The organism is Legionella santicrucis (assembly GCF_001468135.1).
GTDB lineage: Bacteria > Pseudomonadota > Gammaproteobacteria > Legionellales > Legionellaceae > Legionella > Legionella santicrucis.
In genome coordinates, this window is sequence record NZ_LNYU01000015.1 from 1 (window position 1) to 42,600 (window position 42,600).

The window sequence follows — 42,600 nt, forward strand, 5'->3', positions numbered from 1 at the left end:
TCTATACACAAATCAATTACAGTTTGGTTTAACATTAGTCGCTTAGTTTCTACTGAGACAAAGCGTTGCTTTGTCTCCTTAATGCCCCCTTAAATTGTTTTCAAGCCTCGGTATTTCCGTAAGGTAAATGCTCTAAATTTGGATACTGCACCGTACTTCATACACAACATCTGTTTTCAATGTCGCTATGAAGCCCAATCCCGTACATAAGTATGCATTCAAACATCGGAGAGGCATCAAAACGCGGTTTTGTACTCAAATTTTCTATTCTGTTTGATTATTTTTTATACAAAAATCCAGCGTGGTAAAAAACTCAAATTGTGACAACATAAGCGATGAGTTAAACTGGTAGTTATTTTTGATAGATAGGAAAAAAAATGCCAGATAGTATTAAGGTTCCAGAAATAACCAATCTCCACCAAAACTCCATTACCATTTGGAAAACATCAGGCATAATCTTTCAACAGAAAGACTTTTATCGATTGGTTGAAGAAAATCACGCCTTTAATTTTCAACTATGGCATGCAGAAGACAAAGCGCGTCGTGATGACTTGGGTTATGAGTTTGTATATCAAGCAAAACGAGAAATAGATAAGTTTAATCAATTACGTAATAATCGCATGGAAGCTATGGATGAATGGCTTTTCAAGCATTTACAACCTGCAGAATTCAGTATTTGTCCTGTCAATTCTGAATCACCAGGTATGATTATCGATAGACTCTCTATCTTATCCTTAAAATCCTATCATATGTCCCTACAAACAAAGCGTACTGATGCAACAGAGGAGCATCGGCAAAATTGCTCTAACAAGTTAATCATCATTCAACAACAATTAGAACAATTATCTCAATGTTTTGACGAACTGCTTGAGGAAGTACAAGCAAAAAAACGGACATTCAGAATCTATCATCAATTTAAAATGTATAATGATCCTAATCTAAACCCAGAATTATACCGCACTTAGTAAGAACTATTTTCATTCAAGATGAGGTCAGACATCCTGCGGCAAGCCGCAGGGATGGAAGAAGCAAATACTTGCAACAAGAATGGTAATTTATGGATTACCTTTTATAACCAATACACAAAAACAAATAAGAATAACCAAACTACGTCTACAAAGTGCCAATACCATGCAACACCTTCAAAAGCAAAATGTCGTTCTGGAGTAAAATGGCCGTATTTACATCGGAAAAAAATAACGATGAGCATTATAGTTCCCAATGTTACGTGTATGCCATGAAAGCCGGTTAACATAAAAAAAGTCGTACCATAAATACCAGCGGATAAAGTTAAGTTCATCTCCGTGTAAGCTTCATAATACTCATAACTTTGAAGAACCAAGAACAATATACCTAATGAAATTGTTAAAGCCATACCAATAAGCAATTGCTTTTGTTTCTTTAATTTTAATGCCCAATGAGCCCAGGTTACCGTAACCCCAGAAGTTAATAAAATTAATGTATTCACTGCTGCTAAGCCCCAGGCTCCCATTGCCTCGTGTGCTCCAGCAAAAACATGGTTATCTGGATTATTTAATATAGGCCAAGTTGAGTCAAAATTAGGCCAGAGCGTAAAGTGAGTAATAGGATGTACTTCACCACCTAAAAGAGGTACAGACCAAAGTCTAGAGTAGAATAATGCACCAAAAAAAGCACCGAAAAAACAAACCTCGGAAAAAATAAACCAACACATTCCCCAACGAAAGGATCGGTCAACCTGCTCATCATATACACCCTTTGAGTTTTCATAAATGACTTGACCAAACCAGCCAAAAAGCATGAAAACCATAATTCCAAAACCAATGGTGAATATATAAGGGCCATACCAATCATCATGAAGCCAGGATCCGGCTCCTACAAGAGTAGTGGTTAATCCACATGAAGCAACTAAAGGCCAATGGCTTGGTTTAGGGATGTAATAAGTACCATGTGCTCCCATTGTAATTTAATCTCCTGTATCAATAATCATTTATCAGTTACATCAAATAAAGTATAGGATAACGTAACCGTATTTATTTTTTCCGGTAAGTCAGCATCTAAATGAAACAATAAAGGCATGTTCATTGCCTCATGCCCATCCAGTGTTTGCCGAGTAAAACAAAAACACTCCGTCTTTTTCAAGTACTTAGCTGCAATTCCTGGAGTGACACTGGGTATTGCTTGTACAGACATCGGATGATCGGTTTTATTTTCTGCATAAAAAGCCAGTTTCGCAATTTCACCAGGATGAACCTGTATTTTTCGAGTTTTAGGGTAGAATGCCCATGGCACTCCACTATTATTAGTTGCAACAAACTCAACAGTAACTATTCTGTCTTTAGCAACTTTTACCTTAGCGGCATCATACGCGACTGCCTCCGGGTTTGTTTTGCCATTAATTCCTAGACTTTTACAGATACTATTGTAAATAGGAACTAGGGCAAAACCAAAAGCAAACATTCCCACAACAAGCAAGGCTAATAAAAAAACCAACTTATTATGCCCTTTACTTTCACTCATATAAATACACCTATAAATCTAACTTAGGGGGAGTTGAAAATGTATGATATGGAGGAGGTGAAGGTAAAGTCCACTCTAGTCCAAAGGCACCTTCCCATGATCGAGCAGCAGCAATATCCTTATTAGTTCCTTTCTTCCTGACTGTAGCAATTACATTGTATAAAAAGAGCAATTGGGTAAAACCAAAAATGAACGCACCAATTGAAGAGATCATATTAAAATTAGTAAATTGCAACGCATAATCTGGGATTCTTCTTGGCATGCCTGCTAACCCTAAAAAGTGCATAGGAAAGAAAGCAATGTTTACTGAAATTGCTGATAACCAAAAGTGCCATTTACCCAAACACTCGTTATACATATGCCCAGTCCATTTAGGCAGCCAGTAATATGTCGCTGAAAAAAGTGCGAATATTACTCCAGGAACTAGAACATAGTGGAAATGAGCTACAACAAAATAGCTGTCTTGGTATTGGAAGTCTGCTGGGACCAAGGCCAACATCAAACCTGTAAAACCACCAATTGTAAATAAAAATACAAACGCTAATGCAAACAACATTGGGGTCTCGAAGGTCATAGATCCTTTGAACATCGTACTTACCCAGTTAAATACTTTAATTCCAGTAGGTACTGCAATTAACATAGTAGTATACATAAAGAACAACTCTGCACCTAAAGGTATGCCCGTTGTAAACATATGGTGTGCCCAAACAATAAATGACAATATGGCAATGCTCACCACCGCATAAACCATAAAATAATAACCAAATAGGGGCTTACGGCTAAAGGTAGGAATTACTTCTGAGATAACTCCAAAAGCAGGCATTACCAAGACATAAACCTCAGGATGTCCAAAAAACCAAAATACATGTTGAAAGAGTATTGGATCGCCACCACCAGCTGCGCTAAAAAAGCTTGTTCCAAAATGTCGGTCTGCCAACATCATAGTCACTGCCCCTGCCAACACAGGCATAATTGCAATCAATAAAAAAGCAGTAACTAACCAAGTCCAAACAAACATAGGCATTCTCATTAAAGTCATGCCTGGCGCGCGTAAGTTTAAGATAGTTGCAATGATGTTAATGGAACCCATAATGGATGAAAGACCCATCATATGAATTGAGAAAATCATAAAATCGGTGCTTGGAGGAGCATAGGTAGTTGATAAAGGTGCATACATGGTCCAACCAAAATTTGGGCCACCGCCTGCATGAAATGTTGTTGAAAGCAATAAAGTAAAAGCAAAGGGCAGAATCCAAAAACTCCAGTTATTTAACCGAGGCAAGGCCATATCTGGAGCACCAATCATCATTGGAATTTGCCAGTTTGCTATTCCGGTAAACGCAGGCATAACAACACCGAATAGCATGATTAATCCATGCAGTGTCGTCATCTGGTTAAAAAAGTTTGGATCAACAAAGCGGTGACCAGGCTGAAACAGTTCTGCTCGAATCACTAAAGCCATTCCACCAGCAACAAAGAAGCTAATCATTGCCAGCCACAAATAAAGCGTACCAATATCTTTGTGGTTCGTAGTAAACAACCAACGTTTTATAAACCCTAAAATACCTTTACCTTGCTCAGGTCCATGATCATCGTGTTTTTCATCATGCGCTAATGTATAACTACTCATTGCAAACCTCCAGCTTGAACTTTATTAACCATGGTTGGTTGTTGATTAGCATTCTTTCGTTGTGCTGCAACATCCCCGGGTTGAATTAAATCATTAGTATTATTATCCCAAGCATTACGCTCATAAGTAGCGATAGCAGCAATTTCCTCATCAGTAAGTTGATCTTTATAAGGTTGCATTGCAGAACCAGGAATACCATGAAGTATTACATCTATATGACGCGAAATAGGATGGCCTGTAGCTACAGAACTTCCTCTAAGTGCTGGATACAGTGGGGGAATACCCATACCATCTGGTCTATGACATGGAGAACAGATTTGGTCATATTTTTCTTTCCCGAACGTCAGTAATTCATCGCGAGTCATTGTTTTTTGTGCTGCTTCGCTTGCCTCTTCTTGAGTGTATTTATCTTCTGATTTTGTTTGTGCAGCAACCCACTTATCAAAATCATCTTGGCTTACTGCTTCGACAACTATAGGCATAAATCCATGATTAACCCCACACAGCTCAGCACATTGCCCTCTATAAGTGCCAGGTTTTTCAATAGTCGCCCAAGCTTCATACATAAAACCAGGAATTGCATCACGTTTTATACCTAATTCAGGAACCCACCAGGAATGAACTACATCATTTGAGGTAACCAGAAAACGAACCTTCTTATTTACAGGTAAAACTAATGGCTTATCGACTTCCAATAAGTACCATTCATTCTTTTTTTGACTGTTTTCAATTTGATTGAATGGAGTAGATAAGATACTAAAATAGCTAATACCTTGATCTAGATATTCATACTGCCATTTCCATTGATATCCCACTATTTTTACAGTAATTTCTGATTGTCTCGTATCATCCATGCGCATTAAAACACGAGTCGCGGGTATTGCAAGTCCAACCAAAATTAAAAAAGGAATAACAGACCAAAAAATTTCTAACCTAGGATTATCGTGGAATGATGCTGCTTTATATCCTTTAGATTTTCTATGATGAATCATAGAGTAAATCATTACCCCAAATACAACGACGCCTATTACGGCACATACAGCCATACAGACCATATGCAAGTAGTACGCATCCTTACTGATAGGAGTAACCCCTTCATACATATTCAGCTGCCAATTATTTGCAGCTGCAAATATTGGCTGGCTCCCAAACCAGACACCTAGCATTATTATTAATTTACAGATTTTTAACCTGTTTAACATCCCCATTCCTCGCCTTATCATTGAAGTTTGAATAAAAGACCTGAAAAAGTTCCCATGCCTTATATTCAGATAATTGGCTCTTCAATTCAATCAATATCTCCATTCAAGAAAAGGCCATAGTAATACCTTAACTTGAACATAACGCATACGCCCTTTTTCTTGAGCAAAACCTGAGGTCTTCAGGTTTTGCTCAAAGTTCAATTTACCACAAAGAGTAGTTTCCTTCAGTTTTAGATTTACTAACCATATACTTAATTGCTTCAATTACTTCATCAGTTGTACAGTGCTTGCAGCCACCGTTTTTCAAATGTTTTTTTCCATTAACAGTATTTTCAATGAGAACATCCATATTTTCTGCAATTAAAGGTTGCCACGCTTTTTTATCCCCTATCTTTGGCGCGCCTTCTTTTCCTTCATTGTGACAAACAGCGCAATTTTCATTGTAAATAGTTTCTCCATTGGTAGGATATTTTTTAGCACCGCCAGATTTAAGGTGTAATAATTGGGTACGAGTCAAGGACTTATCTAGTATGTAATCCACAGCTGAAATAATGTCGTTATCGGAACAAGTGACGCAAGCCCCTTTCACCGGCATGAAGTTAAAACCGTGGATAGCATGGCGATATAATCCATTTAAACCGCTTGTTTTTAATCGTTCATACCAACCTGGAGCATTCCCCATTAATGGGGCAGTCATTGCACCTTCTTGATGACAAATAACACAAGCAGTGAAATAAACTTCCTTTCCACGAGAAAGAGAGGGTGGATTTTTTGAAGCGGGCAGTCCTAAAGGCTCTTCACTGACGACTGTTTTGAGATAAGTCGCAACAGCCATTCTATCAGCATCTGTTAAATACATCATGCTGTTATGATTCACTTCAGCCATAGGGCCAGCTACAGGACCGGCATTGTTAATCAGTTTATCGAGTTTGAATACATCAACAACTTCTTGATGAGTTGCTGACTCCAATCCATATTTAGTGATATTAGGAGCCCAATAACCATCAATAAAACCACCTGTTAAATAATATCTGGTCTTTGGAGAACCAAATACATTTAATGGGGTATGACACATGCTACAGTGTCCTAAACCGTCTACTATATATTTTCCACGGTTCCATTCTGAAGATTTATCGTTCTGATATTGATAAACACCTTCTTGAGGGAAGAAAAATAATATATTCCATCCCCAAAGTGTAAAACGAGCTCCAGGAACGTTGAATGGGAAAGGCAATGATTTATTCTCTAAATGGACTGGTGGCAAGCTCATGAAATAAGCATACAATGCACGTGCATCTTCATCAGATATCTTAGAAAAATAAATATAGGGAAATACCGGGAAATAGTTTCTACCTTGGGGATCACGTCCTTCTCTTAATGCGCGAACAAAATCCTGTTCAGTCCAATTACCAATACCGGTTTCTTTATCTGGAGTAATATTAGGGCTATAAAATGTTCCAAAAGGTGTCGCTATAGGTAATCCTCCTGCATAAGCCGGGGTACCTCCTTTAACATTAGTATGGCAGGAAATACAATCCCCCATTTTTGCTAAATATTCACCTTTTTGAATCAAAGTTTGTTGCTCACCAGTAGCTGGAGCGGTAGGTGGATAAGCAGGATAATATCCATCAATAACTGATAATTTCTCTTGAACAGGTGCATTTTCTGCTTGTAATAATTGACCTGTCATGCCAAGCACAGTCACCGTTGCAGTGACAATTAGCTTTCTTAGTAACAAAGAGCCCACGCCCCCTCCTATTTGTTCTTATTTTGTACGCATATCTTATGGAGACAGAATAACCGATGCATTTTATACTCCACAACACATAAGTTGCAATGTTATAATGACTATCTTTGATTTTTTTTATATCGTTATTATGTTTGTTTATCTTGATGGCTTACTTTTAGGCTTATCCTTAATCATTGCTTTAGGACCACAAAATGTTTTTTTAATCAAACAAGGAGCGCTTAAAAATCATGCGATCCTCTCCGCCATTATTTGTTTTATTTGTGATTTTATCTTAATTTGCGGCAGTATAGCAGGTCTTCATAAGTTACTCATAATCCGTCCTGTTTTGCAAATCTGGATGCTGCTACTGGGCTCTGCCTTTTTGCTTTTTTATTCTGCAAAAGCACTAACAAATACTTTTTCAAAAACTGAGAAAACTTCAGAAAATGCAGCCAAACCCCGTACAAGAACTCAGATAATACTTTTAGCCTTAGGTTTTAGTATACTTAATCCGCACGCAATTATCGACTCTTTGGTTATTATAGGTGGAGGCAGTAGCGGATACCCTAATAAAGAACATATTTTCCTGCTAGGAGTGCTGACATCAAGCTTTCTTTGGTTCAGCTCATTAACATTTACCGCACGATATTTTTCTGACATTTTAACAAAAGCGAATGTATGGAAAGGAATTGAACTCATTAGCGGTCTACTTATGGCTTTTATAGGAGTTAAGTTAGGAACGGATAGTATCCATTTAATCTCTGTATTGTTTGAAAAATCGACTTAGAATAGAAAGGGCCAATCAGTGTGTCGCCAATTGACCCAGTGGAATGACACATAGCAAGTCCAACCTCGCAAGGCGGAATATCTCATAACCAATGATCCATGTCAACTCAAGAAGATGTATTTTAAGAAATAGAGTTTCCAAAGAGGTCTATTGTTGTTCTAGCACGCTTCAGCTAAACTTATGTTTTTATAAATTTTGAGCAATACATGTTTTATGGCGATACCATCCAAGAAACACGACAAATGTTTTTTTCCAGTTGGGACAAATTTCAACAGAGAAAACTCTTATCTCCTTTAGAAAATGAAATTGTTCAAGTTATTCTCGCCCATCCTGAATACCATAAGATTTTTGAGGATCAGAATAAATTTCAACAACAGTCTTATTTTCCTGAGCAGGGAACATCCAATCCATTTTTGCATATGGGCCTTCATCTTGCCGTTAGAGAACAAGTGACTACTGATCGCCCGGTAGGAATAAGCACTATCTACGCTAAATTACTCCAAAAATATAATGACTCTTTAACCGTCGAGCATTTAATAATGGAGCAGCTTGCCGAACTCCTTTGGCTTTCACAAAAAAATAATTTGCCGCCTGATGAGACCCATTATTTACGTGCTTTAGCTAATTTAATGTGAGTTTTCGTTAAAAAATCTATTTAGATCCAGGTCCATCTTCAGCCCGAACGGTTCGCAGTAAAATTCGCGTTAAACTACTAAAAAGCACTTGATGACTTTTGTTTTAAAATATAAAACTGATACCACTATCGTAATAAGTATTAAAATTGCCAAGAGTGCCAGTTAAACGTTTGCCAATTCCCATATCGATTGCAATGTCTTTAGTGATTAGAAAAATGACACCAGCATCCAAATTATATCCGGGTCCTCGATTAGGGCCAGTACTTGTTTGACCATAAACTTCAGCGTAAAATTCCAGCCAGTTTTGTGCAAACCAACCAATTAACACATCAGGACTAAAACTATTAAAACTTCTTCCTCCATCATCTTTTGAGGTACTAAATGATAAGAAGCCCACCATAGCAGTCATGTTAATGTTTTTATGTCTGAATGCTAAAATACCATTGAGCCAGTAACCATCCTTCGCCGTACCATAGTGTTTGCCTCCAGAAGCAGGAATATAAACTGCTCTGGTTGCAATATTCCAATGTTTGGTATAAGTAATTTCGTGTTTTAATGCCAATTGTGTCGTGGAGAGGCCCGCGAGATTAAGGCTAGGATTTGTCTTTTCGCTGGGAAATAAAATACTTAACTCGCTGCGCCACGGGAGCCCAATACGTATTTTAGACTGTGGCCATAACCATTGTTCTCCTCGATTGATAAAGTCATTGTATTGAATACCACCTTCCAATGTAACTCGCCCATAAGGTACAGGACAAGCACTAGTAGCAACTGTGGGACGTTTAAAATAAGTAAGAATTGCTCCCTCAGTGCAAGGATAAGAAACTCCTTGATTTGATTCCTCTATAGCAATAGATAATGTGCTAATAGAGAACAAAAGTCCTCCAAAAATGAATTTGCTGCATATCGCATTCATTATCAATTCTTAGATAGAACGGTTAATTGTATACACTAATAGTCTCATCCCTTTGATAAATGATATAAGTCAATCAGAACACTTCGTTTTTTATTCATCTTGTCGCTCCATTTGATATTCAAGAATGTCCCCAGGTTGACAACTAAGGTAAGCACAAATTGCCTCCAATGTAGCAAAACGTATCGCTTTAGCTTTACCATTTTTTAAAATAGATAAATTTGCTTCAGTAATCCCTATTGCCTCAGACAACTCTTTAAGCCTGCATTTACGTTTTGCCATCATTACATCTAAGTTAACAATAATTGACACGGGAATATTCCTTAAATTGTTAATTGTGTTTCTGACTTTAATTGATGCGCTTCTTGAATAATCCATGACGCAACTAAAATGATAAATGCAGTGATTAGAGTAGATAAGTTTGCTGATTTCAACGTAATGCTTGCAAACCGTTCCCCCACGGGGTTATTAAAAGTAAGAGCTGCGGTAATTAGCGGTTGATAAATAAGTTGGATCAACTCTCCTAATATCATGTAAAGACTTACCTGTTTAATTAATTTGATATTGTCCTCTTCAAATAAGTATCCTTGTTCGAAAAGTTTAAATAGTTTAGCGAGCTTATAACAAATGAAAATGGTAATCGTGAGGGGTAAACCTTCAATCGCTAATAAAATACAGCGATGAGCTAAAGAAAAGTGTTCAAGATCATCAATGCGTTCAGGAGCGATCACCGTAGACCAACCACCTAAATGACACATCCAATCGAATTTAACTAAAATCAAAAACGCTGTCATTAAAGGGATAAGCCAACACAGTGAGCGAAAGAACAAATAGAGCAAATGACTTGTATTTTTTATTTTATTCATGGAAAAACTCCTTAGGATAGCATTGACCATGAATTATAATAATTTATTATCGTTTCGCAATAATTATTTTAATTTTATCATTATTTGTGGCCATCAGAGTCTTCGTTAATTTGAGCTATGTTTCGAATAAAGAATGGAAGACTGGGTATCTTGCCCAAAATAAGTTAATATGAAGTTTTTAATGGCAAATCCGTATTTTTATGACTGATCAAGAAAAAAATACCCACTTCGGATACACTACTGTCGCTTGGGATGAAAAAGAAAAAAAGGTGGCGGAAGTTTTTCATTCTGTAGCTAAAAATTATGATTTAATGAATGACTTAATGTCTTTTGGCATTCATCATTTATGGAAACGCTACACCATTGAACTTAGCCAGGTTCGTCCAGGGCAATTTGTTTTAGATTTAGCAGGCGGTAGTGGTGATTTAACACGATTATTATGCAAAAAAGTTGGTGATACCGGACGTGTTATTCTTGCGGATATTAATTCAGCGATGCTCAATGTAGGGCGTGATCGTCTGTTAGACGAAGGTTTATATAAAAATATTGACTATGTACAAGGCAATGCCCAATGTTTGCCTTTTGCGGACAATAGTTTTCATTGCATTACCATGGGCTTTGGTTTAAGAAATGTGACCGATAAAACAGAAGCGCTACGCTCGATATATCGTGTCTGTAAACCTGGAGGAAAAGTAATGATTCTTGAGTTCTCCACACCCACATTCCCAGGCTTAAAACCAATTTATGACTGGTATTCGTTCCATATTTTACCTAAAATAGGGAAGTTTTTTGCGCAAGATGAAGCCAGTTACCAATATCTTGCTGAATCCATACGCATGCATCCAAATCAGATGGAGCTCAAAAAAATGATTGAGCATGCAGGATTTGAAGACTGTCGTTATGACAATCTAAGCGGCGGCATAGTTGCCTTGCACATTGCCTATAAATATTGAGTTGATTATGCTAAAAAAATATTCTTTAAAAGCCCTTCAAAAAGCCATAAACAAAGCAGTTAAACTGGACGAAGACATGCCTGCTAAACTGCAAGCGCTTGACAACAAATGTCTTGAAATGGTTATTAGCCCATTAAATGTTAATTTTTTCATTTTATTTCAAAATAGTGACATTATTTTACTTGACCATTATGATAAAGAAGCTGATACCGTCATTCACAGCAGTCCCCTAGGTTTAATCCGTCTTAGTTTATTACCAGCATCTAAAGCTCGATCTTTATTTAATGATAAAATCCGCATAACAGGAGATACTGAACTAGGGCAGTATATTAAAAAATTATTCGATGAAATGGATATTGATTGGGAAGGCCACCTCGCTCATTTCACAGGTGATGTAGTGGCGCATCAAATCGGTTCTTTTTTCCGCAAGGGACTCAAATTCAAAAAGCAATTTGATGAGTCCATACGTCAAAATATGGCCGAGTACTTACAAGAAGAGTTACGTGTCGTGCCCTCAAAGTATGAATTGGAAGATTTTTTTGCAGAGATTGATGAACTGTCCTTAAGTGTTGAACGCTTACAAGCCCATGTCAATCAACTAATAAGTCATTATGAAATCCATTAAAAAACTCATTCGCCTTATCCATATTAATTATATTCTGGCAAAAAATGGACTAGATAATCTAGTCGTGTCATTAAGATTATTTGCACCGCTTCGTTTCATGGTTTATTTAAACCCTTGGAACTGGTTTCGCAAAGAGCATTTAACACATGGAGAAGCATTACGTATTTCATTGGAGGCTCTCGGACCTATTTTTATTAAATTTGGTCAGGCGCTTTCTACCCGCCCTGATATTTTACCTATAGATATCGCCATTGAACTCAGTAAATTACAGGATAAAGTTCCCCCATTTCCTAGTGAAAAAGCAATGGCAATTATTGAGAAAGCCTATGGTTTGTCTCCTTATGAAGTCTTTGCTGAATTTGATTCCATACCTTTAGCATCAGCCTCGATGGCTCAAGTACATGCTGCAAAATTGAAAACAGGGGAAGAAGTCATCGTCAAAGTACTAAGACCCAATATGCGGCGTATTATTGAGAATGATTTAAGTATTATGCACACCATAGCCAAATGGGCCGATCGATACTGGCCTGAAATTAGACGTTTAAAACCTAAAGAAATTGTAGCCGAATTTGAACATACCTTGCTTGATGAACTCGATTTACAAAGAGAAGCAGCTAATGCCGCTCAATTAAGACGTAACTTTGATCGCTCCCCTATTCTGTATATCCCGGAAGTATACTGGGACTACTCACGTGCTAATGTGATGGTCCTTGAGCGAATTCATGGTATACCTGTATCAGACATAAGCAGCTTACAAGCAAACGGCATAGATATAAAAAAACTGGCTGAACGCGGTGTAGAGATTTTTTTCACGCAAGTATTTCGTGATTGTTTTTTTCATGCGGACATGCACCCTGGAAATATTTTTGTATCCTATAACAACCCTAAAGATCCTCAATATATTTGTATTGATTTTGGCATTATGGGAACATTAAATGACAACGACAAACGTTATTTAGCTGAAAATCTTTTAGCATTTTTTAATCGAGATTACCGTCGCGTTGCTCAATTGCACGTAGAGTCAGGTTGGGTTGCCCGCAATACTCGAGTGGATGAATTTGAAAGCGCTATTCGTACGGTATGCGAACCCATTTTTGAAAGACCTTTAAAAGACATTTCATTTGCCCAAGTAGTTTTGCGCCTTTTTCAAGTGGCACGGCGTTTTCATATGGAAGTACAGCCCCAGCTGGTTTTACTGCAAAAAACATTGCTGGCTATAGAGGGTCTAGGACGCCAACTTTATCCTGAACTTGATTTGTGGACCACAGCAAAACCCTTTCTTGAAAAATGGGTAAAAGAACAAATCGGACCCAAGGCTTTTTTTACCCAATTAAAACAAAATCTACCCTTTTTTGCAGAGCAATTGCCCAATATGCCAAAATTAGTCTTCGATTTTCTTGAATTAAAAAGAGAAGAGTTAATCAAAGATCAGAAATCTTTAACCCATAAAAAACGGGAAGATAAAAAAGCTGCCGTACACTGGAAAAGTATTGCCACTGGAGCAAGTATTTCTTTTCTTCTAATGGGTCTGCTTGATTATTGGCATCTTATTCAGCACAAACAGCTTGCTCCTTTAGCTTTTATAGGGGCCACTATCACGGCATTGTTTGTTCTTCTTAACCGTAGCATGAGGAATTAAAATGGGACTAAGCGGCATCAGCCCTCTTTCTTTATTATTAATCTTAGTAATTGTTGTTATTCTTTTTGGCACTTCTAAATTAAAAACCATAGGTGCTGATCTTGGTGAAGCCATTCGAAATTTTCGTAAAGCACTGAACGAAGAACAACCCCAAACACCAAAAGAGGATGACAAATCCTTATGAGTGGCGAAATTTTAGTAATATTGGTTGTTGCTTTAATTGTATTTGGCCCTAAAAAACTACCTATGCTCGCAACTCACCTGGGACTATTGCTAAGAAAAATAAATCAATTAAAAGCACAGGCTGTTGCCTTATGGCAACAGCAACTTAATGAAATACAATTACACGAAAATCAGCGTAAAGCCAAAGAAGCTGATGAGCAGTATAAAAAAGAAAAGCCTTTGTAATTTTCTCCAAGCTTTACTTTTTGATCATTCTCAAACTGAATGAACTCTTCTTGAAAAACTATTTATTCTCTAATGAAGGGCTCTTCGGCTCAGGCATTTCAAAACCTTTATGCTCAGGAAGATCTTTCAGTTGCTCTTTAGTAGGCAGCAAAGACTTACCAGTAATTTCTTCAGGCTCTTTATCTTTTCCAAGTCCGGGTCTATAAAGTTTTCCGTCTCCGTTTGAATAAGCGAGAACCTTATTCGTTTCCGCATCAACCATTACAAAACGCCGTCCATCTGCAGCTTGTTGTTTAAAGAAATCGGTCATCTGCTCTGGAGTTTTGAAATCGAAACTTACTTTTCCTTCTTCATCAGGTTTTAGCTTATCTTCATTTACCTCTATTGGAGGCTTTTGGCTTTGACAAAACTTTTTATAGTCTTTTAAAAGCCTCTCCATATCCGCACTCTGCACCAGAACACTTTGTTTCTTTTTTGCTTCTTCATCCTCTTTATCTGTAGTAGCAGTGAAATTGCTCATCACCTGATCTGGAGTCACTGATTTTGGGGGAGTCCCGAGCTCCAATTCTTTCTTTTTCCCTTTCTCTTTCTCTTTTTCTAGATCTTCTTGCATAATGCCTCCAGACATTGTTTACGTCACAGTGGGTCATTGCGATAAATGGCTCTGTACCCAATGGTTAATCATTTGCTTTTGGCCTAATGTTTGCACATTAGCAGCCACCCCACCCCCAATTGCCAAATGCCCCTGGGGAGTACATTGATTTATCCATCCCAATAACATGCCTCCATTAGCCATAAATTGGGAGGCGTGCTCAAGACTTTTCTGTACTGAAGGCTCATCCGCCGTCATTGCTTGCCCATTGCAGTACTTCATTGTGGTAATGGGAATCGTCCTATATACGCCCTGTAAATGTTGATATTTAGCTTTAGTTAATAACCTCTCAATTTCAAAGATTACAGACGCTTGATTTGATCCTATTATCCCTGTTTGCCAACCACCTTTTCTATAGGTATCTAAAATTTTATCAGTTTGCTCTTGATTAGCAGAGTACGTAATTCCAACACTTTTTGAGCCATGAGCATGTAACTTAGCTACTTCATCTAAGATGATAATCGCTTGTTCTCTAGATGAAACATCAATTCCATTTTTTTTAAAATCAACATGGAATGGAACAATGCCATTTGGTTTTAGCGAAGGCATGCTAATTCCTTACAATTAAAAATTGTGTTGATAATTTAATCATAGTTTATCCTTTTTTTGTTTTCAATAAAACAAATAAAGCATCTTTTCAGCTTTAACGTGGCACATGCTGCTTCGTAGACCCTTACCCAATTTTTCCGGCCGCCAACTGCTCTAAAGAGTCACCTGCCAAACGAAATTGCAATAGATCCGTGCGTGGATGTGCACCTAAAAACTCATAGAATTGAATGGATTTTTTATTCCAAGTAAAGGCATGCCCTTCCATGCGACAACATTGTTTCTCGATGGCTAAGCGAGCAAGATAGGATAATAAAGAAGTGCCCAAACCATGATTTTGATATTTTTCATTTACAAATAAATCTTCTACATAAAGAACAGGTGCAGCTTCTACAGCAGAATAAGAAAAAAAATATAAGGCATAACCTGCGGGCTCTTTCTTATATTCAGCTAATAAGATATAAAAATATTTATTTTTGCCAAAGCCATGAGCTTCAATTTTATCTCGAGTTAAACTCATTGCTGCAGGTTTTTTTCGTTCATATTCCGCTAATTTCTCTACTAAGAAAGCAATCTTTTCTTTATCTTTTTTTGTAGCAACTCGAAAAGTAAATTCCATTTTTTATCCCCTGACACACCCCAAAAAACTAATCAAATCGGTTTACTGGCTGATGACAATAAGGAGCCTTATGATGTTTCGCATAATAATCTTGATGATATTCTTCTGCGGACCAAAATGTTTGTGCTGGAAAAAGACGCGTAGCAACTTGATATCCTTTTTTTTGCAATATTTGGATTAATAGCTCTGCTTCGTCTAATTGTTCTTGGTTGTAATAAAAAACGGCACTTTGATATTGCTGTCCTATGTCAGGACCTTGTCCTGATTTTTGCGTCGGATCATGAATTTCGAAAAATCGTTTTAAAACATGATGATAATCTGTTTTATCTCTATCAAAAATAACCCGCACAGCTTCATAATGTCCTGTATTACCTTGACACACTTGTTCATAACTGGGGTCTAAAGTAACACCACCGGTATAACCTGCCTCTACTCTGAGTACCCCAGGAATCTGTTTTAAAAAATGATCAACTCCCCAAAAACATCCACCTGCCAAAATTGCTTCATCAGTGTCTAAAACCTGATTATCGGCAACAAAATCAATAGAAGCTGAATTAACACAATGGCGTAAATTCTTTTGGGTAAAATATTCCCCAGTAAAAACATGACCTAAATGAGCATCACATCGTGCGCAAAGTATTTCCATACGCTTACCATCACGATCAGGAATCTGTTTCACTGCATGGACAACATTATCATCAAAACTTGGCCAGCCACATCCCGAGCTGAACTGACTTGATCCGCGAAATAAGGCCAAACCGCAACGCCTGCATAAATAAGTCCCCTGAGTCACCAGAAAATTATAGGCTCCAGTATGAGGATATTCTGTAGCCTTTTCACAAACTACTCTTTTCGCTAAAGGAGTCAAACTGACTGTCTTATCAAGATAATTGTCCATAGTGGATTACCTTTTTTGTTGTCCCTGACAAATTTTATCTGCTAAATACCCTACAGCTCCAGCATAATAGATAGAATTATTATAGTGCAAAATCATCTTATAATTGGGAAAAGCTAAAAAAGTAGGACCACCCAATGGTTGAACAATACTTGCTTGCAAATTTTGGTAGGGTAAAGGCTGACCATCTTCTGTACGTACCCCTGCAGCACTCCATTCACTTACAGGTTTTACAATTGTTTTACCTGCCATCGCCATGTTAAATTTGGGAGGTAGCTTGACTTGAATAGCCCAAGGCTCCCCAGTTTGCCAACCATTTTGTTTCATGTAGTTTGCAATTGAGGCAAAAACATCGGGTTTACTTCTCCATATATCTTTGCGCCCATCACCATCATAATCAACAGCATATTTTACCCAACTTGAAGGTAAAAATTGTGGCTGCCCCGAAGCGCCAGCCCACTCACCCTTGAAATCAGCCAAATCCACATGACCTTCATTAAGAATTCGTAAGGCAATAAATAATTCTTTACGGAAAAAATCCTTGCGATTAGAGTCATAAGCCAGGGTAGCTAATGCTTTAATTACAGGAAAATTCCCCATATAAGTGCCATAACTTGTTTCCATACCCCAAAAAGAGACAATAAAACAGGGATTAACTCCATATTGCTTAGCCACCGCATCCAAGACTGCTTGATTACGTTTGTATTCTTTACGACCAATAGCGATTCTATAACTATCCACTCGCGTATTACGATATTTCATAAAGGTTAATCGATGTTCAGGTTGCGAATGCAAAAGCCCTTTAATTTGATGACTTGGTTCATGGATATTCGCAAATGCTTCATCAAAGATTTCTGGCGAAATCCCTTGCTGTAACGCTTCTGCTCTAACTCCAGCAACCCATTGATTCCAATTTTGTTGTGCAAAGGCAACATGATGTATCAGAACATATACTATTGCAGCAAGTCCCCATTTCTTCATACTTCTTCCCCCTAATTTTTACTGTTACCTTTGTTTTCTATTTTACAGACTCTTAAAGCGCTTCCATAAATGCAACTAAATCGGTTTTTTCATCTTTTGTTAATTGTAACTGTAAAACCAAATTAAAAAACTCTACGGTATCCGCTAAAGTTAATAAACGTCCATCATGTAAATATGGAGGAGAATCTTTAATACCTCGCAAAGGAAACGTTTTTATAGGCCCATCACCAACCGCTCTCATGCCATTAATTGTTTGTGGTTGATAAAATTTCTCTGTTTGTAAATTATGCATGGTGTTGTCAGTATAATAAGGAGGAGTATGGCAACTGGAGCATTTTGCTTTACCAAAAAAGAGCTCTTGGCCTCGTAACTCTGCTGGAGTTGCTTTAGCAGGATCCAGTTTCCCTTCCCAATTCAATTTAGGGGCAGGAGGAAAATCCAAAATCTCTTGGAATTCCGCCATGAAATGAACCTGGCTGCCACGCTCAAGAATATTCACTCCTTTCTTGGTTGCAATAACAGGATCACCATCAAAGTAAGCAGCTCTTTGTTCAAATTCGGTAAAATCTTCTACTGTCTTCAAAGCACGTTGCGAGCCAAATAATCGTTGGATATTGACGCCACGTAAAGTTGGCGTATTAATACGATGACGAAATTCCTGAGGCCTAATATCACCTACCAAATGAGTTGCTTTGTTGGTATGACCATTAGCATGGCAATCAAAACAGGCAACGCCGCGACTGGGTTTCACCGTACGCCTATCTTCTGTTTGGTTAAATTGTTGCTGCATAAAAGGAGTGACTAATAAACGTAACCCTTCTAATTGTTTAGGATTTAATAAACCATTAAATAACTCGTAATAATTTTCAATAGTTACCACTTTACCTTTGGACACATCACCCAGATCAGGCCTGGTGGTTAAATAAATGGGGGCAGGATAAGGAGGTAAAAAATGATCGGGAATGTCAAAATCCAAATCAAAACGAGTTAAATCTCTATCCTCCTGTTTTTTAATTTCATCAATAACAAATTTAGGAAATAACATTCCACCTTCTGGATGATTAGGATGAGGCAAAGGTAAGAAGCCCTGAGGGAAAAGGTCTTTAGCCTTAATTTCTTCTGGACTCATTTTGCCCAACTGCTCCCAAGTGACACTTTCAGGCAATTTCACCCGAACCCCGTCTTGCACGGGTTTTCCATTAGACATCTTTACGGTTTGAGAAGGATTATTACTTAAATCATAGCGCTGCTTTAATAGTTCTTGCTGGCGATCATCAACCCCCTGTTTGGCATTACTCATACGCTGCAAAATACTTTGAAAACTCTCATGAATATCCACTGGCATATAACTTGAAGGGAGCGACTCAGTTGAAGGAACAGGTGGTGTATCGGCATAACCTAAGGAGCAAAGACTAGCAGTGAGGACACTTATTTCTAAAAATTTTTTTAACATAGTTAAGTCCATTCATGATCAAAGAATTTTTTCATCTTAAGGTACTTATAAATTTGGCGCAATAGAGAAAATTAAACCACTCACACTTCTAAGATACTTGTAGATGCCGATTTTAAATTATTTGCTTGCAGCAAATCATCTATTGCTTTTAAGACAGCTTTCACTGCAGCAATTTGCTTCACATCAGGTCTGTATACCAAACATAAGGGCTTAACATAACTTGGCGCGCCTTCAATCTTTTTTAATTGATCTTTAAAATGAAGTTCAACATAGCAACTTGGCAAAATAGCAGCCCCATGATTGTTTATTGCCATCGCGGCTAATGCTTCAATTTGATCCACATTACAAATACGTGGAGCAGGCCTATGTTGGCGTAATTTTTGTAATTCATTCAATAGAGAGTTCATTAATGGAATTTTTAAGTCTACTAAAATTAACAATTCATCAGAATATAAATCAACTTTTTTGTTTTGCTTGCAAGATGCCCAAAAAGAGAACTCAGTTTCAGCAATCTTACGAATGATAATATTAGCATGCGGATAAGGATCCGTCATAATACCGATATCTACATTACCTTCGATGATGCTTTGCATAAGGTCAGCGGATAGACCATGCTTGAAATGAATTTCTAATTCTGGATATTGCAACAGTAAATCAGAGTTCATTTCCGACATATAAGAACAAAGCGTGGAATAACAGCCTATAGTAACCTTACCCTTAATGTGCTGATTCGTTTCTTTAATCGTTGTAGTTAATGAATTCCACTGTGTTAACAAACTCTCAAAATTCTCGAATAATTGATTACCTGCTCGCGTTAAAGTAACGCCTTGGGTGTGACGAATAAATAAATTTGTATTCAGTAATTGTTCAAGTCTTTTTATAGAAAAACTCAATGAGGGTTGGCTTATATGCAATTTTTTAGCGGCTCTACTAAAATTTGATTCTTTAGCAACTTCGTAAAAATAAATTAAATCACTTGCAGAAGGTAACATCAATTAATCCTTTTGTTTCAGTGCGATGCCTCGTATCCCAAAGGCTCCATCAGGATGACCTGGGGCCATAAATTTTATTTATACCCTCTATAAAAATTCTATATTTTACATAGCAAGAGCTCCTTCTTAAACTTTTTTAGCAAATATTTAAGGAGTAGCAAATGAAAACATTAAACAAGGTAGACACAATTATCATAGGCGCAGGCCCCTCCGGCTTATCCGCTGCTAATGTTTTAAGTAAGCATGGAAAATCAATATTCATTTTGGAAAAAGAAGCTCAAGCCGGAGGTAAATGTCATACCTTTACCGACCCCTTAGATAAAAATAATAAAACCGAATGGGGAGCTGCATTAATCGCACCAAATTACGGGAAGGTCATTGATAAGATGCAAGAAAAGCAATTAGCTTGGGAACAAGTATTACCATCGGACCTAAGTACTCTTCCTTTTGATAAAAATTTAAATCAAATGAGTCTATTAGAGAAAGGTTTTTGGGGGGTAGAGTTTGCTAATGAAATGTTGGCTTTTGCAGGACATGCTAAAAAATATCAGGATTTAAGAGATAAACATCAAGATCTTCCCGAAGATTATAAAATTCCCTTCAGAGACTTTGCCAAAAAATATAAACTGGAAAAAATAAATGAATTTTCTTATCTCTTTGTTCCTGCTTTTGGTTATGGTCTTATGGAGGAGTGCCCTACTTACGCCATTCTTGAATACTACGGCACTATGACTCTACCTGATCTGATCATTCCCAAACTCTTTGGAGTGCACGGTCTACGCTGCGTGCAAAATGGATTTCAAGAGCTGATGGAAGCTATAGCTGCTGACTTTAACATTAGCTATAAATCGCGCATTCAATCCATCACTAGAAATGATGAAGGCATTACTGTTGTTTTTGAATCAGATGATGGGCTGCAAAGCATCAGCGCAAACTCCTTGGTTCTTGCGATTTCACCTTTGCATTGGCCTACATTAGGAATGAAACTTACAGAAACGGAACAAAAATGCGTCGATAATCTTAGTTGGTATCAATACCCCGTCGCAGTGGTTAAATTGCACGGATACCCAGCAAATCATTATTATGAATATAAAGGACTTATTTCGGAAGGATTAGAACATTTAGCCCTGATTACCACCAGAGACAATCGTCTCAATCCTCAGGACGGCCGTTTATGCACCGCCTACATTAATTTAAAACTCAGCGGAAAAAATGAAAATACAAATTTCATTTTCACTCCGGAAAAAATAAAGCAATTAAAAGCAGATCTCATGCAAGTACCTGGTGTAACAGATGTAGATATTTTGGAAACTAAAGTTTGGAAAGATTATATGTCCACTCTGCCTTGGGAGCTTCGTCTGGAATTGGATAAAAACCAAATGCACGCCAAAACACTTTATGTCGGACCTTATACCCTAGGTGGATTTGAAGATGTTGCTTGCGTTTGGGAACAATCTCATAAAGCAACCAAAGAATACATCTTGCACAAACAATCCAAACCTTCCTCCTTGAGGAAAGAAGTGCATAGAAATCTTTTCTTTTTTACCTCAGAATATCAAAAACCCTATGATGGACAGGAAATAACGTCAACCTATCATCATTCCATATCTTAAAATAATCTACCTGGCTACACAGTTAATGCAGTCAGGTACACTTACTTATACGTCAAGTAATGAAATCTCTTACACATTCACATTAGCGTCACTATATTGTATTTAAGCTCAATCACTGCGCAAAGAAACTACTGGTGCCAATTTTGCCGCTCGGCGTGCGGGATAAAAGCCAAAGAAAATTCCTGTTGCAGCAGATACCAAAAAACCTGCTACAGGAGGAAGAAAATAGATCGCAAAATTCCAACCACTAAAATAGGCTAAAATACGAGTCACAATTAATCCTAAAAGAACGCCAAGTACGCCTCCTAATAGAGACAACATAACAGACTCCACTAAAAATAATGCTTGAATTTCACTATTTTTAGCACCAACCGCTTTACGGATACCAATTTCTTTTTTACGCTCACTCACTGAAACCAACATCACATTCATCACACCAATTCCACCTACTAAAAGCGAGATGCCGCCGATTACAGCAAGTAATAAGGTAAAAATCTGCCCTTGGCTTTCCATACTGGCAATGATTTGTTTGGGACTACGTGTAAATACATTTAATTTAGGGGCGGTAGAACCAATAATTTGTTTTATTTCTTCAATCACTTCATCAATAGGGCTATCTGGCTTTAACTTCAAAATCACATTATTTATTTTGGCATCTTTGCTGATTAGGTTTATACCTGCCAAAGGCACAATCACCGCCTGATTGATGTCTTCATTAAAAAAGCCATTTTCTTTCCAAGGCTCAGCGACGCCGATAATAGTATATAAAGATTGTCCTATCCGTAATTGCCTACCTATGGGCTCATCAAAACTAATTTCTCTTATTTGCCGTGCCAAATTCGCCCCAATAACACAGTAGTGTTCATAAGAGTCAACAAAAGAAACAAAATGACCTGCAGCTAACTTGATGTTAACAATTTTTGCCAAATGTTCATTGGCCCCAATTACTGCTCCTTGCATCGATTTTCCTTGATAACTTATAGGCTGGTATGCAGTACTATAAGGCGCCATTTCCATAATATAAGGGATCCGCTCAGCAAGTTGCTCCCATTGCGCTACAGAAACTGATTCATGATTACCTTGTTTACCTACAGTCTTTGAATAAACTGCAACTGAGAGCAAATCCGTTCCCAATGCTTTAAATTGTGCTAAAGCTTTTTCTGTCGCCAATTGACCACAGCTAATCAAAGCGACAACTGCAGCGGTACCGACTAGAATGCCTAAAATGGCCAAAAATGAACGTAATTTAGCCGCAGTCAAGTTGACTACCGCTTGTTGACAATGCCCAGAAAACTTCATTACACCGTCTCCGTTACTACCACGCCATCCACGAGTGTAATCCTTCGCTGGCAAAGTGCAGCGATTTGCTCATCATGAGTAATCATGATAATACTCCGACCTTGAGCATGTAGGGATAAAAATAAATTCATCACATCATTACCCGTTCGCGAGTCAAGCGCACCTGTGGGTTCATCTGCTAAAATGACTTGGGGTTCCGTGACTAAAGCACGCGCTATAGCAACACGTTGTTGCTGTCCTCCTGATAATTGCGTGGGTCTGTGCTTTGCATATTGATGCATTCCCACACAGTCAAGAGCCGCAAGGACTCTTTCTTCAATTTCTGTCGCAGGAACACCACGATAAATTAAAGGCAAAGCTACATTTTGCTTGGCACTAAAACGCGGTAATAAATTAAATTGTTGAAAAACAAATCCTATATTTTGATTCCGTAACTCTGCAGTTTGATCATCCGTTAAGGCGGCTACATTACGATTGTTTAACAAATAAGTACCACTATCCGCTTTATCTAATAATCCTATAATATTCATCAATGTGGATTTACCTGAACCAGAAGCGCCTACAATAGCGAGAAGATCACCTTCATAAACTTTCAGTGATACTTCTTTTAAAATTGTGGAACTAATTCCCTCAAGATGATAGGTTTTTACAATATCAGTAAGCATCATTAAAGGCTGCTTTCTTCTGTTTCTATCCTTGATGCTTCCCTGTACCATACTCTTTTCACATGGCTCAGCTGAGAAATTACTCATAAACCACCACATCACCGGACTTTAAGCCTGTTTCAATAAGTACTGAATCTGCTTGAGCTGCGCCAGTTGTAATGACACGTTTTTCAATAGAACCTGATTCATTTTTAACTTGAACGATACTTTGTCCTTTTTCGCGTTTGATCGCAGCAATAGGTATCACTAACTGTTTCCCATTATCCACACTTAACTCTATAGAGGCACTCATGCCTACTTTGATCCATTTTTGTTGCTCCGCACTTAATTTTCGTACCTCAACCACTGCTGTGAAAAATGGAAGCCCATTATTATTAGACGCTTGTGCATTCACGGCAACCAACTTTCCTTGTAATTGGTACTTACCAAAAGCAACTCCCCTGACTGTTGCATCCATACCTGCTTGCACTTGGGTGATATCAATTTCAGGAACATCAATTTCAATGCTGATTCCCGACAAATCACCAATTAATCCAATCACCTGTCCTGACTTCACTGAGGCACCTACAGTGACGCGCACACTTTTATCCTCTCCTGCTTTAGGGGGATAGAGCAGCACGCCATCATTTGGTGCTTTTAAATGAATCAAATTATGATTTGAAGCCAAAATATTTTTTAGTCTATCGAAGTCAGCTAAACTTAATGATGAGATATTTTGTGAGCGATTTTCATCTAATTTTTCCAACATTTCTGTCAGTTTACGCGTGGACTGCATCAAGGTAACTCGGCCCGTATCCACATTTGATTTTTCACTTAAATAATTATTTTTGGACAGTAAGCCTGAATCCCATAAATCCTGAGTTCCTACAAATTTGGCTTTAGCAATAGTATAACTGTCTTTGGCCTTTAAGTACTCTGTTAATGTATCATTAAACTGTCTTTGTAACTCCGTTGAATTTAAGGTAACAATGACATCACCTTTTTTAACTATTTGCCCATAATGAAAGTTCATAGTCTCAACCACTGCCTCAATCGGACTACTTAAAGTACTTTCATGTAAAGGCTGAACTGTTCCTGTAAAATGCAATGACTTATGAATAGGGCGTTCCTGAACTTTATATTCATGCAAAACAGCCACTGTCTTTTTCTGTTCCTGCTGTGGTCCGCATGAAGACAAAAATACGCCCATCGCTAAGATGATTATGCCCGTTAACCGATTGAGATACCTATTCATCCACCATACCTTAATTTAATTTGCCAATGCTCCAGTGTCGTTCCAAGAATTTTTTGCAGATTTGATATTTGATTCAAATAAGCAATTTTTGCATTGATTAATCCTGCTTGTGCTTGAATTAATTGATTTTGTGTGTTGTTTACATCCAATGCGCTGGAAATCCCCGCTTGTTGTTTTTTCTTTTCTAAAGCATAAGACTGTTCTGCTAATTTCACTTGCTTTTGTGCCAACTGATAACGTTTAGCCAAGCTATTGATATTATTGATAATATTTGTGATGCTGGTCATTAACGCTCTTTTAGCGGCAAGTAGTGCCAAGCGATCTTTTTCCAAGCGAACTTTTGCACTAATTAATTGATTTCGTCGCTTGATATCATGTAACGGTACGGTTAAGGTCAAACGTGCTGTTTCAGTCACATTATTGCCATCATAAATTCCGCGTACGCCCCCAACATTCCCAGTAACATCATTCACGACGCCACTTTGTATATTTCCTCCTAAATCTAATTGCCATAATTGCTGATTTTTAGCAACTTTATAAGCACGCTCATCAGCACGCAAGGCAACTTTATAGGCTAAATATTGCGTATTATTGTTTAACGCATACTCAATCGATTGCTTTAAATCAGGAACGGTAAGTTTGTCTAATACTACATCGCTAGGCACTGATATATGCATTTCCGGATCAAGCCCTATAGTCTGCAATAAATCCTGGGAGGCAGTTTGAAAATCATTTTCCGCTTGCTCAACCATCAAACTTAACGATTCAATTTGATAAGATTGTTGAATATTACCTGTGGGCTCTAATTGCCCTGCTTTTATCTTCTTTTCATTGATTTCATAAGACTTTTGGGCTTCTTTTAATTGCAAACGCTGATTTTGTAAGTTATTACCACTGAGAACCAGCATCCGATAAGCCATGATTACTTGAGTCACTTGCTCAGCTACTGATTGCTTTAAATTTAATTTATTCAACCATTCAGTATCTTGAGCATTTAAAAGCGCTACTTCATTTACGGCTTTACCAAAACCACGTAACAGAGGTTGCGTTAACGAAAAATTTAATACAGGATTATAACTGTTGTTTCCATTCAGATTATTATCAATTCCAAGCTTTGCTGTGGTACCTAACTTCGTATTCAAATTAAATTCAGGAGTGGCTAGAAGTGTATGATTCGTATTAGAACCAACGCCTGAATAAGTACTTTTCTGAACTGCTCCTGAAGCCCCTATAGCGTATTGTAATTCAAACTCATTATATGCTAATCGCAATTGGTAGCGCTGAACAATACGATCGAGCTCGGCATTTTGAATATTAGGGTTATAGCGTAAGGCCAATAAAATAGCTTCTCGTAAACTCAACTGATGAATGGCTTTATTGCGCGAAGCAGGCGATGTGGGTAGCTCTATCCAGTGTTTTAACATAAACTCAGGATTTTCTATTGCTTTTTGCAAGCGCTCTTCTGCTTCTTTTGACGCATTTTCCACGGCAGGGATGGACCAAATCTGGCGCGTAAACAAGGAAATAAACAAAAAAAGCAGTGCTCTTTTTTTTAAGATCATTTTTTGTTCCACACTGCAAATCGCTGCCTGTCCTGCAAACGTAATGCGGTTAGTTGTCCTCCCCAGAGACATCCAGTATCTATGGCATGAATTTTAGGATGAGGACATTTTCCCATTAAAGCAGCCCAATGCCCAAACACAATATCCCACTCAATTTCTTTACGACTCGGTACTTCATACCAAGGATAAAGACTTGCTGGCGCTTGCGCAATAGTCCCCTTATAACCTAACTCTAACCGACCATTTGCATCACAAAAACGCATACGCGTAAAATAATTTGTTATAGCTCGTAGCCTATCCACTTCAGTTAAATCATCAGACCATAAATCGGGTTTATTACCATAGAGATGGGCTAGAAAATCACGAAAATGATCACCAGCAAGAACTGTTTCAAGCTCTTTAGCCAGTTGCATTGCTTGAGTTAAATCCCACAAAGGGGCTATTCCTGCATGACACATCACCACTTTGAGCTCTGATGAATAATGCAAAATGGATTGCTTTCTTAGCCAATGACCCAAATCCTCTCTATCTGACGCATGCATTATCTCCTGTAGGGTATCATCATGTCCACGCCAAGGTCTTCCGCCAAATAATGAGGCTAATAAATGCAAATCGTGATTCCCTAATGTGATTTTTGGCGCAATAGGCAAGGAACGCACAAAGCGTAAAACAGCCAAAGATTCAGGGCCACGATTTACGAGATCACCAACAAACCATAATCGGTCTGTTTTTTCATCAAATTCGATTAACTCCAGTAACCTTTGCAAAGGCTCATAACAGCCTTGTACATCACCGATTGCATAATCAGGCACCGTTTTTTGCTCCTGGCCTTAGCGTATTATTTTCATTTTCCACAGCTTGCCATTTTCCAGTCACATTTAATTTCTGCAATGAGGTCACTAAACCGCTATTTTGTTGTGTAAATTGACTGTTGAACTGAGCTTTATGAATTAATTCCGTAGCCGACATAGTCTCCACTTTCCCAGTATTCATATTTTGGACTTTGACCGAGGCAGGTAAAGCAAGCGCATATTTAGAAAAGACGGTACCCGACTCCATTTTTCCTTTGGCCTCAAATCGGCTTGTTACCCCCCCATCAGCGGCACGACTGTGGAGTGCTAAGGATAAAAATCCTTTTTTAGCAGCTTGCCAATTTTTATATTCAGGATGTTCCCGCACAAATAATTGATATATTTCAGGACACATTAACATACCACCAGGCACCATGAATAAAGGCGCTTTATTAATCATAATGCGACCTTCATCTAAAGATTTAATCATCCATTTGATGAACTCCATTCCTATTGCCTGTTCTTTTTCCAGTATTGATTCTGGCTGTCCTCCAGAAAATGTAGCAGCTCTATAACGCCCTCCACCTTGGGCTGAAATAGTTCGTCCCATAAACTCAAGTAAATAACGTTGAATTGCGATTGCTTCGGCATGAATTAAGATCGCACCTAAAGTACCAGCTGAACGCTCGTCTTCATTTAATAAAGCCAACCAAACTGCTAAAACCTCAGGGCTAGAAGCAATCCAGTTAAAACCACTTACTGGCATCAATGTCCTAGCCATCAATAAATTAAGTCGACGACGTAGCTCAACCTCTGACTCTTTTTGAAATTCATAAAAATAATAAGCCCCAGTATTTGTCAAATTCTCAAGCAATGGATTCCATTCTTTTAAAAATTGGCCATTTGAATCATAAAGCCCAATTCGGTAATCCGCATATAACTTGCCAATACCTTGCAATAAAGCCGCAGAATAAAGTGCATATTGCCAAAGCTTTTGCTCTTCGGACATTGCATCAGGTTGATCGAGTAACATAAATTCTTGAAATAAGCTAAGTGCTGCTTCAGTACGATTTAAAGCATGATCAACTAACCCACCAGGCTGCGAATAATAGCTGTGAGTCGTCTCCGGCAGATTTTGGCAATAATGAACAAGATTATCGACAAGAGTACCGCATAAACTATCATATCGTGACGTTTCTAAACCCGACAAAACCCTCATCTTTTTGAGTAATGCCTGTCTTCTATCTTCTGATAAAAAAAGATTGGCATTAACCATGCGTGTTAAATCTTTCAAAGATTTGCCTTGTGAGGACAAGGGACCTTTACGTTGACGTTGAAACAAAGCCATCTCCATAATAATTTAGTAACTCCGACCTAAAAATTGAATCCTCAATAGTTAATTTTACACTAATTGGAAATAAATTTCGCTAGTTGAACATATTCTGAGACGGAAATTTGTTCTGGTCTTTTATTTCCATCAATACCCAAAGCCTGTAATTGCTCTGCAGTTATTAACCCCTTCAAGTTATTATTCAACGTCTTACGGCGCATCGCAAACGCATGAGCCACCAAATATTCTAACCGCTCCACATCAATCGTCTCAAAAGGTGAAATGCAATGAGGTACAAGACGAACCACCGCAGAATCTACCTTAGGTTTGGGATCAAAAGCTTCAGGAGGAACATCAAATAAATGTTCCACAGTACAATGGTACTGCAACATCACTGTTAATCGTCCATAAGCCTTACAGCCTGGTTGGGCTGCCATCCGTTCAACGACTTCTTTTTGTAACATAAAATGCATGTCTTCTATATAAGCCGTAAACTGCAATAAATGGATGAGCAATGGGGTGGAAATATTATAAGGTAAATTACCCACTACACGTAATTTTGGGCCGAATTGATTGTAATCAATGGTTAATGCATCAGCAGAAATCAAATACAATTTATCTGCTGTACTCGATAGTTCGGTCAAATATTTTTGCAAATCAGTATCAATTTCAACAGCAGTTAGATGATTTAGATAGCGCAGCAATGACTGAGTCAGTGCTCCTAAGCCAGGACCGATCTCAAGCATATTATCCTGTGGTTGTGGATTTATCGCTTGCACAATACGATTAATAATATGTTGGCTCTGTAGAAAATTCTGTCCAAACCGCTTACGCGGACTATGCCTCACTTTAATTCATCTCCAAAGAGTAAAAAAGAATTATATCGTGCCTCTATCTTAAAAAGTAGTATGGTAAAACCTGAGTACTCATGAAGAAGTTTCAAAAATAGAGATTTACCTCTATTTAGTTGATAAATTTGTATAGCATAAGCGTCAAGATATGGTGTAAAATTCGTCCACTATGAACAAGGCTGGAATCATTATGGCTTATAGAAAAATGTTAAAATCAAAAATCCATCGTGCTTGTGTTACAGAAGCTGATTTGGACTATGAAGGAAGTATTACGATTTCTCCAGAACTTCTTAAAGCAGCAAATATTTTACCTTATGAAGCGGTTAATGTCTGGAACATTACTGCAGGAACTCGTTTTGAAACTTACGCGATCACTGGCAAACCCGGCTCAACTGAAATTTGTGTTAATGGCGCAGCTGCACATTTAGCCACTCCTGGTGATTTAATAATTATCGCCTCTTTTACTCAGGTATTAGAAGAGGATTGTGCAAGCCTGGTTCCAACCGTAGTTTTTGTTGATCAGTTCAATCGATTAAGAGAAATTAGACCTGAGAAGATTGGCGTGAAAAATCAAGAAATTACTAGTGTTTAAAACTACTGCCCTTGATTTAAAGAATCTATCTTAGTTCCTACGTCCCGCGACTTGTTCGCGGGATCCAAAAATCCCTAACCAGCTATGAATCATACCCTTTTAAATCATCTATTAGAATTGCGCCGTCGAGGGCTACAAACCCTAGTTTGGTTTGTCGCTTTATTTTTCATTTTCTTTTTCCTAGCCAATCATTTATTTCAAGCGTTGGTTAGCCCATTACTTAATACGCTATCTACTCAAGAAAGCGTCATTGCCACACAGGTAACATCGCCTGTGTTTACTCCATTAAAACTCGCTGCCGATGCCGCAATGTTACTGAGCGCTCCTTTTGCTTTATTCCAATTCTGGTGTTTCATTAGTCCAGGGCTTTATAAAAAAGAACAAACTATTTTACGTACTGCACTCATATTGAGCCTCATCCTTTTTCTAGTTGGTGTTTTGTTTTGTTTTTACTTGGTCTTACCATTCATGTTTCATTTTTTCGCTCACTCCCTACCTAAAGGGGTGCGCTACATGCCCGATATGGGCTATGCATTGGATTTTATCACCAATATGCTGATGACATTTGGATTTTGCTTTCAAGTACCCCTAATTTGTTTTGTGCTCGTACGCTTAAAAATCATCGATGTAATGACACTAAAAAACATCAGGCCCTATGTTATTGTAGGCGCTTTTATAATAGGTATGTTACTTACTCCACCTGATGTTTTTTCACAAATTATGTTGGCGCTACCTCTTTGTTTGCTCTACGAAATAGGAATCATGTTATCTATTTGTTTTGCAGACTAAATAGATGGATTTAATAAAATCCTTATCTCAAACTTAGTTTTAGCATCAGACGTTCCTGCTCGCCTCCGTATGGAAAGATGCAGCTGTTATCACCTCATTTTTCTAGCCCCTCATTTTTATGAAGTGCAGAATTAGCGCCACCAGGATTAAAATTAAAGTAGTCACAAAAGCATCATAAGTTTTAAAAATCGATTGCTCCTGAATAGAATCTAATACCCGCCCAGTGAAAAAGAATACAACAGTAATTTGCTGATTTTTTTTGCATAACCCATAAAATTCGGTCATTATATGGCCTGGATAAAATGGAATCATTTATTTTTTTATCCTAGCGTTTAATAAAGAAGAGGAGTATTAAAATGTATGATAAAAGTTTAGGTATATCTCCAAAAAAACATATCGGCTCACTGAATACACTAAATTCGGAAACCCATAAAAAAGATGGATTTCGTTTATACATTTGCTCCCCTATTCAACATCATAAGGACGGGAGAGTAGCGCAAATTTTAGAACCCGAAATAAGATTTAAAGCAAATAAAAAAATAAATGGAAAAAGTATTGGATTAGCGATCAAACAAAAAAATTCTTTTATTTGCTTTCAAGTTATGATGAATATAATCAGTAAAGTTATCCTCAATGACATCCAATTGGCGCAACATAAACATAAGGTATTCATGAATACATTATGGAGTGGATTAAATGAACTGCACAAAAAAGAAATAATAAGGACTATTTATGAGAAAAAACCTTTTTTGTTATCCAGTAAAGAAAGTGTCCGTAATGCCATTATAAGCGGTAATAACGCAACAGAGTTTTTTAATATTGTTTGTCAAAATCATCCCATTTCTACTGCGTCTACTGTAGCTCCTGAAAAAGCATCACGCATTCTCTTTATTGATCCTAACGTATATGCCCAAAGACATGGCAAGGAAAGTATTGCCTTGTATACACAAAAACATCCGCATGAATGCTGCATTATCCATAATAGATCGGCTTTGGAAAAAGTTCTAAAACTACATAGTAATAAAGATCAAACAATAACTTTAACTATATTTGCAGATAATAATATTGATACAGGGAAAAAATGCTTGGATTGGACCCTTGAAACTGTTGGCAAAAAGCTTGGAGAAATAGTCAAGGCACATCCATGCATTGGACATTTAAACCTGATTACTTGCTATAGTGGTTCGTTAGATATCACAAAGATTCATGATGCTGCATGCTATGAAAAAGTAAAGGAGAACAAGATTTATCACGATCTTTATCGATTTATCCTAAAAACTTTCTTTCCGAAAATAACCCATTTGAAAACGGTACCATCGCTCATCAAATTTGCCAAATAGTTTTTCCTGCCGTACATGAAAAAAGTCGAGGACCGGTCGTCATATCTGCTTCACCTCGTTACATCCATAATCATGAATCACGATTTATTGGCTCCTCTCAAGGAATACCCTATCTTCCCCATAGCTTTTCTGAGGATGAAAGTACGTTCCTACATTATAAAAGAATTACTGTATTTATTGGAGATCCTCTATTATTTCAAGGAGTATGCTTATCCAAATCAAAAGAGCAAGGAAATAGTCACTATAAAGTAACCTTAGGTGTAAAAGACCCTAGCATCACATCCCAAGAAAGTGGACTACTTTCGGGATATGGTTTTTTTAAACTATCCGCGGAAAAGTCCACACCTGAGCGTGTGATCTCACACTCCATGGAAAATCATATGTTTTAGAGAAAAATTTAAATAAGTCTCAGTTCGCACGTTGCATGAGCTGTTCCAATATAGCCTGCTTTTTGTGGAACTTTGATTTATTGTCTTTGATCATCATTTCAATAGGTTAAACAAATGCCCTATCTAGACAATATATGTGATCTCACCAATATTAAGCAAAAAGAAGGAGAAACCCTATTAATTAATTCTGCTACCACAAAAAAGGATGGATTTCGTTTATATATCTGTACCCCGGTCCCCTTTAAAGAGATTGAGAGAGAAAATGACAAAGAGCTAAAAGCAGAACTACGATTTAAAGCAAATAAAACTGTAGATGGGCTTCATGTCAATGAAGAAATTAAGAAGAAAAATTCAGCTTTTTGCTTCCAGATTATAATGAATATCGTCGATCAAGTAATCCTTAATGACCTCCCACTCAAAAAGCATAAACATACCGTGTTTATTAATACCTTGTGGAATGGATTAAATGAAGATCAAAAAAAAGAGATCATCAAAATTATCTATGAAATAAAACCACGTTTACTCTCTAATAAAGCAACGGTATACAACAAGATTATTGGTGGTAACAATACAAATGAATTTTTTAAATTGGTTTGTCAAAACCACCCCATTGCCTATCCTAATACTGTAAAACCATCACAAGCATCACATGTAATTTATATTTCCAATAAAGACTTAAACTCCAAAGAAGGTTTTGAGAGCATCTCTTTATATATTAAAAAACATCCTAATGCATGCTGCATTGTCACTAAAAAAAATGCTTTATTGCAGGTTTTAAATCATCATAAAGATGAAAATCAAACAATCACTCTGGTTGTTTTTGGCCATAACAATATTAATAAAAATAATGAATTCTTGGACTGGACTCTTAAAACTGCAGGCAATGAACTGGGTAACATATTAAACGAGCATCCTTGCATTGGACATTTCAATATGTTTACTTGCCACAGTGTATCATTAGATAAAACAAAGCTTAACAACACCATACTCTATGAAAAAAGTGAAGGAGAACAAGATTTATCCCGATCCTTATCCATTTATCTTCAAAGTTTACTACCTGAAGATACTCCATTTGAACCGAATACTCTCGCCCATAAAATTCATCAAGTCGTTTCTCCTCAGATAGAGACCAATAAACGAGGCCCCATAGCGATAACTTTTTCTCCCGTTTATATCTACGCATGGAAAAATCAATTTATTGGGACATCCCACGAGTATGTACACTCTTTTAACGAAAAAAACCCTCTTTTACATTATAAAAAAATCACTACTTTTCTTGGTGACGAATATTTATTTAATGGAATTTGCTTATCAAAATCAAGTCATCACAAAAGAAGTCGCCATCAAGCCATCCTAAAAAATAATGAAATCGTGATTTCATCGCCGCCCTTATCCTCGCCCCATACTTTTTTTAGTAGATTATCGCCAATATTTGAACAAGAATGTTCCGAGCAGAATGAAAATAGCAGCCATTCAAAAAGAATTTAAATTAAAACTATCTTCCAGCCTTCATCTACAAAAATGAAAAAACAGAGCACCGTTGACTCGAAGCTGCGGTTCATCCAAATGCTATTTATCAGAAAGCCTGGCCCCACGTTTTTTAATGACGTCTTTATAAGTTAAGTAGCGGGTGCCGCGGTGGATTCATGGTCTTCATGATCAAACCAAGTAAGTACTGTTTCTTCACCCAAGTTATCGTAAATATAAGATAAATATCGGGTTAAATCCACTTCATACTCATCACGCGACAATGTTTCTGATAAGGGGCAATGATGAAAAAAATTACCATCGAGATAATCGTGACAAAATTGATGATAGTCTAAGGTAAATAAAAGAAAAGTATGCCACATATTGTCTATATCTTTCATTTCATCATGCATTGAGCAGTAGAAATGTAATGATGAATCATCAGGGCGTTGCTGTAGTTCTGTTTTATGTTTTGTACATAACCAAATATATTTCATTAATTCTCTAAAAGCATCATTTGCATTCATTTTAGCCAGAGGAAAATCCTGCTCATATCTGGCAATAACATTGTTATTTTTATAGGTTAGTAATTGATTACTGTTTAACACAATCAAAAAATCCTTAATAAAGATTAGATTAAATGTTGTCATCTCAAACGTGTCTGGCTAGATATCAGAAAATAAGAACATCATGTCGAACATCGTGAGGGATCTCCTGAGCTTCGTGAGATGTCTCGCAAAGCTCGATATGACGAACTTCTTTGGCAATTACATTGACCAGACATAATCAGAGATAACAACGTAGAGAAGATAAAAAATTAATTTACTATCTGGGAATTCTACATGGATGGCTAAAGGCTTTTTTTGTTTGCACCATTTTTTTTTGAACAATTTTTTGGATAATTTTATCTTTCATTTGATACTCCTTTAATTTCAAAAAGTTAGACACCCACAATTTATTTAACTAACGTCAATCTGTCAATTAGTTACCATTTGGTAACCTAGAGACTGCATCCGATCGCAAAATAATTTCGGGCACATAGCGAGAAAACTCTCCTTAAAGGTTACCTGTATGAAGTTGCTTTACTTACATGCACGATTTAATATAACGGTTTCTGTTCTGCACTATTTATTCAAGGATTGATTTTTAATGACTACATCAAAAAAAATACGTGCTACTCTGGCAAAAAATTGGTTTTTCAATAATCAATATAATCAAAATAATACAATAAAAGAAGAGTACTTAGATCACGGCGCACGCATTGTCACCAAATGTAAAAAATTACTTACTCTAATGCAAGATGAAGAAGCGAGAAAAACATTGTATGCGATCATCGCTCAAACTGAAAATCTGTTACGTATAACCGCCGCAATGAAAAAAAATCCCGACGAAGATGCATTGAACTCTTTGTTAAATGACTGTCAACACTTACAACGGGAAGCGTTAAAATTACCAAGTAATTTACCTAATGAAAAAAATCAGGCGTTAGTCAACTATAAAATTGCAACGGGTTGCTTTTATTTACTTGCCATCAGTGTTTGCCTAGCTATAGGTGCTGCATTTGGTGCATGGTATTTTGGCTTTCTTACTGGCATGTATTTTACTGATACCCTAGTAGGATTTCTCTCTGCTTTTGGTATTCCGGCAACGTGTTTAGGACTTTTATCTTTTGGCCTTTACAAAACACAAGATACATTACAGGAAGACTGTACTACTCTTGCAGATGATTTAGGTGATTTTTGCGACACGATTATTGTGGATTACCATCTTGCTCCTCCCGAAATAACGCCATATGAGAACAGCGTAAAGTAGCGTCGCGAGCACCCCGAACACAAACCATAGTCAAGTCCTTTGCAATGCACTGATGAGGAGTAACTTCCTCCACCTTGTTTATAAATTGAACCTGTATATTTTATTATCGGATTGCTGTAGCATTAAAATAACAAATAATAATTGTTCCTTTAAACTTCAATAATGTTCAGACAATTAAGTAAATTAGTAAATTTCCCGCATAGAAATTTATTTTTTGCGCGCTCCGTTAAGACAATGACAAAAAGTGTTGGCGAACTGGTTCGTGTTAATGCAATTGATCATGATGGGTGTTTTGGATTGCAACACATGGAACCTCGCGAAATGGGGACTATGCATAAACCGATAATTGAATCTCTAAATCATCAAAAAGAAAACCAAGGATATGCTGTTGATTATGTGACAAGCAGTTCCAACAGGCAAAGTATCAGATTGGATTGTCTTAATAGCATTTACAATCAGAATAACCTGGCATTTCCTGTGGCAAAAGCATTAGCAAAATCATTGGGGGCATGGTTTGATCCTCTATTATTAGCAGATATCACCGCAAATCGTAAACCTGGTTTTACCATTAACTGCATCAACGAAGTAGCGCAGGCAAAAAAATTAAATTTATTTGAAAACCGTGTATCAAATGAGGTTATAGATGCACTTTTGCAAGAAAATCATGCCGACTTTACCTTCTCCGAAGATAAAATAAACATCATTTATCCTCAAATGCATCGTATCGCTTTATTTCACCCACAAGCAAAAATCCATTTTAATGTATATGATGATTTACTCAAGCAAGTATTAGAACCTTTAAACCGTTTTTATAGCGATTATCCCGATTTAATACCTGCAAATACGACATTAAATCTTTATTATTATAATACGGTGAATAATGACTCAATGAGTCATGAACTAAATATGCCCAATCTCATTCATACCATACATGGTACTGGCTCCATTGATTCCCATTATTATCATACTGTCAGGCAAATGGAAGAAATAGCAAAAAACGAAGAAGGCGAAACAAGTAAGTATTATATGAGCCAATATATTACTCCCGAGCTTTTGCAAAAAAATTTTAATCCCCAGGTATCTTCCTAGTAAGAAGTATGATTTTTGGATTGAAAACATTCCTCTGCAGATAAAAAAGTATTTCAAGAGATAGATCAGAGCTGGCTTCCTCTTGCATTAAAAATACGCTACGCTTGTTATAACTATTTTTGCGATACCCTTTTTGGGAGTATAGAATTAGTTACAGATCTTATATTTTCAGGATGAAATTATGTGCTTTTCAGCTTCTGCCAGTTTTACTGCTGCTAGTGTGATTGCTGCTGCTGGTATTTGTTCTTTGCTCAAAGCACGCACTTATCCTTTATATCTTTTTGCACTAACCCCCTTGTTTTTTGCAGTGCAACAAGCCTTAGAAGGCTTAGTTTGGATTACGTTAATGCAGGGGGATTCTACGAGTCTTTTAAACAAAATAGGGATTTATGGATTTCTATTTTTCGCAGGTGCTTTTTGGCCAATTTGGTTATCGGGTTGTTTGTATTTTTTAGAAGGGGATAAAAAACGTAAAAATTTACTCCTTATTGTTTTCATCATTGGTATTATTGCAGCAAGTAAAATTTTATTTCGATTAGTTGTTCATAAACATACTGCTGTTATTAGCGACCACCATATTGATTATCCCATGTTTGCCTTAACCTATAGCGTTTCTTCTATAAAACATATTTTTTATTCCTATACTCTTGATTTAATTTTAACGATAGCATATCTCATTGCAGTCATTGTTCCCTTTTTTATTTCCAGTATTAAGGGCATGTGGATTATTGGTGCGATAACCACTATAGGTTTTATTGTTGCCGCAGTTTTTTATGCCTTAGCCTTCGGATCTGTTTGGTGTTTTTTTGGTGCCTTATCCACAATCGCCACTTATTATATAGTTGTCAATTATAACCGCCATCCACTAAGTTCTAGACAAGGTGCAAGTAAAGTGAGGTGAAGCAGTGTACAAAAGTACATGGCTGAGCCGAACAAGCTTGCAACGATGGGACGCTATACACAAAGTGCATGTTAATCTATGATTTAAATTTATATTTTTAGAAGCTGCATTGCTCCAGGAATAACTTCCTGATAAGGTAATCATCGAGTAATGTTCGTCAGTTCAGGTGAGGAATGCTTCGACAATTTATCGATCTTATTCCATTTTGGTGGGTAGTGTGTATCTGTATCAGTTTTCTCGTGTTTACTACACTAGGTGCTGCTTTTATCTCTTCTCGTTTTTTTTCTATAGCTAACGATAAAGATCACCTTGAACGCTCCAATTCAATCATTGCCATCCTAAGCGGTGGATTTTCTGTATTATTAGCATTTATTATTATCACCGCCTGGAATTACTTGCTCAAAGCACAGGATAACGCCGCCCAAGAAGCTAATTCATTAGCGGTCATGATGCGCAATATCGCGGTGTTTCCACAAGAAAATCAAATAAAACTTTCAGAGGCCATTCGCAATTATACAGTTGCCGTAAGAGTGGGTGAGTGGAAAAGTATGGAAAGGGGTAAAGAAAATCCAAATGCTGCCAAGGCATTAAGAGAGTTGTATCAAAACATGCAGTCCTTTTCACCAACTACCCAATTAGAGAAATTGTATTATTCGCAAGCATTACATAATCTTAATACCATCCATAAACTGCGACGAGATCGAATTAATCAATTATATAGTGTTATCCCTAGTCGATTAAGTGCGGCTTTAATTCTTGGCTCCGTTTTTTTAACCTTAATATTAGGTTTTATACGCGGCGGAGCTAAGTTCATCGATTTAATTCCTATTATCGTTGTTGCAGTGGTGCTGGGGTTCAATTTAGGGATTGCGTTTAGTTTAGACTTCCCTTTTTCTGGTGATATTTCAGTAAAAAATAATTTCTTTTATCATGGCATCCTAAATACTTTTCACGATGAAGCGTGAAGTCGCAAGATACAGCTCTGCACCCTCATTTTCGCCTTATGCTTGAAGTGTGTAAATAACGAAATGCAAGGGGCAGCAGAATCGAAGATAAAAGGTAACTTCTCAATAAGCCCGAGCAAAAAGTACAGCTTACTTTCTACAGGCTTAGCAACAGCGCTTTGCGCTCCTCAACCCGACCGTATCGTGTAATGATCCGCTTTCTTTATCTGTTTAATGGGTGGAGTTTGCACTACAATAATGACCCTCTTTTTCTTTTAAATAAATGCCTATGTTTGGATTGTTGATTGGCAGTGTGCTTTTGTCCCTAATAAGCATGCATTCTTCCACATACGTAATTTGACTGCTGTCATCAATTAATAAACGATACCAGGGATTGCGAGTAGCAAATTCACGTTTCTTCGCTTGCGGATTATAGCGTCCTGAAGCCTGAAAAAGCGGATCCACATCGACAATGATCGCTCTATAACGACTGTGTTTATGAATGACTAAATCTCCAATATTAAACTGTGCAATTTTATCCATGAAAGACTCCGTATTAAGCATCTTGGATAATATATCGGTAGAAATAAATGAAGCTTGAGTTTGTGTTATTGATGAACAAAGAGTCTCTAAGAGGGTATTGTTAAGTCGGTTGGACCTAAAATGAAAACATTTATTTTCATAATTCAATTATAATTCTATCATTAAGAGTAATAATCTTTATCGTTGAATGAATAACGAGTTCAAAAGCTCACGAGATAACCTTTTCTGAGGTAAAAACATACATTGAAGAAGGGGAAAGAGAATGCTTTATTTTTATCTTAGCAAGATTAACTCAGATCATAACCTCATTTATATAATCATCCGGACGATTATTATCTACATTTACGCTATTTTTCTAATCCGCATTGGCAATCGACGGTTTAATTTACAAACCTCATTTGATTTTGTACTGGTTATAATCATGGGATCGGTATTAAGCCGAGCTGTTAATGGTTCATCCACTCTTGTTGCGTCTATGGCCGGCAGTGGGGTTATCATTTTTTTGCACTGGCTATTTGCATTTGGAGCTTTTCAGCATCATAAAATTGGCATATTACTTAAAGGTAAACCTATAATCGTCATCAAAGATGGCGAAATCGATTGGAATGTTTTAAAAAGAAATCAAATTACCGAAGAAGATTTACGCGAGAGCCTGAGACAGGCTCTTCATCATGATGAGTTACATAATGTAAAAGAAGCGCGTCTTGAGAGAACAGGTCAATTAAGTTTTATTTTAAATACCACTACTTCAAAACAATAGCATACAAACGAATGGATCATTATGAAACGAACTCATATTAAAGTTTGCATCCAAAGTGTCACCTCGTGGATAAATCTTCTTTTTTTTCTTGCCCCAGTTATTCTCATAGCCCAAATTATTTTGGCGTTTCTTGATTGAGCTACCAAGTTCTGCACTTTTCTCCAAAGACATTATTTCGGAAAAGTCATTTATATCCAATAGCTCCCCATATCAAGCGTTTGGGGACAGAACAGTTCTGATCCAATGCATAGACCGTGGAGTAAGCAAAATATTGGCTCAATATATAGTCCCATAAGTTGCCTTACTGTACCTTACTCAGGTCATGAGAATTGTGCATCGCCTGAAATTTTCAAAACTATCATCAGGCACAACCTATGTATGCTAGGAGAATAAAAAGACTTCCCAGTGTGAAATGTGACCTCAAGGGCATCTCAGCGTAGAAATTTTAACATAAGAGCTGGGTTATGCAGCACATCTTTGTTACTCTTATTTTCTTTAGCAAACGAGAAAAATGAATGCCTATTTTTGGGGATTTTTAAAATACTGCTGTAGTCAATTTTTGCAGGCAATAACGCTTGAATGGTCTTTAAGCTTTCAGGATTCTTAGTAGCTGCTAGATCAAGTACTGTATTGCCATCTTTGCTTTTAATCATCACCGCTTCTAAGCGCTGATTTACTGGTAATAACTCTAAAACGGCCTGTAGGCTTTTAGGGTTACCAGAAGACAGATGAAGTGCTGTATAACCATATTTTTCTTGAATCATCACCACCTCAAGACGTTGATTTTCCGGCAATAACGCTAGGATGGTCTTTAGGATTTCAGAGTTCGTAGCAGCATGATGAAGTACTGTCTCGCCATATTTATTTTTAATTATAACCGCCTCTAGAAGTTGATTTTTCGGCAATAACGCTAAAAAGGACTTTAGGCTTTCAGGATTATTAACAGCATCGTGAAGCACTGCACTGCTAAATTCGCCTTGAATCATCATCGCCTCTAAGCGTTGATTTTCTGGCAATAACGATAAAATGGTCTTTAGACTTTCAGGATAATCACCAGCGAGATCAAGTACTGTGTTGTCATATTTGTCTTTAACCAGCACCGCTTCTAGGCGTTGATTTTCCGGCAATAACGCTAGAATGGCTTTTAGTCTTTCAGAATTATCAACAACACGATCAAATACTGTATTGCCATCTTCGTTTTTAATTCTCATTGCCTCTAAACGTTGATTTTCCGGCAATAACGTTAGAATGATCTTTAGACTTTCAGCATTCTTAGCAGAATGATGAAGTACTGTATTGCCATATGTGTTTTGAATTCTCACCACCTCTGGACGTTGATTTTCCGGCAATAATGCGAGAATGGTCTTTAGGCTTTCAGCATTCGTAGCAGTATGATGAAGTACTGTATAACCAAATTTGTCTTGAATCCTCACTGCCTCTAAGCGCTGGTTTTCTGGATATAATTCGAGAATAGTCTTTAGGCTTTCAGCATTCGTAGCAGCATAATGAAGTACTGTATTGCCATATTGGCTTTGAACCCTCACCGCCTCTAGGCGCTGATTTTCTGGATATAATTCAAGAATGGTCTTTAGGCTTTCAGGAGTATCCGCAGCACAATGAAGCACTGTATAACCAAATTTGTCTTGAGTCCTCACCGCCCCTAGACGTTGATTTTCTGGATATAATGCGAGAATAGTCTTTAGGGTTTCAGGAGTATCCGCAGCACAATGAAGCACTGTTTTACCCTGTTCGTTTTTAGCCATCACTGCTTCTAAGGGTTGATTTTCCGCTAATAACGCTAGAATGGTTTTTAGGCTTTCAGGATTATCAGCAGCCTCGTGAAGTACTGTATTACCCTGTTCGTTTTTAACCATCACCGCCTCCAGGAATTGATTTTCTGGATATAATGCGAGAATGGCTTTTAGGATTTCAGGATTATCAGCAGCATAATGAAGTGCTGTATTGCCACGTCTGTTTTGTTGTTTTATTGCCCCCCCTTTTTGTGACAAGATTTTTTGTGCGATACCAAAATGGTGATTGTTTAGTGCAGCCATCAGCGGCGTATTTCCTTCTGGATAACTGACCCCATTGATTTTAGCGCCTTGTTTTAAGAGCACATCAAATATGGCCTCATCTCCTTTCTCTGCCGCCCAAAATAAGGCGGTTTTCATGTGACCATCAAAAGTTTCAAGACAAGCTCCGTGTTCCAGCAGATAGTTCACCATAGCTAAGTCCTTGTTTTGAACAGCGATGATAAGCGGTGTATTTTCATCATTATTTTTGATATCTACTTGCGCCTGCGCTGCAATCAATTGTTGGGCAATATCGCGTCCAACTTCGTTTTTATCTTTGTAAAGCACTTTTTCCAGGGCACGGATTAAAGCGGTATTGCCGTATTTATCTTGGATGTTTACATTAATCCCGCATGCAATGAGGGTACCTATAGTCTTCTTATCGGCGTTTAAGGTAGCAAGATGCAAGGCACTTTGTCCCTCTTTATTCCTCGCATTAATCGCAGCACCTTGTTCCAGAGCATCAAAAGCGATGATTTTCTTGTTTAATCGGTGCAGATAATACCGGTTAGTTGCTAACAGCGCGTCAAAGG

The 42,600-nt window shown here is 37.4% G+C and carries 43 protein-coding genes; 18 read left to right on the plus strand and 25 right to left on the minus strand.

Going from position 1 to position 42,600, the window contains the following annotated elements; translation table 11 throughout:
- Positions 1–377 precede the first annotated feature (377 nt).
- Entirely contained in the window at positions 378–965 is a 588-nt protein-coding gene (locus Lsan_RS03725; protein WP_058513188.1) for a DUF4254 domain-containing protein, read from the plus strand.
- A 104-nt stretch (positions 966–1,069) separates the two neighbouring features.
- Here the strand turns inward: Lsan_RS03725 and Lsan_RS03730 are convergent, their stop codons facing one another.
- The 5 genes from Lsan_RS03730 to Lsan_RS03750 all read right to left on the minus strand — a co-directional run bounded on the left by Lsan_RS03730 (position 1,070) and on the right by Lsan_RS03750 (position 7,078).
- Entirely contained in the window at positions 1,070–1,939 is an 870-nt protein-coding gene (locus Lsan_RS03730) for a cytochrome c oxidase subunit 3 (protein ID WP_058513189.1), read from the minus strand.
- Between the two features lie 26 nt (positions 1,940–1,965).
- Positions 1,966–2,499 (minus strand): cytochrome c oxidase assembly protein, encoded by a 534-nt coding sequence (locus Lsan_RS03735; RefSeq protein WP_058513190.1) that lies wholly within the window; start codon positions 2,497–2,499, stop codon positions 1,966–1,968.
- Between the two features lie 10 nt (positions 2,500–2,509).
- The gene (gene ctaD / locus Lsan_RS03740; protein ID WP_058513191.1) at positions 2,510–4,129 is read right to left on the minus strand and encodes a cytochrome c oxidase subunit I; all 1,620 of its coding nucleotides are present in this window, start codon (positions 4,127–4,129) and stop codon (positions 2,510–2,512) included.
- Positions 4,126–5,331: a cytochrome c oxidase subunit II gene (coxB, locus tag Lsan_RS03745; protein WP_058513192.1), complete on the minus strand. Its 1,206-nt coding sequence runs from the start codon at positions 5,329–5,331 to the stop codon at positions 4,126–4,128. The genes ctaD and coxB overlap by 4 nt, the downstream gene beginning before the upstream one ends.
- Before the next feature lie 202 nt (positions 5,332–5,533).
- Positions 5,534–7,078, minus strand: a complete 1,545-nt coding sequence (locus tag Lsan_RS03750) for a c-type cytochrome (RefSeq protein ID WP_058513193.1) — start codon at positions 7,076–7,078, stop codon at positions 5,534–5,536.
- Between the two features lie 130 nt (positions 7,079–7,208).
- On the opposite strand from Lsan_RS03750, the gene Lsan_RS03755 reads away from it, so the two are divergent.
- Together Lsan_RS03755 and Lsan_RS03760 are read left to right on the plus strand one after the other, a co-directional pair.
- Complete coding sequence (locus Lsan_RS03755) at positions 7,209–7,847, plus strand: LysE/ArgO family amino acid transporter (RefSeq protein WP_058513228.1); 639 nt, start codon at positions 7,209–7,211, stop codon at positions 7,845–7,847.
- A gap of 206 nt (positions 7,848–8,053) precedes the next feature.
- The gene (locus Lsan_RS03760; RefSeq protein ID WP_058513194.1) at positions 8,054–8,482 is read left to right on the plus strand and encodes a DUF1841 family protein; all 429 of its coding nucleotides are present in this window, start codon (positions 8,054–8,056) and stop codon (positions 8,480–8,482) included.
- Between the two features lie 103 nt (positions 8,483–8,585).
- On the opposite strand, the gene Lsan_RS03765 is transcribed toward Lsan_RS03760, so the two are convergent.
- The 3 genes from Lsan_RS03765 to Lsan_RS03775 form a co-directional block, all read right to left on the minus strand.
- Complete coding sequence (locus tag Lsan_RS03765) at positions 8,586–9,359, minus strand: transporter (RefSeq protein WP_162265584.1); 774 nt, start codon at positions 9,357–9,359, stop codon at positions 8,586–8,588.
- 129 nt (positions 9,360–9,488) lie between these two features.
- Complete coding sequence (locus Lsan_RS03770) at positions 9,489–9,707, minus strand: helix-turn-helix domain-containing protein (protein WP_058513196.1); 219 nt, start codon at positions 9,705–9,707, stop codon at positions 9,489–9,491.
- 11 nt (positions 9,708–9,718) lie between these two features.
- Positions 9,719–10,261: a DUF2975 domain-containing protein gene (locus Lsan_RS03775; RefSeq protein ID WP_058513197.1), complete on the minus strand. Its 543-nt coding sequence runs from the start codon at positions 10,259–10,261 to the stop codon at positions 9,719–9,721.
- 200 nt (positions 10,262–10,461) lie between these two features.
- Between Lsan_RS03775 and ubiE the strand changes: the two genes are divergently transcribed.
- From ubiE to Lsan_RS03800, 5 genes are read left to right on the plus strand one after another with little or no spacing between them, the layout of a single operon-like run.
- Positions 10,462–11,214, plus strand: coding sequence for a bifunctional demethylmenaquinone methyltransferase/2-methoxy-6-polyprenyl-1,4-benzoquinol methylase UbiE (gene ubiE / locus Lsan_RS03780; RefSeq protein WP_058513198.1), 753 nt, complete (start codon positions 10,462–10,464; stop codon positions 11,212–11,214).
- Positions 11,215–11,221: 7 nt separating this feature from the next.
- Positions 11,222–11,839, plus strand: coding sequence for a ubiquinone biosynthesis accessory factor UbiJ (locus tag Lsan_RS03785; protein WP_058513199.1), 618 nt, complete (start codon positions 11,222–11,224; stop codon positions 11,837–11,839).
- A complete protein-coding gene (gene ubiB / locus Lsan_RS03790) occupies positions 11,826–13,478 on the plus strand; it encodes a ubiquinone biosynthesis regulatory protein kinase UbiB (protein WP_058513200.1) in 1,653 nt (550 codons plus the stop codon). Before Lsan_RS03785 ends, ubiB begins: the two co-directional genes overlap by 14 nt.
- Before the next feature lies 1 nt (position 13,479).
- Positions 13,480–13,662: a twin-arginine translocase TatA/TatE family subunit gene (tatA, locus tag Lsan_RS03795; RefSeq protein ID WP_058513201.1), complete on the plus strand. Its 183-nt coding sequence runs from the start codon at positions 13,480–13,482 to the stop codon at positions 13,660–13,662.
- A complete protein-coding gene (locus tag Lsan_RS03800; RefSeq protein WP_058513202.1) occupies positions 13,659–13,886 on the plus strand; it encodes a Sec-independent protein translocase subunit TatA/TatB in 228 nt (75 codons plus the stop codon). The genes tatA and Lsan_RS03800 overlap by 4 nt, the downstream gene beginning before the upstream one ends.
- Before the next feature lie 58 nt (positions 13,887–13,944).
- Here the strand turns inward: Lsan_RS03800 and Lsan_RS03805 are convergent, their stop codons facing one another.
- The 7 genes from Lsan_RS03805 to Lsan_RS03835 form a co-directional block, all read right to left on the minus strand.
- On the minus strand, positions 13,945–14,499 hold the full coding sequence (locus Lsan_RS03805) for a hypothetical protein (RefSeq protein ID WP_058513203.1): 555 nt from the start codon (positions 14,497–14,499) through the stop codon (positions 13,945–13,947).
- A 33-nt stretch (positions 14,500–14,532) separates the two neighbouring features.
- Positions 14,533–15,087, minus strand: coding sequence for a hypothetical protein (locus Lsan_RS03810; protein WP_058513204.1), 555 nt, complete (start codon positions 15,085–15,087; stop codon positions 14,533–14,535).
- Between the two features lie 124 nt (positions 15,088–15,211).
- Positions 15,212–15,703: a GNAT family N-acetyltransferase gene (locus Lsan_RS03815; RefSeq protein WP_058513205.1), complete on the minus strand. Its 492-nt coding sequence runs from the start codon at positions 15,701–15,703 to the stop codon at positions 15,212–15,214.
- 28 nt (positions 15,704–15,731) lie between these two features.
- A complete protein-coding gene (locus Lsan_RS03820) occupies positions 15,732–16,601 on the minus strand; it encodes a bifunctional methionine sulfoxide reductase B/A protein (RefSeq protein WP_058513206.1) in 870 nt (289 codons plus the stop codon).
- 6 nt (positions 16,602–16,607) lie between these two features.
- Positions 16,608–17,579, minus strand: coding sequence for a lytic murein transglycosylase (locus tag Lsan_RS03825; RefSeq protein WP_058513207.1), 972 nt, complete (start codon positions 17,577–17,579; stop codon positions 16,608–16,610).
- A gap of 52 nt (positions 17,580–17,631) precedes the next feature.
- On the minus strand, positions 17,632–19,032 hold the full coding sequence (locus Lsan_RS03830) for a hypothetical protein (RefSeq protein WP_058513208.1): 1,401 nt from the start codon (positions 19,030–19,032) through the stop codon (positions 17,632–17,634).
- Between the two features lie 80 nt (positions 19,033–19,112).
- Entirely contained in the window at positions 19,113–20,024 is a 912-nt protein-coding gene (locus Lsan_RS03835; protein WP_058513209.1) for a LysR family transcriptional regulator, read from the minus strand.
- Between the two features lie 161 nt (positions 20,025–20,185).
- Between Lsan_RS03835 and Lsan_RS03840 the strand changes: the two genes are divergently transcribed.
- Complete coding sequence (locus Lsan_RS03840; protein ID WP_058513210.1) at positions 20,186–21,637, plus strand: FAD-dependent oxidoreductase; 1,452 nt, start codon at positions 20,186–20,188, stop codon at positions 21,635–21,637.
- Between the two features lie 108 nt (positions 21,638–21,745).
- Here the strand turns inward: Lsan_RS03840 and Lsan_RS03845 are convergent, their stop codons facing one another.
- Genes Lsan_RS03845 through rsmA form a run of 7 tightly spaced genes read right to left on the minus strand, consistent with a single transcriptional unit; the run spans position 21,746 to position 29,366 of the window.
- Positions 21,746–22,936, minus strand: a complete 1,191-nt coding sequence (locus Lsan_RS03845) for an ABC transporter permease (protein ID WP_058513211.1) — start codon at positions 22,934–22,936, stop codon at positions 21,746–21,748.
- Complete coding sequence (locus Lsan_RS03850) at positions 22,936–23,652, minus strand: ABC transporter ATP-binding protein (RefSeq protein ID WP_237762028.1); 717 nt, start codon at positions 23,650–23,652, stop codon at positions 22,936–22,938. The genes Lsan_RS03845 and Lsan_RS03850 overlap by 1 nt, the downstream gene beginning before the upstream one ends.
- A gap of 28 nt (positions 23,653–23,680) precedes the next feature.
- Entirely contained in the window at positions 23,681–24,835 is a 1,155-nt protein-coding gene (locus Lsan_RS03855; protein ID WP_058513212.1) for an efflux RND transporter periplasmic adaptor subunit, read from the minus strand.
- The gene (locus tag Lsan_RS03860) at positions 24,832–26,397 is read right to left on the minus strand and encodes a TolC family protein (protein ID WP_133134285.1); all 1,566 of its coding nucleotides are present in this window, start codon (positions 26,395–26,397) and stop codon (positions 24,832–24,834) included. The genes Lsan_RS03855 and Lsan_RS03860 overlap by 4 nt, the downstream gene beginning before the upstream one ends.
- On the minus strand, positions 26,394–27,209 hold the full coding sequence (locus tag Lsan_RS03865) for a symmetrical bis(5'-nucleosyl)-tetraphosphatase (RefSeq protein ID WP_058513213.1): 816 nt from the start codon (positions 27,207–27,209) through the stop codon (positions 26,394–26,396). The genes Lsan_RS03860 and Lsan_RS03865 overlap by 4 nt, the downstream gene beginning before the upstream one ends.
- Positions 27,202–28,542: a conjugal transfer nickase/helicase domain-containing protein gene (locus Lsan_RS03870; RefSeq protein WP_058513214.1), complete on the minus strand. Its 1,341-nt coding sequence runs from the start codon at positions 28,540–28,542 to the stop codon at positions 27,202–27,204. The genes Lsan_RS03865 and Lsan_RS03870 overlap by 8 nt, the downstream gene beginning before the upstream one ends.
- Positions 28,543–28,595: 53 nt before the next feature.
- A complete protein-coding gene (gene rsmA / locus Lsan_RS03875; protein WP_058513215.1) occupies positions 28,596–29,366 on the minus strand; it encodes a 16S rRNA (adenine(1518)-N(6)/adenine(1519)-N(6))-dimethyltransferase RsmA in 771 nt (256 codons plus the stop codon).
- Positions 29,367–29,559: 193 nt separating this feature from the next.
- On the opposite strand from rsmA, the gene panD reads away from it, so the two are divergent.
- The 4 genes from panD to Lsan_RS03900 all read left to right on the plus strand — a co-directional run bounded on the left by panD (position 29,560) and on the right by Lsan_RS03900 (position 33,967).
- Positions 29,560–29,961 (plus strand): aspartate 1-decarboxylase, encoded by a 402-nt coding sequence (panD, locus tag Lsan_RS03880; protein WP_058513216.1) that lies wholly within the window; start codon positions 29,560–29,562, stop codon positions 29,959–29,961.
- A gap of 84 nt (positions 29,962–30,045) precedes the next feature.
- On the plus strand, positions 30,046–30,750 hold the full coding sequence (gene tatC / locus Lsan_RS03885; RefSeq protein WP_058513217.1) for a twin-arginine translocase subunit TatC: 705 nt from the start codon (positions 30,046–30,048) through the stop codon (positions 30,748–30,750).
- Between the two features lie 356 nt (positions 30,751–31,106).
- Positions 31,107–32,090: a hypothetical protein gene (locus Lsan_RS03895; RefSeq protein WP_237762025.1), complete on the plus strand. Its 984-nt coding sequence runs from the start codon at positions 31,107–31,109 to the stop codon at positions 32,088–32,090.
- A gap of 503 nt (positions 32,091–32,593) precedes the next feature.
- Positions 32,594–33,967: a hypothetical protein gene (locus Lsan_RS03900; protein ID WP_058513219.1), complete on the plus strand. Its 1,374-nt coding sequence runs from the start codon at positions 32,594–32,596 to the stop codon at positions 33,965–33,967.
- Positions 33,968–34,098: 131 nt separating this feature from the next.
- Here the strand turns inward: Lsan_RS03900 and Lsan_RS03905 are convergent, their stop codons facing one another.
- Complete coding sequence (locus Lsan_RS03905; RefSeq protein WP_237762026.1) at positions 34,099–34,554, minus strand: glycine-rich domain-containing protein; 456 nt, start codon at positions 34,552–34,554, stop codon at positions 34,099–34,101.
- A gap of 541 nt (positions 34,555–35,095) precedes the next feature.
- Between Lsan_RS03905 and Lsan_RS03910 the strand changes: the two genes are divergently transcribed.
- The 4 genes from Lsan_RS03910 (at position 35,096) to Lsan_RS03925 (ending at position 38,713) form a co-directional block, all read left to right on the plus strand.
- A complete protein-coding gene (locus tag Lsan_RS03910; RefSeq protein ID WP_058513220.1) occupies positions 35,096–35,758 on the plus strand; it encodes a hypothetical protein in 663 nt (220 codons plus the stop codon).
- 234 nt (positions 35,759–35,992) lie between these two features.
- A complete protein-coding gene (locus tag Lsan_RS03915) occupies positions 35,993–36,847 on the plus strand; it encodes a hypothetical protein (RefSeq protein WP_237762027.1) in 855 nt (284 codons plus the stop codon).
- 181 nt (positions 36,848–37,028) lie between these two features.
- Complete coding sequence (locus Lsan_RS03920) at positions 37,029–37,748, plus strand: DUF6629 family protein (protein WP_058513222.1); 720 nt, start codon at positions 37,029–37,031, stop codon at positions 37,746–37,748.
- Positions 37,749–37,921: 173 nt separating this feature from the next.
- A complete protein-coding gene (locus tag Lsan_RS03925) occupies positions 37,922–38,713 on the plus strand; it encodes a bestrophin-like domain (RefSeq protein WP_058513223.1) in 792 nt (263 codons plus the stop codon).
- 210 nt (positions 38,714–38,923) lie between these two features.
- On the opposite strand, the gene hspQ is transcribed toward Lsan_RS03925, so the two are convergent.
- Positions 38,924–39,235 (minus strand): heat shock protein HspQ, encoded by a 312-nt coding sequence (gene hspQ / locus Lsan_RS03930; RefSeq protein WP_058513224.1) that lies wholly within the window; start codon positions 39,233–39,235, stop codon positions 38,924–38,926.
- A 262-nt stretch (positions 39,236–39,497) separates the two neighbouring features.
- Between hspQ and Lsan_RS03935 the strand changes: the two genes are divergently transcribed.
- Positions 39,498–39,995 carry a DUF421 domain-containing protein gene (locus Lsan_RS03935; RefSeq protein ID WP_058513225.1) on the plus strand — a complete coding sequence of 166 codons (498 nt, stop codon included), beginning with the start codon at positions 39,498–39,500 and terminating at the stop codon, positions 39,993–39,995.
- 431 nt (positions 39,996–40,426) lie between these two features.
- Here the strand turns inward: Lsan_RS03935 and Lsan_RS03945 are convergent.
- Positions 40,427–42,600 (minus strand): ankyrin repeat domain-containing protein (locus tag Lsan_RS03945; RefSeq protein WP_193392677.1); only part of this gene is annotated, 2,174 nt, incomplete at its 5' end.

Excerpts from the sequence above, each read along its gene's own strand:
- Lsan_RS03725 (WP_058513188.1), top strand. The coding sequence starts at position 378 with ATGCCAGATAGTATTAAGGTTCCAGAAATAACCAATCTCCACCAAAAC.
- Lsan_RS03730 (WP_058513189.1), bottom strand. The coding sequence starts at position 1,939 with ATGGGAGCACATGGTACTTATTACATCCCTAAACCAAGCCATTGGCCT.
- Lsan_RS03735 (WP_058513190.1), bottom strand. The coding sequence starts at position 2,499 with ATGAGTGAAAGTAAAGGGCATAATAAGTTGGTTTTTTTATTAGCCTTG.
- ctaD (WP_058513191.1), bottom strand. The coding sequence starts at position 4,129 with ATGAGTAGTTATACATTAGCGCATGATGAAAAACACGATGATCATGGA.
- coxB (WP_058513192.1), bottom strand. The coding sequence starts at position 5,331 with ATGTTAAACAGGTTAAAAATCTGTAAATTAATAATAATGCTAGGTGTC.
- Lsan_RS03755 (WP_058513228.1), top strand. The coding sequence starts at position 7,209 with ATGTTTGTTTATCTTGATGGCTTACTTTTAGGCTTATCCTTAATCATT.
- Lsan_RS03760 (WP_058513194.1), top strand. The coding sequence starts at position 8,054 with ATGTTTTATGGCGATACCATCCAAGAAACACGACAAATGTTTTTTTCC.
- Lsan_RS03775 (WP_058513197.1), bottom strand. The coding sequence starts at position 10,261 with ATGAATAAAATAAAAAATACAAGTCATTTGCTCTATTTGTTCTTTCGC.
- ubiE (WP_058513198.1), top strand. The coding sequence starts at position 10,462 with ATGACTGATCAAGAAAAAAATACCCACTTCGGATACACTACTGTCGCT.
- Lsan_RS03785 (WP_058513199.1), top strand. The coding sequence starts at position 11,222 with ATGCTAAAAAAATATTCTTTAAAAGCCCTTCAAAAAGCCATAAACAAA.
- ubiB (WP_058513200.1), top strand. The coding sequence starts at position 11,826 with ATGAAATCCATTAAAAAACTCATTCGCCTTATCCATATTAATTATATT.
- tatA (WP_058513201.1), top strand. The coding sequence starts at position 13,480 with ATGGGACTAAGCGGCATCAGCCCTCTTTCTTTATTATTAATCTTAGTA.
- Lsan_RS03800 (WP_058513202.1), top strand. The coding sequence starts at position 13,659 with ATGAGTGGCGAAATTTTAGTAATATTGGTTGTTGCTTTAATTGTATTT.
- Lsan_RS03805 (WP_058513203.1), bottom strand. The coding sequence starts at position 14,499 with ATGCAAGAAGATCTAGAAAAAGAGAAAGAGAAAGGGAAAAAGAAAGAA.
- Lsan_RS03810 (WP_058513204.1), bottom strand. The coding sequence starts at position 15,087 with ATGCCTTCGCTAAAACCAAATGGCATTGTTCCATTCCATGTTGATTTT.
- Lsan_RS03815 (WP_058513205.1), bottom strand. The coding sequence starts at position 15,703 with ATGGAATTTACTTTTCGAGTTGCTACAAAAAAAGATAAAGAAAAGATT.
- Lsan_RS03820 (WP_058513206.1), bottom strand. The coding sequence starts at position 16,601 with ATGGACAATTATCTTGATAAGACAGTCAGTTTGACTCCTTTAGCGAAA.
- Lsan_RS03825 (WP_058513207.1), bottom strand. The coding sequence starts at position 17,579 with ATGAAGAAATGGGGACTTGCTGCAATAGTATATGTTCTGATACATCAT.
- Lsan_RS03830 (WP_058513208.1), bottom strand. The coding sequence starts at position 19,032 with ATGTTAAAAAAATTTTTAGAAATAAGTGTCCTCACTGCTAGTCTTTGC.
- Lsan_RS03835 (WP_058513209.1), bottom strand. The coding sequence starts at position 20,024 with ATGTTACCTTCTGCAAGTGATTTAATTTATTTTTACGAAGTTGCTAAA.
- Lsan_RS03840 (WP_058513210.1), top strand. The coding sequence starts at position 20,186 with ATGAAAACATTAAACAAGGTAGACACAATTATCATAGGCGCAGGCCCC.
- Lsan_RS03845 (WP_058513211.1), bottom strand. The coding sequence starts at position 22,936 with ATGAAGTTTTCTGGGCATTGTCAACAAGCGGTAGTCAACTTGACTGCG.
- Lsan_RS03850 (WP_237762028.1), bottom strand. The coding sequence starts at position 23,652 with ATGGTACAGGGAAGCATCAAGGATAGAAACAGAAGAAAGCAGCCTTTA.
- Lsan_RS03855 (WP_058513212.1), bottom strand. The coding sequence starts at position 24,835 with ATGAATAGGTATCTCAATCGGTTAACGGGCATAATCATCTTAGCGATG.
- Lsan_RS03860 (WP_133134285.1), bottom strand. The coding sequence starts at position 26,397 with ATGATCTTAAAAAAAAGAGCACTGCTTTTTTTGTTTATTTCCTTGTTT.
- Lsan_RS03870 (WP_058513214.1), bottom strand. The coding sequence starts at position 28,542 with ATGGAGATGGCTTTGTTTCAACGTCAACGTAAAGGTCCCTTGTCCTCA.
- panD (WP_058513216.1), top strand. The coding sequence starts at position 29,560 with ATGGCTTATAGAAAAATGTTAAAATCAAAAATCCATCGTGCTTGTGTT.
- tatC (WP_058513217.1), top strand. The coding sequence starts at position 30,046 with ATGAATCATACCCTTTTAAATCATCTATTAGAATTGCGCCGTCGAGGG.
- Lsan_RS03895 (WP_237762025.1), top strand. The coding sequence starts at position 31,107 with ATGTATGATAAAAGTTTAGGTATATCTCCAAAAAAACATATCGGCTCA.
- Lsan_RS03900 (WP_058513219.1), top strand. The coding sequence starts at position 32,594 with ATGCCCTATCTAGACAATATATGTGATCTCACCAATATTAAGCAAAAA.
- Lsan_RS03910 (WP_058513220.1), top strand. The coding sequence starts at position 35,096 with ATGACTACATCAAAAAAAATACGTGCTACTCTGGCAAAAAATTGGTTT.
- Lsan_RS03915 (WP_237762027.1), top strand. The coding sequence starts at position 35,993 with ATGACAAAAAGTGTTGGCGAACTGGTTCGTGTTAATGCAATTGATCAT.
- Lsan_RS03920 (WP_058513222.1), top strand. The coding sequence starts at position 37,029 with ATGTGCTTTTCAGCTTCTGCCAGTTTTACTGCTGCTAGTGTGATTGCT.
- Lsan_RS03925 (WP_058513223.1), top strand. The coding sequence starts at position 37,922 with ATGCTTCGACAATTTATCGATCTTATTCCATTTTGGTGGGTAGTGTGT.
- hspQ (WP_058513224.1), bottom strand. The coding sequence starts at position 39,235 with ATGGATAAAATTGCACAGTTTAATATTGGAGATTTAGTCATTCATAAA.
- Lsan_RS03935 (WP_058513225.1), top strand. The coding sequence starts at position 39,498 with ATGCTTTATTTTTATCTTAGCAAGATTAACTCAGATCATAACCTCATT.